General features: G+C 62.2%; 48 protein-coding genes. 26 read left to right on the top strand and 22 right to left on the bottom strand.

The window, feature by feature from the left end; translation table 11 throughout:
- Positions 1–242: 242 nt before the first annotated feature.
- Positions 243–1,793, bottom strand: coding sequence for a leucyl aminopeptidase (locus tag QM659_RS03985; protein WP_415187451.1), 1,551 nt, complete (start codon positions 1,791–1,793; stop codon positions 243–245).
- 252 nt (positions 1,794–2,045) lie between these two features.
- Here QM659_RS03985 and lptF point away from each other — a divergent pair, with 252 nt between their 5' ends.
- The 6 genes from lptF (at position 2,046) to rsmA (ending at position 10,276) form a co-directional block, all read left to right on the top strand.
- Positions 2,046–3,209 carry an LPS export ABC transporter permease LptF gene (lptF, locus tag QM659_RS03980; protein ID WP_415187450.1) on the top strand — a complete coding sequence of 388 codons (1,164 nt, stop codon included), beginning with the start codon at positions 2,046–2,048 and terminating at the stop codon, positions 3,207–3,209.
- Between the two features lie 12 nt (positions 3,210–3,221).
- A complete protein-coding gene (gene lptG, locus QM659_RS03975; RefSeq protein ID WP_303486546.1) occupies positions 3,222–4,313 on the top strand; it encodes an LPS export ABC transporter permease LptG in 1,092 nt (363 codons plus the stop codon).
- Positions 4,314–4,382: 69 nt separating this feature from the next.
- Positions 4,383–6,683, top strand: a complete 2,301-nt coding sequence (locus QM659_RS03970; RefSeq protein ID WP_415187449.1) for an LPS-assembly protein LptD — start codon at positions 4,383–4,385, stop codon at positions 6,681–6,683.
- A gap of 237 nt (positions 6,684–6,920) precedes the next feature.
- Positions 6,921–8,021 (top strand): SurA N-terminal domain-containing protein, encoded by a 1,101-nt coding sequence (locus QM659_RS03965; RefSeq protein WP_415187448.1) that lies wholly within the window; start codon positions 6,921–6,923, stop codon positions 8,019–8,021.
- 339 nt (positions 8,022–8,360) lie between these two features.
- Complete coding sequence (gene pdxA, locus QM659_RS03960) at positions 8,361–9,416, top strand: 4-hydroxythreonine-4-phosphate dehydrogenase PdxA (RefSeq protein ID WP_415187447.1); 1,056 nt, start codon at positions 8,361–8,363, stop codon at positions 9,414–9,416.
- Positions 9,413–10,276 carry a 16S rRNA (adenine(1518)-N(6)/adenine(1519)-N(6))-dimethyltransferase RsmA gene (gene rsmA, locus QM659_RS03955; RefSeq protein ID WP_415187446.1) on the top strand — a complete coding sequence of 288 codons (864 nt, stop codon included), beginning with the start codon at positions 9,413–9,415 and terminating at the stop codon, positions 10,274–10,276. The genes pdxA and rsmA overlap by 4 nt, the downstream gene beginning before the upstream one ends.
- Before the next feature lie 176 nt (positions 10,277–10,452).
- On the opposite strand, the gene QM659_RS03950 is transcribed toward rsmA, so the two are convergent.
- The 4 genes from QM659_RS03950 to aspS form a co-directional block, all read right to left on the bottom strand.
- Positions 10,453–10,872, bottom strand: coding sequence for a hypothetical protein (locus tag QM659_RS03950; protein ID WP_415187445.1), 420 nt, complete (start codon positions 10,870–10,872; stop codon positions 10,453–10,455).
- A 363-nt stretch (positions 10,873–11,235) separates the two neighbouring features.
- Positions 11,236–11,637 carry a type II toxin-antitoxin system VapC family toxin gene (locus tag QM659_RS03945; RefSeq protein WP_415187444.1) on the bottom strand — a complete coding sequence of 134 codons (402 nt, stop codon included), beginning with the start codon at positions 11,635–11,637 and terminating at the stop codon, positions 11,236–11,238.
- On the bottom strand, positions 11,634–11,972 hold the full coding sequence (locus QM659_RS03940) for a helix-turn-helix domain-containing protein (protein ID WP_127076053.1): 339 nt from the start codon (positions 11,970–11,972) through the stop codon (positions 11,634–11,636). Before QM659_RS03940 ends, QM659_RS03945 begins: the two co-directional genes overlap by 4 nt.
- A 32-nt stretch (positions 11,973–12,004) precedes the next feature.
- Positions 12,005–13,795 (bottom strand): aspartate--tRNA ligase, encoded by a 1,791-nt coding sequence (gene aspS / locus QM659_RS03935; protein WP_415187504.1) that lies wholly within the window; start codon positions 13,793–13,795, stop codon positions 12,005–12,007.
- A gap of 330 nt (positions 13,796–14,125) precedes the next feature.
- Here aspS and rnd point away from each other — a divergent pair, with 330 nt between their 5' ends.
- Entirely contained in the window at positions 14,126–15,277 is a 1,152-nt protein-coding gene (gene rnd, locus QM659_RS03930; RefSeq protein ID WP_303486532.1) for a ribonuclease D, read from the top strand.
- Between the two features lie 40 nt (positions 15,278–15,317).
- Here rnd and QM659_RS03925 read toward each other — a convergent pair whose 3' ends face one another.
- Entirely contained in the window at positions 15,318–16,268 is a 951-nt protein-coding gene (locus tag QM659_RS03925) for an SPFH domain-containing protein (protein ID WP_415187443.1), read from the bottom strand.
- 223 nt (positions 16,269–16,491) lie between these two features.
- Between QM659_RS03925 and ndk the strand changes: the two genes are divergently transcribed.
- On the top strand, positions 16,492–16,914 hold the full coding sequence (gene ndk / locus QM659_RS03920) for a nucleoside-diphosphate kinase (RefSeq protein WP_127076056.1): 423 nt from the start codon (positions 16,492–16,494) through the stop codon (positions 16,912–16,914).
- 172 nt (positions 16,915–17,086) lie between these two features.
- Complete coding sequence (locus tag QM659_RS03915; RefSeq protein WP_415187442.1) at positions 17,087–17,515, top strand: VOC family protein; 429 nt, start codon at positions 17,087–17,089, stop codon at positions 17,513–17,515.
- 117 nt (positions 17,516–17,632) lie between these two features.
- Here the strand turns inward: QM659_RS03915 and ileS are convergent, their stop codons facing one another.
- The 5 genes from ileS to QM659_RS03890 form a co-directional block, all read right to left on the bottom strand.
- Entirely contained in the window at positions 17,633–20,689 is a 3,057-nt protein-coding gene (gene ileS, locus QM659_RS03910) for an isoleucine--tRNA ligase (protein ID WP_415187441.1), read from the bottom strand.
- Between the two features lie 209 nt (positions 20,690–20,898).
- Positions 20,899–22,371, bottom strand: coding sequence for an acetyl-CoA C-acetyltransferase (locus tag QM659_RS03905; protein ID WP_415187440.1), 1,473 nt, complete (start codon positions 22,369–22,371; stop codon positions 20,899–20,901).
- A gap of 59 nt (positions 22,372–22,430) precedes the next feature.
- Positions 22,431–24,449: a 3-hydroxyacyl-CoA dehydrogenase NAD-binding domain-containing protein gene (locus QM659_RS03900; protein ID WP_415187439.1), complete on the bottom strand. Its 2,019-nt coding sequence runs from the start codon at positions 24,447–24,449 to the stop codon at positions 22,431–22,433.
- 76 nt (positions 24,450–24,525) lie between these two features.
- The gene (locus tag QM659_RS03895; protein ID WP_415187438.1) at positions 24,526–27,060 is read right to left on the bottom strand and encodes an acyl-CoA dehydrogenase; all 2,535 of its coding nucleotides are present in this window, start codon (positions 27,058–27,060) and stop codon (positions 24,526–24,528) included.
- A 473-nt stretch (positions 27,061–27,533) separates the two neighbouring features.
- The gene (locus QM659_RS03890) at positions 27,534–28,250 is read right to left on the bottom strand and encodes a superoxide dismutase (protein ID WP_415187437.1); all 717 of its coding nucleotides are present in this window, start codon (positions 28,248–28,250) and stop codon (positions 27,534–27,536) included.
- Between the two features lie 227 nt (positions 28,251–28,477).
- Here QM659_RS03890 and QM659_RS03885 point away from each other — a divergent pair, with 227 nt between their 5' ends.
- Entirely contained in the window at positions 28,478–28,870 is a 393-nt protein-coding gene (locus tag QM659_RS03885; RefSeq protein WP_303486515.1) for a metallopeptidase family protein, read from the top strand.
- Positions 28,871–28,904: 34 nt separating this feature from the next.
- Here the strand turns inward: QM659_RS03885 and rfbC are convergent, their stop codons facing one another.
- The gene (gene rfbC / locus QM659_RS03880) at positions 28,905–29,456 is read right to left on the bottom strand and encodes a dTDP-4-dehydrorhamnose 3,5-epimerase (RefSeq protein WP_415187503.1); all 552 of its coding nucleotides are present in this window, start codon (positions 29,454–29,456) and stop codon (positions 28,905–28,907) included.
- A 140-nt stretch (positions 29,457–29,596) separates the two neighbouring features.
- Here rfbC and QM659_RS03875 point away from each other — a divergent pair, with 140 nt between their 5' ends.
- Genes QM659_RS03875 through QM659_RS03865 form a run of 3 tightly spaced genes read left to right on the top strand, consistent with a single transcriptional unit; the run spans position 29,597 to position 32,335 of the window.
- On the top strand, positions 29,597–30,868 hold the full coding sequence (locus tag QM659_RS03875) for a methyltransferase domain-containing protein (protein WP_415187436.1): 1,272 nt from the start codon (positions 29,597–29,599) through the stop codon (positions 30,866–30,868).
- On the top strand, positions 30,868–31,689 hold the full coding sequence (locus tag QM659_RS03870) for a glucose-1-phosphate cytidylyltransferase (RefSeq protein WP_415187435.1): 822 nt from the start codon (positions 30,868–30,870) through the stop codon (positions 31,687–31,689). The genes QM659_RS03875 and QM659_RS03870 overlap by 1 nt, the downstream gene beginning before the upstream one ends.
- Entirely contained in the window at positions 31,682–32,335 is a 654-nt protein-coding gene (locus QM659_RS03865) for a PIG-L deacetylase family protein (protein ID WP_415187434.1), read from the top strand. Before QM659_RS03870 ends, QM659_RS03865 begins: the two co-directional genes overlap by 8 nt.
- Before the next feature lie 16 nt (positions 32,336–32,351).
- On the opposite strand, the gene QM659_RS03860 is transcribed toward QM659_RS03865, so the two are convergent.
- The 5 genes from QM659_RS03860 to QM659_RS03840 all read right to left on the bottom strand — a co-directional run bounded on the left by QM659_RS03860 (position 32,352) and on the right by QM659_RS03840 (position 36,565).
- Complete coding sequence (locus QM659_RS03860; protein WP_415187433.1) at positions 32,352–33,404, bottom strand: hypothetical protein; 1,053 nt, start codon at positions 33,402–33,404, stop codon at positions 32,352–32,354.
- Positions 33,405–33,417: 13 nt separating this feature from the next.
- Positions 33,418–34,656 carry a glycosyltransferase family 4 protein gene (locus tag QM659_RS03855; RefSeq protein ID WP_415187432.1) on the bottom strand — a complete coding sequence of 413 codons (1,239 nt, stop codon included), beginning with the start codon at positions 34,654–34,656 and terminating at the stop codon, positions 33,418–33,420.
- On the bottom strand, positions 34,653–35,420 hold the full coding sequence (locus QM659_RS03850; protein WP_415187431.1) for a WecB/TagA/CpsF family glycosyltransferase: 768 nt from the start codon (positions 35,418–35,420) through the stop codon (positions 34,653–34,655). Before QM659_RS03850 ends, QM659_RS03855 begins: the two co-directional genes overlap by 4 nt.
- The gene (locus tag QM659_RS03845; protein ID WP_415187430.1) at positions 35,417–36,115 is read right to left on the bottom strand and encodes a class I SAM-dependent methyltransferase; all 699 of its coding nucleotides are present in this window, start codon (positions 36,113–36,115) and stop codon (positions 35,417–35,419) included. Before QM659_RS03845 ends, QM659_RS03850 begins: the two co-directional genes overlap by 4 nt.
- Positions 36,116–36,328: 213 nt before the next feature.
- Positions 36,329–36,565, bottom strand: coding sequence for a hypothetical protein (locus QM659_RS03840; protein WP_415187429.1), 237 nt, complete (start codon positions 36,563–36,565; stop codon positions 36,329–36,331).
- 250 nt (positions 36,566–36,815) lie between these two features.
- Between QM659_RS03840 and QM659_RS03835 the strand changes: the two genes are divergently transcribed.
- From QM659_RS03835 to QM659_RS03825, 3 genes are all read left to right on the top strand, one after another.
- Positions 36,816–38,117: a polysaccharide biosynthesis/export family protein gene (locus QM659_RS03835; RefSeq protein WP_415187428.1), complete on the top strand. Its 1,302-nt coding sequence runs from the start codon at positions 36,816–36,818 to the stop codon at positions 38,115–38,117.
- Between the two features lie 253 nt (positions 38,118–38,370).
- Entirely contained in the window at positions 38,371–39,750 is a 1,380-nt protein-coding gene (locus QM659_RS03830) for an undecaprenyl-phosphate glucose phosphotransferase (RefSeq protein ID WP_415187427.1), read from the top strand.
- A 34-nt stretch (positions 39,751–39,784) separates the two neighbouring features.
- On the top strand, positions 39,785–40,723 hold the full coding sequence (locus tag QM659_RS03825) for a glycosyltransferase family 2 protein (RefSeq protein WP_415187426.1): 939 nt from the start codon (positions 39,785–39,787) through the stop codon (positions 40,721–40,723).
- A 15-nt stretch (positions 40,724–40,738) separates the two neighbouring features.
- Here the strand turns inward: QM659_RS03825 and QM659_RS03820 are convergent, their stop codons facing one another.
- Together QM659_RS03820 and QM659_RS03815 are read right to left on the bottom strand one after the other, a co-directional pair.
- Positions 40,739–42,064 carry a DUF4910 domain-containing protein gene (locus tag QM659_RS03820; RefSeq protein WP_415187425.1) on the bottom strand — a complete coding sequence of 442 codons (1,326 nt, stop codon included), beginning with the start codon at positions 42,062–42,064 and terminating at the stop codon, positions 40,739–40,741.
- A 2-nt stretch (positions 42,065–42,066) separates the two neighbouring features.
- Positions 42,067–43,107: an NAD-dependent epimerase/dehydratase family protein gene (locus QM659_RS03815; protein WP_303486490.1), complete on the bottom strand. Its 1,041-nt coding sequence runs from the start codon at positions 43,105–43,107 to the stop codon at positions 42,067–42,069.
- 197 nt (positions 43,108–43,304) lie between these two features.
- Here QM659_RS03815 and QM659_RS03810 point away from each other — a divergent pair, with 197 nt between their 5' ends.
- Complete coding sequence (locus QM659_RS03810) at positions 43,305–44,471, top strand: hypothetical protein (protein ID WP_303486489.1); 1,167 nt, start codon at positions 43,305–43,307, stop codon at positions 44,469–44,471.
- Complete coding sequence (locus tag QM659_RS03805) at positions 44,468–45,778, top strand: O-antigen ligase family protein (RefSeq protein WP_303486487.1); 1,311 nt, start codon at positions 44,468–44,470, stop codon at positions 45,776–45,778. Before QM659_RS03810 ends, QM659_RS03805 begins: the two co-directional genes overlap by 4 nt.
- Here the strand turns inward: QM659_RS03805 and QM659_RS03800 are convergent.
- The 3 genes from QM659_RS03800 to QM659_RS03790 are packed head-to-tail and all read right to left on the bottom strand — an operon-like array spanning position 45,775 to position 49,374.
- Complete coding sequence (locus QM659_RS03800; RefSeq protein ID WP_303486485.1) at positions 45,775–46,881, bottom strand: endo-1,4-beta-xylanase; 1,107 nt, start codon at positions 46,879–46,881, stop codon at positions 45,775–45,777. The two genes, QM659_RS03805 and QM659_RS03800, sit on opposite strands and share 4 nt — an antisense overlap.
- Positions 46,878–48,191, bottom strand: a complete 1,314-nt coding sequence (locus tag QM659_RS03795; protein WP_415187424.1) for a lipopolysaccharide biosynthesis protein — start codon at positions 48,189–48,191, stop codon at positions 46,878–46,880. Before QM659_RS03795 ends, QM659_RS03800 begins: the two co-directional genes overlap by 4 nt.
- Positions 48,184–49,374, bottom strand: coding sequence for a GumC family protein (locus QM659_RS03790; protein ID WP_415187423.1), 1,191 nt, complete (start codon positions 49,372–49,374; stop codon positions 48,184–48,186). Before QM659_RS03790 ends, QM659_RS03795 begins: the two co-directional genes overlap by 8 nt.
- Before the next feature lie 442 nt (positions 49,375–49,816).
- On the opposite strand from QM659_RS03790, the gene QM659_RS03785 reads away from it, so the two are divergent.
- From QM659_RS03785 to QM659_RS03750, 8 genes are all read left to right on the top strand, one after another.
- Positions 49,817–51,166, top strand: coding sequence for a glutamate-1-semialdehyde 2,1-aminomutase (locus QM659_RS03785; protein ID WP_415187422.1), 1,350 nt, complete (start codon positions 49,817–49,819; stop codon positions 51,164–51,166).
- 134 nt (positions 51,167–51,300) lie between these two features.
- Positions 51,301–51,678, top strand: coding sequence for an ArsR/SmtB family transcription factor (locus QM659_RS03780; protein WP_127076083.1), 378 nt, complete (start codon positions 51,301–51,303; stop codon positions 51,676–51,678).
- Positions 51,679–51,827: 149 nt separating this feature from the next.
- Positions 51,828–52,745: an ABC transporter permease subunit gene (locus tag QM659_RS03775; protein WP_303486475.1), complete on the top strand. Its 918-nt coding sequence runs from the start codon at positions 51,828–51,830 to the stop codon at positions 52,743–52,745.
- 258 nt (positions 52,746–53,003) lie between these two features.
- Complete coding sequence (gene livM / locus QM659_RS03770) at positions 53,004–54,347, top strand: high-affinity branched-chain amino acid ABC transporter permease LivM (RefSeq protein ID WP_415187502.1); 1,344 nt, start codon at positions 53,004–53,006, stop codon at positions 54,345–54,347.
- The gene (locus QM659_RS03765; protein WP_303486472.1) at positions 54,347–55,273 is read left to right on the top strand and encodes an ABC transporter ATP-binding protein; all 927 of its coding nucleotides are present in this window, start codon (positions 54,347–54,349) and stop codon (positions 55,271–55,273) included. Before livM ends, QM659_RS03765 begins: the two co-directional genes overlap by 1 nt.
- The gene (locus QM659_RS03760) at positions 55,270–56,001 is read left to right on the top strand and encodes an ABC transporter ATP-binding protein (RefSeq protein WP_415187421.1); all 732 of its coding nucleotides are present in this window, start codon (positions 55,270–55,272) and stop codon (positions 55,999–56,001) included. The genes QM659_RS03765 and QM659_RS03760 overlap by 4 nt, the downstream gene beginning before the upstream one ends.
- Before the next feature lie 42 nt (positions 56,002–56,043).
- Entirely contained in the window at positions 56,044–56,451 is a 408-nt protein-coding gene (locus QM659_RS03755) for a DUF6867 family protein (RefSeq protein ID WP_415187420.1), read from the top strand.
- Between the two features lie 53 nt (positions 56,452–56,504).
- The gene (locus QM659_RS03750) at positions 56,505–57,608 is read left to right on the top strand and encodes a branched-chain amino acid ABC transporter substrate-binding protein (RefSeq protein WP_415187419.1); all 1,104 of its coding nucleotides are present in this window, start codon (positions 56,505–56,507) and stop codon (positions 57,606–57,608) included.
- Positions 57,609–57,671 lie beyond the last annotated feature (63 nt).

The following is a 57,671-nucleotide window of genomic DNA, read 5'->3' as shown; positions in this document are numbered from 1 at the left end:
CGCCTTTAGCGACGCTTGGCCGTTGCCCTTCTCAACGGGGCGTACTTGTCGCGTTCACGAGCACATCAAAGCGAGACGCGAAACAGGAATAACGCGCTCCCGTTGAAGCGCGTCTCGAATTCCCTGAATGCGGCAGCTTGAGATGCACCGACAGCAGTCGCCGTCAATCGGACGGCGGCACAGCAGCGTAGATCGCTGATTTGGAACAGCCTGTCCGCCTCGTGCGGTCGGCTCAGACTGAGTTACGCTTCTGCCGATGGCGTTTCGTGGAATTTCGCCGAGAAGCGATCCAGCAACCGGACGCCATAACCCGACCCCCAGCTCTGATTTATGTCGGTCGAGGGCGATGCCATCGCGGTCCCGGCAATATCGAGGTGCGCCCACGGCGTGCCATTCTTGACGAAACGTTGCAGAAACTGCGCGGCGGTGATCGAACCGGCATCGCGTCCACCGATATTCTTGATATCGGCAAACTTGCCGTCGATAAGCTTGTTATATTTCTTGGAAAGCGGCATGCGCCAGGCGAGTTCGCCCGATTGCGCCCCCGCCTCGGTGATTTCGTTCGCGAGCCTGTCGTCGTTTGAAAACAGCCCGGCATATTCCTTGCCGAGCGCGACGAGAATGGCGCCCGTGAGCGTCGCAAGCGTGATCAGCAGTTTCGGTTCGAGATGCTCCTGCGCATACCACAGAAGGTCTGCAAGCACGAGACGCCCCTCGGCGTCGGTGTTGAGAATCTCGATGGTCTGGCCGGAAGCCGAGGTGACGATGTCGCCGGGCCGAGTCGCGGTGCCGCTCGGCATGTTCTCGACGAGGCCGACGATGCCGACCGCGTTGACAGGCGCCTTGCGCAGCGCAAGCGTTGCCATCGCGCCTGCGACGGCGGCCGCGCCTCCCATATCGCCCTTCATGTCCTCCATGCCGGGCCCGGGCTTGATGGAAATGCCGCCTGAATCGAAGCAGACGCCCTTGCCGACGAACACGAGATTGCCGTCGCCCGCCGAGCGACCGACCGCGCCGTTCCACCTCAGAACGACGACCGAAGTCGGCTGCGCGCTCCCCTGCCCCACCGCCAGCAACGCATTCATGCCGAGCGACTTGAGCTTTACCTCGTCCAGCACTTCGACCGTAAGGCCGAGCGCTTCGAGCGCGCGCAACCGAGCCGTGAATTCGGGCGGAGTCAGGATATTCGCAGGCTCGTTGACGAGATCGCGCGCGAGATAGACGCCCGCAAGCTCGGCCTGCGTGTGTTCCAGCTTCGCCGCGAGCTTGTCGCCCCAGCAGGAAAAAATAGAAAGCTTCGGCGGAGCGCGGCCTTCGTCCGGCTCGTTTTCGTCGCCGCCTTCCGGACTTTTGGCGACCTTCGACTTGTATTTCTTGAAGGTGTAGTTTCTGAGGCTGAAGCCGGCCGCGAAGCCGAGCGGCGCGTCTTCCGGCAGGTGGTCGACACCCGCGAATACCACGTCGACCTCGGTCGTTTTCTTCGGCAACTTGCCCCGCACGACGCCGCCGAGGTCCATCCAGTCGCGATGCGTCAGCGTCTTGGCGTCGCCGATGCCAACGAGCAGGAGCCGAGCCGCCTTGAGACCATGCGGCGCCAGAATTTCCAGCAGAGTCTTGCGCTTCGGCTTGAACCCGGACACCTCGATTGCGCGCGAAACGGCGCCGGCGCTCGTCTTGTCGAGCCGCTTGATCGGAGGTGGAAGGTCTTCGCCCTCCGTCACGAAATAGACGGCGGTCGAGCCTTTCGGCTCCGGCTGCAACGAGGCGAACGAAACGGCTGGAAGTTCTGTCATCGAGTGAGCGGACCGTTCTGGCGGGAAATCGAGATCCGAAAGCCTACAGGAAACGCGCGACGTTGCAAAGTCCGCGTCCAAAGGAAACATCGCTCGAAATCGCGCCGAAAATGCGCCATGAACCCATGTGTAGTGAAGCCTCGAACCTGAATCGCCTCGAAAGCGCCGTAACCGCGCGCCGGACGCCGAAACAGGACCGCTCGTTGATCGGGCAAAGCCGGAGCGTGCCCCGCCCGCTGGAGTGATCGTTGAATGCTGATTAGCCGGTATATCTTCCGCCAGACGGCGTCGGCGCTCATCATGATCCTCGTTTCGCTGACGCTCATCGTCTGGCTGACGTCGCTCTTGCGCGAGATCAAGCTTCTCACCGCGCAGGGACAGACATTTCTTCTGTTTCTCCAGATCACCGCGCTCGCCATCCCGAACCTGATCGTCACGGTGGCTCCCGTTGCCTTCCTGATCGCCGCGCTTCACAGCCTCAACCGTCTTTCAGGCGACAGCGAACTCATTGTGCTGTCGGCGGCAGGCTCGTCGGTCTGGCGATTGCTCTCGCCCTATCTGTTCCTCGCGGTCGTGGTGTCCATGTGTGTCCTGACGGCGAATCTGTTCGTGCTGCCGAAGGCGGCGCGGCTTCTCGGCGATACGGTGTCGCAAGTGCGCGCCGATGTGCTTTCGCAGGTGATCCAGCCGGGCGAGTTCTCGGACCTCGAACCGGGCCTGACCTTCCACATGCGCGCAAAGAGCGACGACGGGGAACTTCTGGGCGTCGTCGTGCGCGACGAGCGCGATCCGAAGTCGGTGACGACCGTCATCGCGGAGCGCGGCCAGATCCTTCAGGATGAAGGGCGGGCGTCCATGATGCTCCACGACGGCAAGATCATTCGCCAGCAGGACGGTAAGACCACCGCGCAGATCGTGGATTTCACGAGCTACGGCTTCGACATCGGCGACTTTTCCGCGAAACAAGGCGTTCGCGAACGAAAGCCGCGGGAGCGCGATATCGGCGAGCTTCTTTATCCCGACAAGGAAAGCGCCGCGTATACGAACAACAAGGGATCGTTCCGCTCTGAAATCCACGAGCGCTTTTCCGGTGCGATCTATCCGATCGCCTTCGCCATTATCGCCGTGCTGTATCTCGGCCGCCCGAAGACCACGCGCGAGGGCCGCGCCGGCAATCTTTTCACGGCCTTCGCGCTCGGTGCCGCCATCCGCATCGTCGGGATCGCGGGCGTAAATATCGTGGGAAAGAAGGCATGGGCGCTAGGCCTGATCTACGGCATACCCGTGGCGGTGATCGCTGGAGGGCTTGTGATGTTGCGATACGACATCGGCGCGCCCGTCATAGCGCTGCCCAGTCTGCGCCTGCCCTCGTTTCTGAAGCGCGGCGGTTCCGCGTCCGCCGCGTCGGCGTCCTGAGGATTTTGCGTCATGATGATTTTCACCACCGTCGGACGCTACATGGCGAAACGGTTCGCCATGACGATTCTCGGCGTCTTCTTCGTGACGCTGCTTCTCATATTTTTCGTGGACTTCGTCGAGGTGCTTCGAAGCGGCGCGAGAAAGGACGTGAGCGCGGGCACACTCGCGCTGATCACGCTTCTGCGCATTCCCGTTTTCGCGGAACTCACCCTGCCCTTTGCGATCCTGATCGGCACCATCGCCGCCTTCCTGAGTCTCAGCCGCACCTCGGAGCTGACGATCATAAGGGCTGCCGGGCTTTCCGTGTGGCAGTTCGTCCAGCCGGCGCTTGTCGTCGCGATGCTCTTCGGCATTTTCGCCGTAACCGTTTACAACCCGGTGGCGTCCGCCATGAAAGCCAAGTCGGAGAAGCTTCTGGCCGACGTTCTCCAGTCGGAGAAATCGTTCGCGACCTCGCGCGGCACGGGCTCCTGGCTGCGTCAGGAGAGCGTGGACGGGCCGACGATCCTGCACGCCAAGACGTCAGCAGACAGAGGATTGACGCTGGCTGGCGTGACGCTGTTGCAATTTGATCCCGCCAACAGATTTTATGAACAAATACAAGCGAACAAGGCCGAACTGCGGCAAGGCTTTTGGCGCCTCGAAAACGTAACTGTGCAAGGTTCCGGCGAGGCCATTCGGCATTACGATGAATATTTCGTAAGTACATATCTTGGTGCGGCTCAGATAATGAATAGTCTCGGGTCATTGGAAACCCTGTCTTTTTGGGATTTGCCTGGATTTATTACGTTTGCAAAAAAAGCCGGTCTTCCAACGACACAGTATGAACTTCAGTACCAGCTTTTTCTCGTGCGTCCTATTCTTATGGCCGCGATGGTGTTGATCGCTGCAACCTGCTCGCTGAAAGCCTTTCGTTTTGGCAAAATCCAAACTATGGTTCTGACGGGATTAACCGGGGGGTTCGGTTTTTTCATATTCTCTGAACTGTCGCGAAAGGTGGGCGCGTCGGGATTGGTCCCTGTTACGGTGGCGGCTTGGGGACCGGCGCTTGTTGCCCTTCTTCTTTCGGCAACCGTCCTTCTCTACCAGGAGGACGGGTAATCAGGAGCAGAGGTGTGAGTCGACCGGGGGGCTTGAGAGTGGTGGTCTTCAGTAAGAGAGCGGCGAGCGATGCCTAGCAAACTGCTGGCAGCAATGTTGGCATGCCTGATGTGCCTGGGCAGCGTCGCGCGTGCGCAGACGCCAAGCAATCAGACGCGCGGTGGCGAAACCACCGTGGCCAAGAAGGTGTCGCCCGACAAGGCATCGCCTCTGCTGCTGCAGGCCGACGACCTTGTTTACGATCACCGCAACAACCGCGTGGTTGCGCGCGGCAACGTCGAAATCTATTACGACGAGAATATCCTGCTTGCCGACGAAGTCATCTACGACAAGTCCGCGAACACGCTGACGGCCATCGGCAACGTCCGCCTCAAGGAGGCCGACGGTTCGGTGGTGAACGCCGAAAGGCTTACGCTCAGCTCGAATTTCCGCGATGGCTTCATCCGCTCGATGAAGGCGCTGACGCAGGATGACAGCCGCATCGCCGCCTCGAACGCATACCGCAAGGACGGCAAGACCGTCTACGAGAACGGCGTGGTGACCTCCTGCAAGCCTTGCGAGGCCAATCCCGAGCGTCCGCCCGTCTGGCGCATCAAGGCGACGCGCGTCATTCAGGACAAGGAAGACCAGAACATCTATTTCGAGGACACGCGCTTCGAACTCTTCGGCGTGCCGATCGCGTGGCTTCCCTATTTCTACATTCCAGATCCGAGTGTGAAACAGCGCTCCGGCTTCCTCGCGCCCCAATACCGGCACGATTCGATGACGGGTTATGCGCTGACGGTTCCCTATTATTACGCCATCTCGCCGAATTACGACCTGACTCTGTCGCCCACCTTCACCACCAAGGCGGGCTATCTGATGGAGGCCGACTGGCGGCAGCGCTTGTGGAACGGCGCCTACGAGGTGAAGTTCGCGGGCGTCTACAACGATAATGCGAACGATTTCGTCGGCCAGCGCCAGTGGCGCGGCAGCATCGCGACAAAGGGCGAGTTCGAGCTGAACAAGTTCTGGAGAGTCGGCTGGAATGCGATCCTCGAAAGCGATGATACATTCCGCCGCTTCTATCACCTCGACAGCATCTATTCGACCGAACGTGTGTCGTCCGTCTACCTGACCGGCATGGGTGAGCGTAACTACTTCAACATGTCCGTGAATCGTTACGGCAACCTCGGCGGACAGCCCTACGACTACTCGACGGGACAATACATCGACAGCCAGTCGTCATGGGCCTATCCGAGCATCGACTACAATTATGTCCACGACAAACCGGTGTTCGGCGGGGAGTTCAAGTTCGATGTGAATGCGCTCGCGCTCTCTTCGAATGACCAGCGCACCTATAATGCCAATGGCACCACCAGCCCCTATTTCGGCCGCACCGACCACGTGGTGACGCAGGCTGAATGGCGGCGGACGCTGACGGACGACCTGGGCCAGCGTTTCACGCCGTTCGTTTTCGGACGTGGCGACATCTACAACGTATCGAGCTTCCAGAACGTCAATGGCGACCTTGGCGACAGCGACACCTTCACCCGCCAGATGGTGGGCGGCGGTCTCGACTATCGCTATCCCTTCGTGGCGCATACCGACACGGCTTCGCACGTCATCGAACCCGTTGGGCAGATCATCACACGCACCAATGTCGCGAACAACGACAAGGTGCCCAACGAAGACGCGCAGAGCCTCGTCTTCGACGACACACTTCTTTTCGATATCAACAAGTTCTCCGGCTACGACCGAATCGAGACCGGAACGCGCGCCAATGTGGGCCTGCAGTACACGATGCAGACCTACAACGGGGTCAGCGTTCGGGCGGTTGGCGGCGAGAGCTTCCAGGTTGCGGGAAAGAACTCCTACGATCCCACGACCGGTCTTTATAACACGCGCTCCGATTACGTGGTTGGCGGCTACGTCGACTACCTCAACATGTTCCGCTTCGTGACGCAGTTCCGTCTCAACGAGAGCGACTTCAGCGTTGCCCGCCAGGATTACAGCGCTCAAGTGAAGCTTGGCATCTTTGAAGGCGCCCTGAGCTACGTCGCAGTGGCGGCACAGCCTCTGCTTGGCTTCACTTCGCCACGCGAGGAAGTCGCCGGTTTCGCGGCTGTCAAGCTGACGGACGAGTGGACCGTCTTCGGCGATGCGCGCTACAACCTCGAATTGTCGCAATTCGTTCGCAACAGCGTAGGCGTCCAGTATGCGGACGAGTGCTTCATTTACTCGGTCACCTATCAGCAGACCTTCGTGGAATATGCCGACCTGAAGCCGGATACGTCCGTGATGGTCCGCATCGGCATCAAGGGCTTCGGTCAGCAAACGACGCCAAGTTCCATCGCCGATCTTTCGCCCGAAGCGGCGGCGTTCCGCTAGAATTCTCGGTCGTCTGCGGCCGTCCGGCTTCGACATTTGTCTGGACGGCCGGCGTCGAGTATGGGCGCCACAGCGAAAGGCCGCCCCGGCTGCGTCATTTCCGAAAGACGGGGCGCCATCCGCGTTTGGCGATACGTTCGGGCGATCCCCGGCGGCACATCCCGCCGCCGCAACCGAGGCGGGGATTATGGCAAAGGCAGGCACACTCTTGCCGCAAATGAAATCCAAGTTTCCGACATGAGAATCGCAAAGCTTCATCGCGCCGCTACTCTCGCGGTCGCCGCAGGTCTGACGGTGCTGGCGCTGGCCGGGCCGGAGGCCAGAGCGCAGAACATCGTCGTCCTCGTCAACGACGAGCCGATCACGTCGGGCGACATCGCGCAGCGCACGCGATGGATGGCGCGCACGAGCGGCTTCGGCGATCGCATGAAAGCGCTCCTCACCGGCGACGCGATCAAGGAACGTTTCCGGCAGCTCATGATCCAGGCGAACCCCCGCTCGCAGGCCGAGGCTGAGCAGACCGCCGAGCGCATCAAGAAGCAGCTCATCGAGGAAGCCAAGGGCCGCGTGCTGTCCGAAGGCGGCGGCACTTCGCGCAAGCAGGTCATCGAAACGCTCATAGAAGACAAGCTGAAACTTCAGGCCGCGAAGAAGCTCGATATCACGATCACCGACAAGGAGGTCGAGGAGGTTCTGGCGCAGCGCGCCGGCGGCGGCGATGGCAAGAAGCCGCAGCTCAACGAATTCTACCAGCAGTTCGAGGCCGACGGCATCAGCCGCAAGACCGTGCAGAACATCATCCGCGCGCAACTCGCGTGGCGTGACGTGATCCGTCGCCAGTACGGTCCGCGTATCGCGGCCATGCTTGCGGCGCTGCCCTCCGACGACCAGAAGCCCGCCGATGGCGATATCCAGTTCGACGTGCGCGTTCTGAGGCTGGCGGTCGCGGGCTCTGACGAACGTGCGGTGAGCCAGCGCATGATGGAAGCTGAAAATCTCCGCAGCAAGTTCACCTCCTGCGCGGACCTGCCCAAGCGCGCGAGGCTTGTTGCCGATGCATCCGTAAAGGCAGTCGACAAGGCGAAGCTGGCCTCGTTCAACAAGGACGCGCAGCCTCTCATCCTCAAGGCCAGCGAGGGCCAGATGACCCCGCCGATCCTCGTCTCCGGTGCGGTGGAGTCGTATGCGATCTGCAAGAAGGGTATCGTTCTCAAGCCCAACGCCGCAGCCGAGAACAAGCCCGATGCGAGACAGCAGGAATTTGAACGCTTCTCGCGCCGCTATCTGCAGGATCTGAAGAAGTCGGCTTCGATCGATTACCGGACGAAGGTAGACTGAGGGATCACGGGGTCTCGTCGGGCTCGGAAACGGCCTGATCTTGAGGCCATACGCTCGCAAAATGCATGCGCAAGGCGCGCGCAACCGAACCAAGTCGCGGCATGACTTCAGGACGCCTGCGCGTTTCGGCGCCGTTTTCTCTCAGGGTCGTTTGAAGCTGCGGCCGAACACGCTATAATCGACGCCTTCAAACGCGCGGCCTTTTTGGCGCCTGTTTGCCTGCCGCGTCGTCGCCGCAAGCCTGGACGCAGCTCGACGCTGAACATTTCAAATGTCGGTCAGCCTCTGCGTCACATCGGGTCCGATTTCACGCAGTCTGATCTAGCCCGGAGCCTATCCTTGGCGGTTTCCCACGCGTTTCCCGACTCGCCACTCGCCGTCACCATGGGTGACCCCGCCGGAATCGGTCCCGACATCACGCTCGCGGCATGGGTGCGGCGACGGGACTGCGCGCTCCCCCCGTTCTTCGTCATCGCCGACCCTGCCCTTCTGGAGGCTCGCGCCGCACTGCTCGGTCTCGACGCGCCCGTCGCGCGCATCACCCGCCCGCAAGACGCTGCTGCTGTCTTCGACCTAGCGCTGCCTGTCCTGCCCCTTCGCGCGCCGCTCGTTCCTGTCATGCCCGGCAAACCCTCGGTGGCTCACGCCGGCGCCATCATCGAGTCGATCGAGGAAGCCGTCTCTCTCGCGCTGTCCGGCCGCGCCGCAGCCGTCGTCACCGCGCCGATCGCGAAATTCGTGCTCATGGAAACCGGCTTTCCTCACGCAGGCCACACCGAATTTCTCGCCGAACTCGCAGAGCGGCACGGCCACCCGCCGCGCCCGCCCGTCATGCTGATGGCATCGCCGCGCCTTAAAACGGTGCCGGTCACGGTGCACATCCCGCTGAAAGAGGTTTTTGCCGCGCTGACGCGCGAAATCATTATCGACACCGCGCGAACCACCGCCGAAGGGCTGAGGCGCTTTTTCGGTGTCGCGCGCCCGCGCCTTGCCATTTGCGGTCTCAACCCGCACGCGGGCGAAAACGGTGCGCTCGGACACGAGGAGACGGACATCGTCGCGCCCGCCATCGAGCGCCTCAGGGCGGAGGGCATCCGCGCCTCGGGCCCGCATCCGGCCGACACACTTTTCCACGATGCGGCGCGGGAAACCTATGACGCGGTGCTTGCGATGTATCACGATCAGGCGCTGATCCCGTTCAAGACGCTCGCCTTCGACGACGGCGTGAACGTGACGCTCGGCCTGCCCTTCATCCGCACATCGCCCGACCATGGCACCGCGTTCGCGCTTGCCGGCACCGGGCAGGCCAACCCGCGAAGTTTTGCCGAAGCGCTTCACCTCGCCCGGCGGATGGCCGCAAGCGCGGCTGAAGCCGGTGCGGAGGATCGCTCGTGAGCGCCGCCGCGATCGAAGCTCTGCCGCCGCTTCGCGAAGTCATCAAGGACGCTTCGCTGTCCGCGCGAAAGTCCCTCGGCCAGAATTTCATTCTCGATCTCAATGTCACACGCAGGATCGCCCGCGCGGCCGGACCGCTCGATGGCGCAACCGTGCTCGAAATCGGCCCGGGCCCCGGCGGCCTCACACGCGCGCTCCTGATCGAAGGCGCAAGCCGTGCCATCGCGATTGAGCGTGACGAGCGCTTTCGTCCCGCCCTCGACCAGATTGCGGAGGCGAGCGGCGGTCGCTTCGGCGTCACCTTTGCGGACGCAATGAGTATCGACTACCCTGCTTTCGCCACCGAGACGGGCGCAAATCGCATCGTCGCCAACCTCCCTTACAACATAGCGACGCCGCTCATCGTAGGCTGGCTGACCGAGACACGCTGGCCGCCATGGTTCGACCGGATCGTCGTCATGGTGCAGAAGGAGGTCGCCGAGCGGCTCGCGGCGGAGGTCGGCAGCGACCATTACGGGCGGCTTGCCGTGATCGCGCAGTTCCGGGCGCGGCCGCGCATCCTGTTCACCCTGCCGCCGTCAGTCTTCACGCCGCCGCCGAAGGTAGCCTCGGCGCTGGTGGAAATCGTGCCGCGCCCGCAAGCGCCCGATGCCGTGCCGACGCTCTGGCTCGAAAAGGTGACGGCAGCGGCGTTCGGACAGCGTCGCAAGATGCTCCGGTCAAGCCTCGCCTCGCTCGGAGCCGACACGGCCCGTCTCCTGGCCGAAGCCGGCATCGATCCCGCCGAACGCGCGGAGCGCCTCGCGGTGGAGGATTTCCTCCGCATCGCCAAGGCGCTTCAAAGCCAGCGAGGCGGATAGCCCGGAGCATTTGCAGCGGAAAGTTGGAACCGGTTTTCCAACCGAACGCGTTAAGTCGGAGCAATTCGCGATACGGAAACGCTCTATCCGCCATGCCGCGCTTCAAGCGGGTCCGCCAGCGGTCGGCAAAACGGGGTAACCGAAGGGCCGCCCCGCCTTACCGAAAGCCTGATGCGTCAGAAGCCGCCGAAGAAGCCGACCGACACAACCGGGGCTGCAACGAAAGCGGTCGGACGAGGAACGACGGCAACCGGGGCAGCCGCATAAACGCGGCGCGGAGCGCGAACCACGGCGACGCGCGCCGGGACGGGCGCAGGCGCGACGATTTCCGCGACGGGTGCGAAGATCGGTGCTACGGGAGCTTCCGCGACCACGACCGGACGGACGCGAACCGGCCGCAACACGACAACGTCGCGTTCCACCACAACCGGCACACGGCGCGTTTCAGCCTGATAGACATATTGTACATCGTGACGGAGAGTCGTCGCTTCCGTGACAGCGGCAGTGTCGATACCGGCGAGAGCCGCTACAGGCGCCGCAGAAGCGGCAGGGCTGTAAAGGGCGGCGAAAGCCGCCAGAGCAAGGATTTTACGCATACAATTTCACCCTGTTGTTGCGTAGCGCTACGCTACTTCGACAACTTTGGGCCTCGAGTCTTTACAAGATATTCCAGTACTGAAGCTTATGAAACGGGAGGCGCTTTGAATGTAGCAACACTCCTAATGCAAAGATAACGGTACACGGAAGATATGATCCGTATTGCGCAATAAGAAGGATCTCCGCAATATAAAAATCGCATCAGAGCCATCGTTGCTTTTCGGAAAGAACCCTGTCTGTACGTTTTATTTGCGTTTTCGCGTCGCGCGGACAAAACACTTTTTCTTGTCGCATCCTTTTCGCGCAATACAGCCCCGACACTGCCGCCGGAAGGCCGCAGCGCAGGAGAGCCGGGGCGCGGCTCAAACCGCAAGCGCGGGCACGACGTCGGTTCTCGCGAAATCCGCGCCCTTGTAGAGGAGCGGAACGCCGCGCGAACGGGCGAGCGCATAGGCGGCGCAATCGCCAAAATTGAGGGCCGCGGGATGGCGCCCCTTGCCGTAGTGCAGGAAAGCGGCGCGCGCCAGTCCGGCCTGGCCGGCGTCGAAGGGGACGAGTTCAATTCCGGCTTCCGCGATAAACACATCGAGCGGGGCGAAAACCGATCCGTCGCCTTCGCGGCCCGCAAGCACCAGCGACGTTTCAAGCACGTTCAGCGCGGACATGACACGCCCCCGTGCCGCGACAAGCGCGCCAAGCAGCGCCTTCGCATCGGGCTCCAGCCGAAGGATCGCGACGAGCGCCGACGAATCGACCGCGATCACGCGGGCAGCCCGTCGTCGCCATAAAGGTCGGCATCCGTGAGCGGCTGCCTTCTCCGAAGCGCCTCTGCGCTTGTTTCGGCGATGGCGTAAAGCTTCGCGAACAGCGCATCCGCGTCATGCGCGGGCTTCAGCCTGACGCCGTCATGAATGAATTCCACGCCAGCCTCCTCCAGTGCCGCCCGCACACCGCTTGCCGTTTCTTCGGCGACCGGATAATCACCGCTCGCTTCGAGACGCCGGACGGTCGTCACGGAGACGCCCGCCCGCCTTGCAAGCTCGTCCTGCTCCATGCGCAGGAGTGCGCGCGCCGCCTTGATCTGTTCCGCTGTAGCCATGGCGTAAAGATGCCATAGAAGAGCGCTTTACGTCAAGCATCCTTCTTCGGCAGGTTGAGCCGGATGTGGAGTTCGCGGAGCTGCCGCGCGCTCGCCTCGGACGGCGCGCCCATGAGCAAGTCTTCGGCCTGCTGGTTCATGGGGAAGAGCGAGATTTCGCGCAGGTTCTTCGCGCCGGTGATGAGCATCACGATGCGATCGATGCCGAACGCCATGCCGCCATGCGGCGGCGCGCCGAACTGGAATGCGCGGTAGAGGCCGCCGAAACGCTCTTCCACGTCGGCCTTTGTGAGGCCGACCTTCTCGAACGCCTTCACCATGGTCTCGGGCGACTGGTTACGGATCGAGCCGGAGGCGATCTCGAAGCCGTTGCAGACGAGGTCGTACTGATACGCCTTGAGTTCCAGCGGATCGCGCGTTTCGAGCGCTTCGAGGCCGCCCTGCGGCATGGAGAACGGGTTGTGCGCGAAGTCGACCTTCTTCTCGTCCTCGTTCCATTCGTAGAACGGGAAATCCACGATCCAGGCGAGTTCGAAGCGGTCGCGATCCACGAGGTTCAGTTCCTCGCCGACGCGGGTGCGCGCCTCGCCCGCGAATTTGTAGAACTTCGCCGGGTCGCCGCCGACGAAGAACACCGCGTCGCCATCGCCGAGGCCAAGCTGCGCGGCAATCGCCGCCGTGCGTTCCGGCCCGATGTTCTTCGCGACAGGGCCAGCGCCTTCGAGCGCGTCGCCCTCCTTGCGCCAGAAGATATAGCCGAGGCCAGGCTGGCCCTGCTGTTGCGCCCAGGAATTCATGCGGTCGCAGAAGGCGCGGCTGCCGCCGGTCTTGCCGGGGATTGCCCAGACGCGCGCCTTCTTGTCCTTCTCCAGCATGCCTGCAAACACCTTGAAGCCGGAGCCGCGGAAGTGCTCGCTCACGTCCTGCATTTCGATGGGATTGCGCAGGTCGGGCTTGTCGGTGCCGTATTTCGCGATGGCGTCATCATAAGCGATGCGCGGGAAGACGTCGGTCACCGGCTTGCCGCCCGCGAAGCCGTCGAATACGGCGCGGATGACGGGCTCCATCGTCTCCCACACGTCTTCCTGCGTGACGAAGCTCATTTCGAGGTCGAGCTGGTAGAATTCGCCCGGCAGCCGGTCGGCGCGGGGGTCTTCGTCGCGGAAACACGGCGCGATCTGGAAGTAGCGGTCGAAACCCGCCACCATGAGGAGCTGCTTGTATTGCTGCGGCGCCTGCGGCAGCGCGTAGAACTTGCCGGGATGGATGCGCGACGGCACAAGGAAGTCGCGCGCGCCTTCGGGCGAGGACGCGGTGAGGATCGGCGTCGAATATTCGGTGAAGCCCGCATCCACCATCCGCTTGCGCATGTCGGCGATGATCTTCGTGCGCTGGACGATGTTCCTGTGCAGCGTCTCGCGGCGCAGGTCGAGGAAGCGGTAACGCAGGCGCACGTCTTCGGGGTAGTCCGGCTCGCCGAACACGGGCAGCGGCAATTCCTCGGCCTTCGAGAGCACGTCGAGCGCGCCGATGCGCACCTCGACTTCGCCCGTCGGCAGGTTCGGGTTTACGGTGTCGCCCTCGCGGATCACCACTTCGCCGTCGATACGGATCACCCATTCGGCGCGCACGGCTTCCGCCGCCTTGAAGGCCGGCGCGGACGGATCGACCACGCATTGCGTCAGCCCGTAATGATCGCGCAGGTCGATGAACAGGAGGCCGCCATGGTCGCGCACGCGATGGACCCAGCCCGAGAGCCGCACCGTCTTGCCCGCGTCGGCTCTGCGAAGCGCCCCGCAGGTCGTCGAGCGATAGGCATGCAGCTTCGCCGCGCCAGAGTTCGACCCCGCGCCTTTCGCGTCGACCGCCTGCACGTCGGTTTCCTGCTTCGTTTTCTTGCCGGAGATGGCGGACTTCGCCCGCCCGCCAGACGCGGTTTTTTCCACAGAAGCCATCCTTCAGGATCGGAGCCGGCGCCGTTCAGCAATTCTTGACCGAATGGCGGCAAAGCGGCTTAAAAGAGACACAGTTATGGTCGCCCACTGTTTCAGAGCGCTTGAATCGCGGGACAAACCAGCGCATGGACCGCGATGTTTGTCAAGAATGCGAGCCTGTCATGAGAGCCGCCCCACAGCCCGAGCTACATTAAGAGAATGATCGATCTGCCGCCCGTCATCACCTCCGTCAAAGATCTCAAGACGCTATGCGATGCGCTCTCCCGACAGCCCTTCGTGACCGTCGACACCGAGTTCATGCGGCAGACCACCTACCGCCCGAAGCTCTGCCTCATCCAGATGGCCGCGCCCGGCATCGAAGCCGTCGTCGATCCGCTGCCGAACCTCGACCTGTCGCCGTTTTATGCGCTGATGGCGAATACCGCCGTCGTGAAGGTCTTTCACGCCGCCCGCCAGGACATCGAAATCGTATGGCAGGAAGCGTCCGTGATACCGACGCCGCTGTTCGACACGCAGATCGCGGCGATGGCGCTCGGCCATGGCGAGGCGATTTCCTACGGCGCCCTCGTCAAGAAGCTGCTCAAGAAGAACCACGACAAGACCTATCAGGCCATCGACTGGTGCCAGCGCCCGCTCGGGCCGAAGCAGCTCGAATATGCGCTCGGCGATGTCACCTATCTGCGCGACGTCTATGCCAAGCTGAAGCAGCGGCTCGAACAGACCGGCCGTGAGCCGTGGCTTGAAGAAGAAGTCGCCGTCCTCACCGATCCGAAGACCTACGCCTTCGATCCGGCCGACGCTTGGAAGCGCCTGAAGCTTGGCGGCAAGTCGCGCACGGCGCGCGCCATCATCATGGAGCTTGCGGCCTGGCGCGAGCGCGCCGCGCAGGACGAGAACGTGCCGCGCGGGCGGGTGCTGAAGGACGAAGCCATTTACGAGGTGGCGAAGCACGCGCCGCGCACGCTCGAAACCCTGTCGCGGCTGCGCTCCGTGCGCGACAGCGTAAGGTCGCGGGGTGATGCGATTTTGCGCGCGGTCGAGGCGGCGCTGGCCCGCGATCCGGGGGATGTCGTGAACGCCGCCGCGCATGTCGATCTTTCGGCAACGGCGTCCGCCACGGTGGAGCTTCTGCGCGTGCTGCTCAAGGCCGTGTCCGCCGAACTCGACATCGCGCCGAAGCTTCTCGCCAGCGCCGAGGATCTCGAAAAGCTCGCGCAATATGACGAGCCGGACGTGCCCGCGCTGAAGGGCTGGCGCCGTCCGCTGTTCGGGGACAAGGCCCTGGCGCTGAAGGAAGGCCGTCTCGCGCTCGGCATCAGGAAGAACGAGGTCGCGGTGTTTCCGCTGTAGTGTCTGCGGATCACCGCCTTCTCTCAAACTAAGCCAACTTTTAGGCCGAAACTTCCTCTCTTCGCGGCGCGGCACCAGGGACCTGGGCTGCGCCGATTATGGCTTCGCGAACTTGTCCCGCAATGTCGGTAAGGCCGCTCGGGGAATGAGGGAGAAGGATCGTGTTCGTTTCCGAGGCAGCACCGATTTCCTTTAACGTATCGAAATACTGCGTCATGAGCACCAGCGTCATCACGTCCTGCGTAGTGGCACCGGGCACGCTATCCCGAAAGTCGTTCACCGACTCGCGCAAGCCGTCGACAATGGCCCGGCGCTGATCGGCTATACCCTTGCCCTGAAGCGCCTTGCTCTGCGCCTCGGCCTCTGCCGCCTTCACCCGTAGAATGCGCTCAGCCTCGCCTTTCTCCGACGCGGCGACCCGCAAGCGCTGCGCCGCGTTGATCTCGTTCATCGCAGCTTTCACTTTTGCGTCGGGTTCTATGTCGGTGACCAGAGCCTTCACAATATCATAACCGAATGCATTCATCGTAATTGAAAGCTCGGACTCGACGGCGTCGGCGATTTCATCCTTTTTCTCGAAGACGTCGTCCAGCTTCATGCGCGGCACACGCGCTCGAACGACGTCATAGACATAAGATGTGATCTGCGCATCTGAGTCTCTTAGCTTATAAAATGCCTCATAGACCTTGTCTTGCCTGACAAGATACTGAACAGAAACAGTAAGGTGAACGAAGACGTTGTCTTCTGTCTTGGTTTCCACCGAGACTTCAAGCTGATCGACCCTCAAGCTGACATGGCCGGACACGCGCTCGATCAGTGGAATTTTTGCGTTGAGGCCCGGGTGGGCAACGCGGACAAATCGGCCAAAGCGTTGCACCACGCCAGCGGATTGCTGTTTGACGACGAAGAACGCGTCGAAGACAAGCCAGCCGGTTATCACAGCAAGGATAACCCATAAATAGCGATCGTACGAAAACGGCAAAATATCCATAATTGCCCCGTTTAATGGATGCACACCCCCGCAGCCAACTGGCTATCAAGGCGACGCGGCATAAGCACGGCTCAAACAAGGCGAAAAGGCAAAAGGGACGTTGAAGGGAGCGGCTTGCCCGACTTTCGCCGCTCCGCTATACACCGCCCTGTAAGATTCGCACCGTCGGCACTACATCCGACGAACGCCAACATCCCGACCAACCCGAAACAAGAGCGAGCACATGGCCGTCGAGCGCACCCTTTCCATTCTGAAACCCGATGCCACCGAGCGTAACCTCACCGGCAAGATCAACGCCGTCATCGAGGGCGCGGGCCTTCGCATCATCGCGCAGAAGCGCGTGAAGTGGGATGCGGGCGACGCGGCGGCCTTCTATGCCGTGCACAAGGCCCGCCCCTTCTACAACGACCTCGTGACCTACATGACGTCGGGCCCGATCGTGGTGCAGGTGCTCGAAGGTGAGAACGCGGTGGCGAAGTATCGCGAGATCATGGGCGCGACAAACCCCGAGAACGCCGCCGAAGGCACGATCCGCAAGCTGTTCGCCGAGAATATCGAGCGCAACTCCGTGCATGGCTCGGACAGCGCTGACAACGCCGCGCAGGAAATCGGCCTCGTCTTCCAGGAAAGCGAAATCGTCGGCTGAACCGCCGCGAGGCATGTTAGACGCGTCGAAGGCCGGGCATGTCCCGGCCTTTTTTGTCCTGAAGCCGATTTCTCGGGAAATTGCACAAAATTGACCGCACATGCATTGGGGCGGGAGCGAGTCTATCCTGTCGTCAGACTTCCCCGAGGCCACCTCTGCATAAGGACTTATTATGGATGCCAACCACGTCCATCGTGGACGACTTATCGATCACATCCAGCTTGTGGTGCGAGACCTCAAGGCTAGCCAAGATTTCTACGCCGCAGTGATGGCAGTCCTGAATATACCAATTATTGCTACGGAGAATGGCTACTTCTTGGCAGACGAACTCGTCGTTTCCTCGGTGGACAGCCCAACAGCTTTAGGCGAGTTGACCGGGCGCCACCATCTGGCGTTTCAGGCCAAGGATCGTGCCACCGTGGATGCTTTCTACAGCGCAGCTTTGGCACATGGCGGTCGCGATAATGGCGCGCCCGGCGTGAGAGCCTATCATCCAGGATATTATGCAGCTTTCGTGCTCGATCCCGATGGCAACAATATCGAGGCTGTCTTCCAGGGAGAAGGGCGGCGTAGCGCACCGTCAGTCGTGATCGAATTCTAGGGTTCCGGCCGCAGTGTGTGACCGGATATCAGCGCCGTCGCGTATTGGCGACCTTTAGACGGCCGGGACAAACCCGGCCGTTATTCAGATTCTTCGGGAGGCGCTTAAGCGCGCGGCCTAAGCCCCCCGCGCGTCTAGCTCCCGCACCGCAGCCGCATCGCGAGCCGAAAGCTCGGGATAGGCCGGATCGCTGCCGACATCGTCGGTGATGCGCCACGAACGCGCGCATTTCCGCCCTTCGGCTCGCTTCGGCACCACGGCCACGCCCTCAACCTCGTCGAGCGTGAACGCGTCCGCGGGCGCGTTGCCTGACTTGATCGCAAAACCGCTCGTGATGGCGATCTCGGCCCAGTCGGCGGCCTTCGCCACCGCAGCAAGCTCCTTGTTGCCGATGTAGATGTCGGGCGCGGCTTCGAGGCTCGACCCGATGCGCTTCTCGCGCCGCTCGATCTCAAGCGCGCCCGTTATGACGCGGCGGACGGCGAAGATCTTCTCCCACTTGTCGCTGAGCGCGTCGTCGCGCCACTCCGCCGGGATGGCCGGGAAGCGGCTCAGGTGCACCGAGCCGTCCGCGTCCGCGCCGTGCCGCGCAAGCCACGCCTCTTCCGCCGTGAACGGCAGGATCGGTGCGAGCCACGCGGTCAGCGCCTCGAACAGCGTGTTGAGCACGGAAAGCGCCGCGCGGCGCTTCGGGCTCGAATATGCCTCGCAATAAAGCGTGTCCTTGCGGATGTCGAAATAGATCGCGCTGAGGTCGTTCGAGCAGAACTCCGCGAGCAGTCGATAGGCTTTCCGGAAATCGTAGGCGTTGTAGGCCGCGCGAAGCTCGGCGTCGATCTCGGCGACGCGATTGAGGATGTAGCGCTCAAGCTCCGGCATGTCTGCCACGGCGATATCGTTCCCCGGCTCGTAATGCGCGAGGTTGCCGAGCACATAACGCAGCGTGTTGCGCAGCTTGCGATAGGCATCGACCGCCGATTGAATGATCTGCGGCCCGATGCGCAGGTCTTCCGTATAATCCGAGGACAGCGCCCACAGGCGCAGGATATCCGCGCCCGACTGCTTGATGACGTCCTGCGGCGCGACCGTATTGCCGAGCGACTTCGACATCTTGCGGCCCTGCTCGTCATTGACGAAGCCGTGCGTCAGCACCGTGTCGAAGGGCGCCCGGCCGCGCGTGCCGCAGCCTTCCAGCAGCGACGACTGGAACCAGCCGCGATGCTGGTCCGAGCCTTCGAGATAGAGGTCGGCGGGCCATTTCAGATCGGGGCGCTTTTCGAGCACGAAGGCGTGCGTCGAGCCACTGTCGAACCACACGTCGAGGATGTCGCGCACCTGCTCCCACTCGCCGGGGTTGGCAACGAGGCCGTCGAGGAAGCGCGTCGCCGCGCCGTCCGCGAACCATGCATCCGCGCCTTCCGCCGTGAAAGCGTCCACGATGCGGGCCTGAAGTTCGGCGGCGCCGTTGAAACCCGCGTTCGGGATGACCTCGCCCGTCTTCCTGTGCACGAAAACGGTGATCGGCACGCCCCAGGCGCGCTGGCGCGAGATGACCCAGTCGGGGCGGTCCGCGACCATGCCGCCGATGCGGTTGCGTCCCTGCGGCGGGACGAAGCGCGTGTCGTCGATGGCGGCGAGCGCCAGCGCGCGCAAGGTCGCGTCCTGTCCGGCGGCGACCTCACCCGGCACAGACACCGGCTTGTCCATCGCGATGAACCACTGCGGCGTGTTGCGGAAGATGACCGGCGCTTTCGACCGCCAGGAATGCGGGTAGTCGTGCTTGTGGCGCGGGTTCATGGACGCGAGCGCGCCGGCAGTCTTCAGCGCCTCGACAACAGCTGCGTTGGCATAGCGCGTATCGTCGAGCTTGCCGAAGCTGCCCTTGTCGTCCACCACGCGCTTCGGCTCCGCGCCGCCGAACAGGCCGACATGCGCGCGATAGTAGCCGTCGGGGCCGACCGTGTCGGGAACCGTGGTGTCGATGCCCGCGGCAGCGATTTCGCGGCCCTTCGCCATCCAGATTTCGAAGTCGTCCGCGCCGTGGCCGGGTGCGGTGTGCACGAAGCCCGTGCCCGCGTCCTCGGTGACATGATCGCCTTCGAGCAGCGGCACCTTGAAGTCGTAGCCCTCGCTCGCGTGGAACGGGTGCGTGGCGACGAGGCCAGCCGGATCGACGTCATCGACAACCGTCCATTCGTCGACGCGCGCGGCCTTGAAGAAATTCTCGGCGAGCGACTTCGCGAGGATGAAGCGTTCGCCAACCTTCGTCCAGTTGTCCTCCGGCGCGGCGGTCACCTCGTAGAGGCCGTAAGCGATCCGGCGCGAATAGGAGATCGCGCGGTTGGCCGGGATGGTCCACGGGGTCGTCGTCCAGATGACGATGGACGCGCCGTCGACCTCCCCCTTACCAAGGGAGTGCGCCACCGGGAACTTCACATAGATCGCGGGGCTTGCGTGTTCGTGATACTCGACCTCGGCCTCGGCGAGCGCAGTCCGCTCCACCACCGACCACATCACCGGCTTCGAGCCGCGATAAAGCAGCCCGTTCATCGCGAATTTCATCACTTCGCCCGCGATGACCGCCTCGGCCCCGAAGGCCATGGTCGAGTAATGATTCGGCCAGTCGCCCTCGACGCCGAGCCGCTTGAACTCGGCCATCTGCACGCCGATCCACTTCTGCGCGAACTCGCGGCACTGGCGGCGGAACGAATTGACGGGCACCTCGTCCTTGTTCTTGCCCTTCGCGCGGTACTGCTCTTCCACCTTCCATTCGATGGGAAGGCCGTGGCAGTCCCAGCCCGGCACATAATTCGCGTCCTTGCCCTGCATCTGCTGCGAGCGGACGATGGCGTCCTTGAGGATCTTGTTGAGGCCGGTGCCGATGTGGATGTTGCCGTTCGCATAGGGCGGGCCGTCATGCAGCACGAATTTTTCGCGGCCCGCCGATTCTTCGCGCAGGCGCTTGTAGAGGCCCATCTTCTCCCAGCGGTCGAGAAGCTTCGGCTCGAGATTCGGCAACCCCGCCTTCATGCCGAAATCGGTCTTCGGCAGGAACAGCGTCTTCGACCAGTCGCGCCCGCCCTCGGTCGGATCTGCGTTCTTCGCCTTAGGGGCAGCGTCTTCCTTCGCCGGGCCGTTCTTGGTCGGCCGGGCGGCCTCGTCTTTCTTCGTCATCGAATAGCCTAACGCGGCGCGTGCGCCGCAGGTCATAGGAAAATTGCCCTAGCATTAGAGCGAACGCAAAAGCGCGGCAAGAAGGTTGATGCGCCTATGCGGAAGCGCAATTTCGAGAGCGAAGCGCGAAAAGTTTGAAACCGCCCCTCCACGGTGAACGGGATGCGCCACTGAAGAGCGAAGGGCGGCCGGCGCCGCCCTCCTCCCCATCAATAAAGCTGCTTGCGGACGGCCTCACTCGTCGGATCGCCGGGAACCTCGGGCGGCGCGGGCTGCTCGTCCGGCACCGGCGGCGGAACGTCGGCGACTTCGGCGCTCGCCGCTTCGCCCGCTGTCGCCTTCGGCTCGGCCGGTTGGCCCTCATGCGCGCGCTTCGTCTGCTCGGGGCGGACATCGCCCTTCGGGCGTTCGAGGATCGCGCTGACGCCCATGCCGCCCGCCGTGCAGATGGAAATCAGCCCGCGCCCGCCGCCATTTTCTTCAAGGATTTTCGCAAGCTGGGCGATGATGCGCGCGCCCGTCGCAGCGAAGGGGTGGCCGTAGGCGAGGCTCGATCCCTTCACGTTCAGCTTCGCGCGGTCGATGGAGCCGAGCGGCTTGTCCTTGCCGAGCATCGTCTTGCAATAATCTGCATCTTCCCAGGCCTTCAGCGTGCACAGCACCTGCGCGGCGAATGCCTCGTGGATCTCGTAGAAGTCGAAGTCCTGAAGCGTGAGGCCAGCGCGGTCGAGCATCTTCGACACGGCGACGGTCGGTGCCATGAGGAGCCCCTTTCCGGCGTCCACGAAGTCGATGGCCCAGTGCTGGCCGAAGGTGAGGTAGGCTTGCGGCGTAAGCCCGTGCGCCTTTGCCCAATCTTCGGAGGCCAGCAGCACGGCGGACGCGCCATCCGTCAGCGGCGTGGAATTCGCCGCGGTGAGCGTGCCGTTCTCCTTGTCGAAGGCGGGCTTCAGCGTGGCGAGCTTTTCGAGGCTGATGTCGGGGCGCAGATTGTTGTCGCGGTAGACGCCCGCCGTCGGCACGATGAGATCGTCGAGGAAGGCCGCATCGTAGGCCGCCGCGGCATTCCTGTGGCTCTCATAAGCGAGCTTGTCCTGCTCCTCGCGCGGGATCTGCCATTCCTTCGCCATGAGTTCGCAATGCTGGCCCATGGAAAGGCCGGTGCGCGGCTCCGCCACCGCAGGCGGGCTGACGGAGATGTCGCCCAGCGAAAAGCCGGAGAGAAGCGACGTCGCCTTGCCCTTGACCGTTTTCTCGCTCGATACCTTCGCGAGCCGCTTCGCAAGCGCGCGCTTCAGCTCGATGGGCGGGTCGGAAACCGTGTCCGTGCCGCAAGCGATCGCGCTGTCGATGGCGCCGATGGCGATCTTTGCCGCCGATCCGAGCGCCGCCTGCAGGCTCGTCCCGCAAGCCTGGCTCAGCGTGATGCCGGGCGTGTCCTCTGAAAGCTTCGTGCCGATGACGGCTTCGCGCGTAAGGTTGAAGTCGCGGGCGTGCGTGACGACCGCGCCGCCCACCACCTCGTCGATATGCTCGCCCTGAAGATGGTACTTCTCGACGAGTCCGTTCAGCGCCGCCGTGAGAAGGTCGAGGTTGGTCAGATCGTCATAGCCCGTATTGCCCCGACAGAAGGGCGTGCGGACGCCGCCGATCACGGCCACCTTGCGCAATGTCTCACCCATGGAAGTCTCCCCGCACATCTGTTGTGGTCAGGGCGCGACCGCGCCCGAAAGCTTCGTCATCAACTCGCGTGGACCGGCTCGCCGCCGGTCTTCGCCCCGCCGTTTTCCTTCGCCTTCAGCGACGCGCGGTAATGAAGCGGCCCGCCCCTGAACGGCGCGAAGCCCGCGCCGAACACAGCCCCCGCGTCGACGTGATCGGCATCCGCCACCACGCCATCGGCCAGCGCCTTCTCGCTTTCGTCGATCAGCGGCGCGATCAGCTCACGCCCGAGCACCGATAAATCTGCTTTTGCGAAATTCGGCGCGGTAGCCGGTTTCTCGCGCTTGCCGTCAACCCATTTGTAGAAGCCTTCACCCGTCTTCTTGCCGAGCTTCTTTTCGGCGACGAGCTGCAACAGCGGGTGATCGTCCGGCGTCTGAAGCTTGAGGATTTTCGCCACGCTCAGCGCCACGTCGAGGCCCACGATATCGACAAGCTCGATCGGGCCGACCGGCATGCCGAACTCTTCCGCTGCCGCGTCGATCTTCTCCTTCGGCGTGCCCTCGGCAAGCCTCTGCATCGCGCCGAACATGTAGGGCGCGAGCGTGCGGTTCACGAGGAAGCCGGGCGAGGATTTCACGATGAGCGGCAGCTTGCCGATGCGCGCGACGAACGCCGCGCCGCGCCGGACTTCCTCCTCGCGGCTCTCCGCGCCCTTCACCACCTCCACGAGCGGAAGCACGGTGACGGGATTGAAGAAATGCAGCCCGATGAGGCGCGACGGATCTTTGAGCGCGCTCGCGATGTCCTCGATCTGAAGTGACGAAGTGTTCGTGGCAAGCAGCGCGCCCGGCTTCAGCTTCGGCTCGACCTCGGCGAACAGCGCGCGTTTCGCATCGAGGTTCTCGTAGATCGCCTCGATCACCACATCCGCACGATGGATCTGCGTGCCTTGCGGGTCGGCGAGAAGCCGCGCCCGCGCCTTTTCGGCTTCGAGCGGCGAACGCATGCGCTTCTTGAAGAACGCATCGGCGCGCTTCAACGCCTTCTCCACCGCCTCGGGCGAGTTGTCCTGAAGCGAAACCTCCAGACCTTCGCGCACGCAGGCCATGGCGATATCCGCGCCCATCGTGCCCGCGCCGATCACATGCACGCGCGCCGGACGCCAGCCATCCTTCGGCGCCTCGGCCTTCAGCATCTCGGACAAGCGGAACACGCGGCGCAGATTGCGCGACTGGTCCGAGATCATCAGCGGCGCGAAGAATTTCGTCTCGCCGCGCTTCATGTCGTCGAAGCTGCCGCCGTGCTTCTCGAACAGGTCGATCAGGCGGAACGGCGCGGGATAGTGCTCCGCGCGCACCTTGGCTGAAGTTTCCTTGCGCATGCGGCTTGCGAGGATCGCGCGCCCCGGCTCGAACATGAGAAGCGGCTGCCATGCGCGCGAAGGCTGCGAGCGGGCGTTCTTGAGCACGGCCTTGCGCGCCGCCCATTTCAGTTCATGGCGGGTCGGCACGAGCTGGTCGGCCGCCCCGGCCGCCCTCGCCTGCCCCGGCCGGAGCAGCTTGCCTGCGAGCATGGGAGGCAGCGCGCTCAGAGGGCCGGCCTGACGCAGCCACCGCGCCGAGCCGTTCAGCCCCGGAATGATGCCGAGCTTGACCTCGGGCAGGCCGATGCGGGTCGAATCCTCGCGCGTCGCGATGCGATAATGGCAGGCAAGCGCGAATTCGAGGCCGCCGCCGAGACAGGCGCCGTTGATCGCGGCGACCACGGGCACCGGCAGAGCCTCGATGCGGTCGAACACGGCGGTTCCTGCGCGGACCGCCTCGATCACGTCCTCTTCGGTCTTGAGGTCGTCGAATTCCTTGATGTTCGCGCCCGCGATGAAGCTCTTGTCCTTGCCGGAGAGGATGACGAGGCCGCGCACGGAGCGATCCTGCGCGCCGTGCGCCACCGCCGTCACGATGCGGTCGAGTTCCTCGAACTGCTCGCGGCCGAGCGTATTGTGGGACTGACCCTTCACGTCGAAGGTAGCCCAGGCGATCTTTTCGAGATCGATCGTGTACTGCCAGTGCTTGAGGTTCGCGATATCGGCTGACATGTCCGTTCCTACTCCCTCGTTCGTCTCTGATCCCCGCATGAACGGCGGGTTGGGGCGGCCTTGCGCCGCCTCTATGTTATTCGGCGGCGGGCGCATCCGCTGTGACGCGGTCGGGCGCGCGTTTGTCCGGCGCGCCTTCTGCTGCCCTGCGCTCCCTCGTGTAATGCGGCTCAAGCTCGGCGGGCTCGAAGTCGTCCACGGCGATCACCTTCGCCACGAGCCGCTCCGCCTCGCGCAGCGCGTCGGCTTCGGTGGGCGTCAGAATCGCCTTGTCGACGGCCTCCTTGAACCAGTCGTTACCGAGATAACGCTTCACGAGACCGGCGCGCACGGCCTTGTCGAGCTTCTTGTCCGCCTCCTCGCTGACGAACGTCTTCAGGAACGCCGCTTCGAGCACGCCGGTCGGGTCGTTCTCATCCTTCGACACATAGATGTAGCGCGTAAGACGGTCGCGAAGCTCGCCCGGCTCCAGCACCGACGTCACGACTTCCTTCGCGAGCGCATCGGACGGCCTTGCCCAGTGATTGCCGACCGGGAAGACGAGCGCGCGCAGGAAATAGCCGCCGCCCTTCGACGGGTAATTATCGAAGGCGTCGGAAAGCGCGGCATAGAACCGATAGAAGGCCGACTTCACGGCGTAGTCGAACACCGGCCTCTCCGTCGGCCGAGCGCCATCGTCCTCATAGCGCTTCAAGAGGCAGGCGATGAAGTAAAGCTCGGAAAGCGCGTCGGCGAGCCTCCCCGTGAGGCGCTGCTTGACCTTGAGGCCGCCGCCGAGCGTCATCACCGAGAAATCGGCCGCGAGCGCGAAGTTGGTCGCGGCGCGCTCAAGCTGCGCGTAGTAATAAGGCACCGGCGCGTTGATGGGCGAGCGCGCGAAGATCCCCGCCGTTATGTTTTGGAACAGCGCGCCGAACACGTTCGACACCGAAAAGGCCGCGTGCTTCTCGAAGGCGTCCTCGAAGGCGGCGAAACCTTTCGCGTGATCCGGGTTCTGCGCGGCCTCGATTTCGGAATAAAGGTACGGGTGCGAGCGCAGCGCCCCTTGCGCGAACACGATCAGGCTGCGCGAGAGGATGTTCGCCCCTTCCACCGTGATCGACACCGGCGAGATCTGGAACGCGGCCTGAAGGTAGTTCTTCGGTCCGTCGCAGATGCCCTTGCCGCCGTGGATGTCGAGGGCTGCGTCGAGAGCCTTCCGCATCCGCTCCGTGGACTGGTATTTCATGATGGCCGAGATGACGGCGGGCTTGGCCCCTGCCGAAATCATGGCCGACGTGACCGCGCGGGCGGCTTCGAGCGTGTAAGCCGTCTCGACGATGTCGGCGAGCTTCTCCTGAATGCCCTCCATGCGCCCGATCGGGATCGAGAATTGCTTGCGCACGCGGGCATAGGCGCTCGTCACGCGCAGAAGCTGCTTCGCGCCCGCCGTGGCCGACGCGGGAAGCGAGATCGCGCGCCCCGCTGCAAGACACGACATCAGCATGCGCCAGCCCTGGCCCACGCGGTCCTTGCCGCCCACCACCCAGTCGATGGGGATGAACACGTCCGTGCCCCGCACCGGCCCGTTCGGAAAGGACGACCCCGCAGGCAGATGCCGGTTGCCGATCTCGACGCCCGGATGGTCGGCGGGGATCAGCGCCAGCGTGATGCCGATGTCGTCGCCCCTGCCGAGGATGTTCTCGGGGTCGAACAAATGGAAGGCGAGGCCGACGAGCGTCGCCTTGGGCGCGAGCGTGATATAGCGCTTGTCGAAGGACACGCGGATGCCGAGCGTCTCCTTGCCGTCATGAGTGCCGCGCGTGACATAGCCGACGTCGCGCATTGCGGCGGCGTCGGACCCCGCAGAGGGGCTCGTCAGCGCGAAGCACGGGATTTCCTTGCCCTTCGCGAGCGGTTCGAGCCAGCGCTTCTTCTGCTCGTCCGTGCCGAACTGCTCGATGAGTTCGCCGGGCCCCAGCGAATTCGGCACCATGACGACGATGGACGCGTCGGGGTTGCGCGACGATACCTTGCCGAGGATGAGCGATTGCGCCTGCGGCGAGAAGCCGAGCCCGCCGTGCTCTTTCGATATGAGCATGCCGAGAAAGCCCTTCTCGCGGATGAAGGTCAGGATGTCGTCGGGGATGCCGTGGCGGTTGTGACGGATGTCCCAGTCGTTGAGCTTCCTGCAAAGCTCCTCGGTTTCGTGATCGAGAAAATGCTGTTCTTCGGGCGTAAGCACCACGGGATCGACGGCGCGCAGCTTGTTCCAGTCGGGGCGCCCCGAAAAGAGTTCGGCGTCGAAGCCGATCGTGCCCGCATCGAGTGCCTCCTGCTCCGTCTTCGACACCGGCGGCAGCACGCGCTTCACCGTCTTGAACGCGGGGCGCGTCACCACGGCGCGACGCACCGGGCGCCAAGCGAGTAGGCCGAGGAAGGCGGCGGGGAGCCAGCCGAGCAGCGCCCATGTCGAGACGTCGAGCCCCTGCAATTCCCCGTCGAAAAGACCGAGCTTCCACACAAGCGTGACGCCCGCGAGCCACACGGCCCACGTCCAGAGTGCCTCGCGCCTGATGGCGAGAGCGAAGGCCGCCGCGACAGCAAGGACGATGAACAGAAAGCCGATCATGAGAGATTTCCTTTCCGGTCGCAGCGGACGGCATTGCGGGGCCGTTTCGCGTGGGGTCTACGCGCTCGTTCCAAGCATGAGGTAGTCGCCGGACGCAGGGATCGCAATGAGCCGAATGCCCGCCACCGCCTCATATTCTCAGGCAACGGAGCATTGTAGAAAATTGATTGAAGGCTCATTAACCGCCGGATCACGCGATAGATAGCACTCCGCGAGACCGCGCGGGCGACGTTCGGCATCAGACTTTTGGAGGTGGGCGGATGAGGCGCGAAGCCCGAAGCCAGCGGCCTGCATTCGCGCGGCTTTACGCCAGTGGTCCGATTCCGACATTTGCATCCGTTCGCAGCACGAGCTTTGCGAGCAAACGCCGGGATCGAAAGAACCACCAGCAACAGCATGATCCTTGTGGAGCTTTTGAATTCGACATTTGAGCGAGAGATCGCAACCGGGACCAGGCGTCGAACCCGCCCCACCTAGATATCGAGGTCCCCCGCCCTCGCGGCGGCGTATCGGTCGCCGACGGCCTTCCAGTTCACCACGTCCCACCACGCTTTCAGGTAATCGGGCCGCCTGTTCTGATACTTCAGATAATAGGCGTGCTCCCAGACATCGTTACCGAACAGGACGCGCGTCTCCTTCATCAGCGGCGTGTCCTGATTGGGCGCCGCGACGAGGGCCAGCTTCCCGTCCTTGTCGACCGTGACGAAGACCCAGCCGGACCCGAAGACCTTGGTCCCGGCGGTGTTGAGGGCTTCTTTCAGCTTGTCGAGCCCGCCGAAATCGCGGTCGATGGCGGCCTTCAGGTCGCCTTGCGGCGCGCCGCCGTCTCTGGCCATCACCTGCCAGAACATCGTGTGATTGGCGTGGCCGCCTGCGTTGTTGCGCACGGTAGTGCGGATCGTGTCGGGGATCTCGTCGAGTTTCGCGAGGATCTGCGAGAGCGGCCACTCCGCGATCTTCGGATGATCCTTCAGCGCGGCGTTCAGGTTGTTCACATAAGCGGCGTGATGCTTGTCGTGATGCAGTTCCATGGTCCTCGCGTCGATCGTCGGCTCAAGCGCATCGAATGCATAAGGCAACGGCGGGAGCTTGAAGGGGCCGGAAGCTTGAGCGAATGAGCGGTCCATCATGATGTACGTGGAAAATGCCGCTGCTCCGGTGAGGAAGGTTCTGCGATTGACGGCGATCATTCTGGCTCCTTTCGGGGTGCACGGATCGATGCAACGATCCGATAACGGCCTTCGCGGGCTTAAGGTCCATCGAAGGAAGAAAGGGTTTTTGGTGAAGCGTTCCCTGCCAGAAAAGCCTGCGGCCGCGAACTCTCGCTCGCGAGAGGGCGCACGGGACCTTGGGTTTTCAGGGGGAAGGACCCAGATTCCGTGTACGCAGACATCGATTGCGAGAATGGAGGCTACCGATGCCGTGGGGCGGCCCTAGGACTCACGAGGAATTCGAGGCGGCCGCTCGGGCGGTCTTGACCGGACTACCCGAGGAGTTCCGCGCGGCGCTGGGCGATGTGTCGGTGGAAATCGCCGATTTCGCCGATGCGGAAACCCTCGACACAATGGACATTCGTGACCCTTACGACTTGCTCGGGCTGTATCATGGCGTCGGACTGCCTTCCAAAAGCGTGTGGGATCCGGTGAGTTTGCCGGACAGGATCTTCCTTTATCGCCTTCCCATCATGGATTACGCCCACCGCAACCGAGAGCCGGTAAGACGCGTCATCCGCCACGTGCTCATTCACGAGATCGGTCATCATTTCGGCTTCTCCGACGCCGACATGGACGAGATCGAGTCGGGCGCCTAACCCGCTCTCAAGACATAAAGCGACGGCGGAACGCTCAGGCGGGCATGGGAACCGTCGGGACGTCTAAAAGCGGCCAGCTCCGGTCTTTGTCCGATATTGAACTGACGCAAAGCGGCCAATCGATGCCGATCGCAGGATCGTCGTGGCGGATGCCGCTGGCACTTTCCGGCGCGTAGAAAGCGGATATGAGATAGGACACCTCGACCTCGTTGGTCAGGGTCTGGAAGCCATGTGCGAACCCTTCGGGGATGTAGAGGCGCCTGTGGTTGTCAGAGGTCAGTTCGAAGCCCTGCCATCTGCGAAAAGTCGGCGAAGCCGGGCGCAGATCGACAATCGCGTCAAAGATCGCGCCCCTTGTGCATGTCACCACTTTCACCTCGGCGTGAGGCGGCCTCTGGAGGTGCATGCCGCGCACCGTGCCCTTCCGAACGGTTGACGATATCGAGTGCTGAACGAAATGCGATGCCAAGCCCCTGGCTTCGAATTCGCGTGTACAAAAAGTTCGGGCGAAAAAGCCCCTTTCATCGCGAAGGGGTTCCGGTTCGATAACGAAAGCACCCTCAAGCAGTGCCTGCTGGAACAGCATATTTTCGGTCTCGGGATTTGTACGAACAACGCATAAGTTTACCATGAGCGTAAGAGAACGGCCACGTTGTGGGTGATTTTGATATTTTCGCCGGGTTAGGGAGATCATTAAACTTTGATCTATGAAGGATTGCGAACCGCATGAGTGAATCACGTTCAGAACCAGACACAATATTTCTGTGCCGCTCATGTGGAACGCCTGTCAGAACGACATTCGTCGACCTTGGAATGTCTCCTCTCTGCGAGAGCTTTATAGCCGGCGATAGCGTAGACGCCATGGAGCCGTATTATCCGCTTCATGCTCTTGTATGTGACGAGTGCTTCCTTGTTCAACTCAAGGAATATGTTTCGCCTGACGACATCTTCCGTGAGTACGCATATTTCTCATCGTATTCATCATCGTGGGTGGAGCATGCACGATCCTACGCCAACACGATCGCAAAACGCCTTTCCCTTGGACCGGACAGCCTCGTCGTGGAACTGGCCAGCAACGACGGTTACTTGCTGCAACATTTCCTGCCGCTCGATATTCCATGTCTTGGCATCGAGCCCGCGATCAACGTGGCCAAGGTGGCCATCGACAAGGGCATTCCCACGATCACCGAGTTCTTTGGTGTCGCGCTGGCCCGAAAGCTCGTCGCTCAAGGCAGATCGGCCGACCTCGTCATCGGCAACAATGTCCTCGCCCAGGTCCCGGACCTGAGCGACTTCGTCGCCGGCATCGCCATCGTGCTGAAGCCGGAAGGTGTCGCAACCCTGGAATTTCCGCATCTCGAACGGCTGATCGAGGAAAACCAGTTCGACACGATCTACCACGAGCATTTCTCCTACTTCTCTTTCACCACCGTCCAGATCCTTGCCCTCAGGCACGGTCTCAAGGTCGTGGATGTCGAGAAACTGCCGACGCACGGCGGCTCGCTCCGCGTTCACCTGGCGCGCAAGACATCGAAGCGCGTGGCCACGGAAGCGGTCGAGGCGCTTCAGTCGCACGAGACTTCGACGGGCTTTTCGGACATCGGCTTCTATACCGGTTTCGGCGAGAAGGTGCGGCGGACGAAGCGCGGTATCCTGCGCTGCCTCAGCGATATCAAGGACGCAGGCGGCCGCATTTGCGGCTACGGCGCACCGGGGAAGGGCAACACGCTTCTCAACTACTGCGGTATCGGCACCGACTTCCTGGATTTCACCGTCGATCGCAATCCCTACAAGCACGGCCGCTACACGCCCGGCATGCATATCCCGATCTTCCCCGTCGAGAAGATCGACGCGGTGAAGCCCGACTATGTCTTCATCCTCCCCTGGAACCTCAAGGCGGAAATCATGCACCAGATGAGCCACATCGCAGACTGGGGCGGCAAATTTGTCGTGCCCATTCCGAGCCCGCAAATCATCGATCCGAAGGACGTGCATTGATGAAAGTCGTTCTGTTCTGCGGCGGTCTTGGCACGCGCATTCGCGAATATTCGGAGAAAGTGCCGAAGCCGATGATTCCCGTCGGCTCTCAGCCGATCATGATGCACATCATGCAGTATTACAGCCGATACGGACACCGGGACTTCATCCTGTGCCTCGGCTACAAGGCGAATATCATCAAGGAATTCTTCCTGAACTACAAACCGCAGCTCTTCACGGACTGCGTCGTGTCCAATCACGGTGAAAAGGTCGAATTTCTCGATGCCATGCCCGCCGACTGGTCGGTGTCGTTGATCGACACAGGCATCTGGCGGAACATCGGCGAGCGCCTGATGGAGGTGCGCGCCCATCTCATCCATGAAGAGATGTTCCTCGCCAATTACAGCGACGGTCTCTCCGATGTCGATCTCGACGACATGATCGAGAAGTTCAGGCAGAGTGGCAAGGTTGCCTGCTTCCTCGCGACCCGCCCTCCCCTTACCTATCATCTCGTCGATATGGACGGTGCCGGAACCGTGCGGGAATTTCGTTCATCGAACAGGTCCGAAATGTGGATCAACGGCGGATATTTCATCATGACGCCGAAGATCTTCGACTATATGCAGCCGGGGGAGGAACTGGTGCTGGAGCCCTTCCAGCGGCTCATCGACGACGGGCAACTGATGGCCTACAGGTATGAAGGCTTCTGGCGCTCGATGGATACGCTGCGCGACCGCCAGACGCTGGAGGACATGGTCGAAAAAGGTCAGATGCCCTGGAGCGTCGAGCGCAAGGGACCGGGCAAGCTGTCGCAATCGCTGTCGGAGGTTTCGCGTGCTTGAGCTTGCGCTTCGCAGGCAGCCGCTTCACATCCTCTGTCTCGGCGCACATTCCGACGATATCGAGATCGGCGTCGGCGGCACGCTTCTTCACTGGATCGCGACCGGGGCGGAACTGCATGTGCACTGGGCGATTCTGGCGGCGAACGGCGAGCGCGCCTTCGAGGCGAAAGCCTCCGCCGCGGACTTCCTGACCGGCGCGAAGAAGACTGCGATCGAGGTGCACGCGTTTCGCGACGGCTACTTCGGCTATGAGGGAGCCGCTCTGAAAGACTGGTTCGAGGGGCTGAAACGGCGCGTGTCGCCGGACATCGTCTTCACCCATGCTCGCGAGGATGCGCATCAGGATCATCGAGAGGTGTCGGCTCTCACCTGGAACAGCTTCCGCGATCACACCATCCTCGAATACGAAATCCCGAAGTGGGACGGCGACATGCGCCCGCTCAACATGTTCGTGCCGCTTCCGGCCGCGACGGTCGAACGCAAGATCGAGCTTCTTGAGCGTCATTTCGGCTCTCAGCGCTCGAAGGACTGGTTCGACGCTGCGACTTTCCGTGGCCTCGCGCGATTGCGGGGCGTGGAGTGCCGCGCCACGGAAGGGTTCGCTGAAGCCTTCACGGTTCGCAAGTCCATCCTCGCGCTCGCCTGAAGCGTCGCGCGACGCTTCAGGCGGCCGTCTTGCGCTGCACGTCGTCAGGTTGCGCAAGGGCCATGGGCTCGACGCGCTCAAGCCACGCTTCCCGCCACCAACTGTAAATCTCGCGCGGACAGAACATCCGCTGACCGCTGTATTTCGACTGGCAAACCACACCGTCGAGGATCACCGCGGGAGTCTTCAGCGAGCGCATCTCGCCGCAGGCTTCATCGACGAAGCGTTCGACGCGCGTCATGACGCGAAAGACCTTGCCGCAATAGGGCACGAGTTCGGCGTCGAACATGAGGCCGCGGTGAGAGCCGTCCTTGCCAAGCGTCGCGAGGATGTCCTCGAAGCTCTTTACACGCACGAACTCGCCGGGCTTAAGGTCGAGAACGGCGTTCGAGGTTGCCGATTTTTTCTGCGGAAACAGATCGGGACGGCGAGGAAAAGGGACGCCTCCCCAGAGAAAGCGGGCCTTGTTGTACAACCAGCGTGCGGGCGCGCCGATTTTTCGACGATGCGCCCTCGTGCCGTAGGTATAGCCGAGAAAGGTCAGCCCTCGCAGAATCTGTGCGATGCTCCAGTTGCCGGATCGGTACGCATCCGCATATTGGCGCACATCCCACCACGCCAGGGGCCGGGTGAATTCGAGAAGGCACGTCGCCTGGCAGCGATAGAGCTTGCGGCCATCGACTTCGCGGGAGGTTGCTGCGGAAACGTCGGCTTCGGTACAGCCGCCGGACGGAAATGGAACAGGCGCCGCAGACGCATCGCCAGATGGAGTTACGGGCTTCAACCAGGCTGTGCGCCAGAAAAGCAGGCAGGCCGCCTGGCACCCGTCAAACGCCTTCCCATCGCAGCGAGTGGGCAGGTGCACGGTATCGTCGAGGTGAAGGCCGATATATTTACCGCTGACGGTATCACAGGTTTTATACGCATTCTTGTAAACCGCGAACCGCTGGCCGCAATAATCGAACATCTGCGGCATGAAGGGCATGCCGTCCAGCGTGCCGCTCTTGTCCAAAGTCGCAAGTATCTCTGCCTTGCTCCTGACTTCGACTTGTTCGCCACCCTTGATCATTTTACCATCCACTTCATAATGTGTCGTCATCGCATATTTCAGAGATGTCTCTGTTATATCGGGAGATGTGCTCTTTTGGCGCGAAGCGCGCTACGAGGTCTCGCCGGTTTTGGAGAAGCCAGGCGCGGTATTCGCTCTGGTGCGCCGCGAGGTGAACGATGCCGTTGCTGATGCTCGCGACGGATCGGGGGTCCACCGGAACCGCCGCGTCGATCCCGTCGACAAATCCATCCACGCCGCATCCCTTCGAGTAGACGATCGGCACGCCGGCGAGCAGCGCCTCGATGAAGGACATGCCGAATGTCTCGTTTCGGCTGGGCAGAACGAAACCGGAATACCGGCCGAGGCGATTGAGAAGCTCGGAGTGTTCGAGTGGGCCGACGAGACGGACGCTCCGGCCGAGGTCAGCCCTGTCGATGAGGCTTTGAATGTGAGCCAGCCGCTCGGGATCGCCGCGCCCGACGAGATCGAGCGTCATATCGGGTTCAATCTCCAGCGCTCGCTTGAATGCGGGCAGCAGGCGGTCCAGCCCCTTGCGTTTGTAGGCATCGAAGCACAACACGGAAATGAAGGCGTTCGGGCGGCTCGTCGCATGTGGCTCGATGCCGTCGAGATGCACGAAATTGGGCAGGAGCCGCTGTTTTTCGGGACAAGGGCGAAATGCCTTTTGAAGCGCCGGACGATACCACGCCGACACGTAATAGAGGCGCGAACAGCGATCGACCACGCGCCGGTAAAGAAAACGGTAGTGTGGCTTGGCGACGAGAACCTTGCTTTCCACCTCGCCGCGTACGGAACAGACGAGCGGCTTTTCAAACCACAGCGAAAGCCAGTAGCCCGCGAGCCCTTCGAAAGTGAGCTTGTGCGCGTGGATGACGTCGAAATTCTCGCTCCGCGTTTTCAGGATGTCCCGGATCTGCCGAGCGACAATATACATCGATGAGGCCAACTGCACGCCGAGCGGAAAGCCCCAATAGCGGATGGATACCATGCGTCTGTCGCCGCTGCCGCCTCCGGGTGTGACGCGCGCCCGCCACGGCAGCGACGTCCGGTCGAGCGTGACGATGATGTGGTCCGCCTCTGGATTGGCGTCGACGAAGTTCTTTACGGCCAGCGTGTTAAGCGTCTTGTTGATGTTCGGATAATCGCCCGTCAGGTGAAGAATGCGTCGGCGTCGGTGAGCTCGCGCCGTTTCGGGGGTCGGCTCGGCATCGGCCCGGGAAAAATCCGGGCTTTCCTTCAGATCCATCATTCAGGCTCCGGTGAGGTCGGCGGGGGCGTCGATGCGCGCGCTCGTTCCCGGGCGACGCGGTGCAGAAATTGCCAGTTGCCGACGATGTAGCGGCGACCGAGGCGACGGGGATCGTGCGACAGACGGTAGAGCCATTCGACCCGGCTTGCCCGCACCCATCGGGGCGCGCGCGGCACCCGCCCCGAAACGAAGTCGAACAGCGCGCCCACCCCCATCAGGAGCGGAGCCGATGTTGCTTCGGCGTGCCGGTCGATCCACAGTTCCTGCAATGGGTTTCCCATGGCAACGAGGACGAGATCGGCCCTTGAGGCCCGAATGCCTGCGAGGATGTGATCCGTCGCGCGAGCGTCCTGATAGCCGTGACAACAGCCGGCGATATCGTGGCGCGAGCCGGCGGCAACGAGCCTCTTCGCTGCCGCTTCGGCCACGCCCGGCGCACCGCCGAGAAAGAAGATGCGCAGGGCGTGGCGCGTGGCATTCAGATAATGAGGCACGAAGTCCGTGCCGTTCAGGTTTTCCGGAAAGAATGATCCGAATTTGATGCGGCTTGCGATGTCGACGCCAAGACCGTCGTTCAGCACGAGAAACTGCGAAAGGGCCTGGCGGAAATCCTCCCGCTCGTTCGCCAGATTGAGCGTGTGCGCGTTCGCGAAGGCGAGCTTGAGCTGTCGGCGATCGTCGAGAGCGCGGTCTATGCGAGCCACCGCCTCGTTGCGCGCGCACACCGCGAAGTCTACCCCGAGCAGGGTGCGGCTCTCCCTCATGCCGGTCGCCGGAGCGCGGTTTTGAGGTGCTTGAGAAAAGGACCGGCGGGCGAAGCGGCAAGGCGTTTCTTCAGCCTGCCGAAAGTGCCATGTCGGCCTACGCCCATAATGCTGACGGGCGAACCGAACAGCTCCGCGTCCTTGTCGTGATAAAAGCGAAACCGGTCGCGCAGGTTGGTGCGGTAAAACGCGTTGTAGAGCGGATCGCACAGAAGGATCTTGTTGGGCGCCACCGCGAACGGCTTGAGACGGCCGCCGCCGACGAAATACTGGACCGCGCCGACACAGACTTCGGGCCAGACTTCGTTGAAGAAGTCGTCGAGGATAACCACTCCCTTGGGATCGAGCGAGGCCTCTGCGAGCCGCAGATCGTTCAGCGCGCATTCGACCGTATGTCCACCATCCACAGAGAAGACGGAAACCGGGCCGGCCACAGACAGGATCTCTTCCGGGGTGACTTCCAGCGATGATTTCTGCAAGATCGCGACCTTCGACGGGTCGCCGCCCCAGCGCTTGAGATTTCCGAGAAATCTGTCCCGGTCGCCACGACCGGACTTGTCGGTGTTCAGATGCTGGTCGCCGAATACATCGATGGCGACGCAATCCGCCCCGCTCGCGAGGTGTAACAAGATCAACAGGCGTCCGTGATGCACGCCTATTTCGGCGCACGGCCCACAGAGCCCGCTTTCTCGCATAAGGAAGATGAGTTCCGCTATATATCGCGCGCTGAAGGGGTCGAGCCAACCTTCGACGCGTCTTTGGCCCACCCGCAGATAACGGTTGAGCTGAGGCGACCGGCGTTGCATGCGCCGTGCATAAACGAACGACCCATTAACCGCCAGATTTTCGATAGCGAATAATTAACGGTGCCGAATGCCTGCTCACGCACCGAATTTATCGGCATGCGGTTACAGCAAGAGGGACGCTACGAACAGCCAGAAGACTATGCCAACCATCGCGCCCAAGCTCCAGGCCAGCCATGTCGCAAGCCAGCTTTGGCTGATTTCCTCCTCGGCATGCGGATCGCTCTTCGAGCCAAAATGCTGATCGGCACCGGTCTCGACGCAAACCACACCGTTAGCATTCCGCCTCAAGGCTTCGTCTGGCCATTCCGGCGACAACTTCGCCGCATCTCGTGCGATCAAGAGCTGCACATTCGCTGAATTCCGCAATTTATGGCATCCCCAGACTCTGTCTAAGTTTAAAGCAGGCTAGTCCATTTGATCAAAAACGACAAAGAATATTATCCGATTTCCGCGACTTGGTTTCAAATTAGTGAGTTGACTATTTCGCATCAGAACGATAGCAGTAAAATTTGGATACCGACGTTAACCTTGCATTGGCCCTGCACATATGAGGTTAATATATGCAAATTTTGACTTAAGGATGCGTAAAATGCGTCAAGTGTTGGCTTTTTTATTCGCAACTTTTGTCAGCTTTCACTTCAAGGGACTGGATGCATTTGCGGCCGATGCGACGACATCGCCAACGACGGGCCAGAGCCGGTCTTCGGAAGGCGGTTCCCGCGATGAACTCGGGGTTGGCGACAGGCTGAATATCAGCTTCTTTGGCAATGCCGACCTTTCCGGCGAAGTTAACATCCAGTCGGACGGCACGATCACCCTGCCCGTCCTCGGCACCTTTCAATCGGCCGGAAAAACGGTCGGCGAACTGACGAGGGCAATCTCCGAGCGCTTTTCGCAGGATCCCGGCAAGGCAGCCGGCCATGTCGTGGTGAACGTTGTCGAATGGCGCCCCGTCTTCGTCACCGGGGACGTGACAAAAGCCGGTTCCTATCCTTTCACGCCCGGCATGACCGTGCTTCATGCCATTTCTGTTGCGGGCGGCTTGTTTCGGCTGGGGAATTCCGATCCCGGCACATTCGTCAACGTCGCGCAGAACGTGTCGCGGATGCGCGAGATTCAGGAGCAGACGAAATATCAGATTGTCCGCCGTGCCTCGCTTCTCGCGGAAAAGGCCGGAGAGACGTCGATCAAGCCTCCATCGGATGTTTTCGGCATTGTCGATGGGCAGGCGGCGCGAAAGCTGGTGGAGGAAGAGACGCGCAGCCTGACGCTACGCCGGAAAGCGCTGCGAGACGAAATCGAGATGCGTCAGCGTCAAGTCGCTCTGACACGTCAGGAAATCAACGACTACACGGCGCAATTGAAGCGCATCGACGACGAATTGAAAGTCAAGAAAGCGCATCTCGGAGAATTGAACTCTCTTTTGGCCAAAGGAGTGGCGAAGCGTCCCGACATCCTGAGCGTGGAAAGCTATATCGCGACGCTCGAAAGCAACCGGCGTGAGCTTTTTGGGTCCATGTCGCGCGCGCAGCGGGATCTTGTGCAACTTGAGCAGACGGTCTCCGACTTGCCGTTGCGCAGGCAGATCCAGATCGATGAAGAACTGGCCGCCCTTGATGAAAGAATCCAGTCGAATGTCGCGCTTCATGAAGCGGCTCGGCAGATCGTGGAGCAGTTCAAAGGGCCGGAAAACGAGTTGCATGACGTATCGACCGCGCGGCCGGGGCGCCTTCTGCAGATCATGCGTAGAACCGAGGGCGGGCAGATATTTATCAGCGCCAATTATGAGAGTGTCGTGAGGCCCGGCGATGTGGTTGTCGTTGGAGGGCCGGCAAAACTTCCCACCGAGTTGGTCGCTGCGTGGCGCTCGGGCGATGCTCCCCCACAATGAAGCCAGGCAATTAAAACTATCCGCAAATAATTCTCAAAAATAATTGGACGGCCGTTAATAATAACAAACAGTTATGATTATAACAGATCGCTTTTACAAATCATTCCGCTAAAATGGTTGATCGAAAGTTACGGATAAATTAAAGGCGGCAATGAGGGGTATGTCCAGCAATTATCTCGATATCTCGGATATTACAGTCGATGGAAAGCGGCAAGAACAAGCTGTTACGCAAAGAATGTTCTCCGATATCGCGATGGCAATCGACATCGCTCTGGTGGTGGCGGCAGCCTTTTCCATAAAATATTTATATATTTCCATTTATCTGGAAGCGGAGGCGCCTTCCTTTCACGCGAGTTGCATTTTTATCGTTGTCATCTCCCTGTATTTTGGGCTTCGCCGCCAGAATTATTACGAAGACATACTCAGGCCCGGCATCTGGCGGGGTTATTTCAGCCTGTTCCTGATCGTTGCCTTCGCCTTTGGACTGTCTCTTTTCGTTCTCTTCGCCGTCAAGGAAAGTGCGCAGCTTTCGCGCGGCTGGTTCTCCAGCTGGCTGATTGCCACATATGCGATCCTGCTCGTGACCCGCGTGGGCTGGCGTTCGGCCTACATGCGCCTGCTCCAGAGGGGCTATCTGCGGACAGCCGTCATTATAGTCGGTTCAGGCGAACCGCTTCAAAATGCGGTCGCGAGGCTCAGAAGGGAGGAACGTCTGGGGCCCGTCAGCATTGCGGGCGTCTACACACTCTGCCCGAGCGTGGCGCCCGCCCGGGAGGGTTCGGCCTGCGACTGCACTGCGCATCTCGACCGATGTCTTCAGCAAATCGTTACGCAATGTCAAAACACGTTCGTCAGCGATGTGATCGTGGCTGTTCCGGCGTCGGAAAAAGACGTTCTCTGCAAGGCAGTCGAGCATCTCCGCCTGCTGCCGGTAAACGTCAATATCGTCCCCGACTTCGGTGCGCTCGATCTTTCCATGGGACAGGTGCGCCATTATGGGCAATTCGGCGCCATTGGGGTACAGCGCATCCCGATCTCGGAATGGGGCGTCTTCGTCAAGAAGATAGAGGATATCGTCATCGCGCTGATCGCGCTTTTACTTTTCGCGCCCGCGATGGTTCTTATCGCCATTGCAATCAAACTGGATTCGCCCGGTCCCGTAATCTTCCGCCAGCGTCGCCATGGGTTCAATAACAAGGTCATTCACGTGCTGAAATTCCGCACGATGACCGTGCTCGAAGACGGGAAGCAGGTTGTGCAGGCTTCGAAATCCGATGGCCGCGTGACGCGGGTCGGGCGTCTCCTTCGCCGTACGAGCCTCGACGAGTTGCCGCAGTTCCTGAATGTGCTCAAGGGCGACATGTCCGTCGTGGGGCCTAGACCTCATGCGCTGGCCCACAATGATTATTATTCCCGGCTCCTGGCGAATTATGCCACGCGCCACCGCGTGAAGCCCGGCATCACCGGCTGGGCCCAGATCAACGGTTTTCGCGGCGAAGTGCTGAAGCCGTCCCAGATGGAACATCGCGTGAGACTCGATCTCGAATACATCGAGAACTGGGCGATCTGGCTCGACATCAAGATCATTCTCATGACGCCGGTCTACGGCTTCATCTCCCGCAAGGCTTATTGAGTTTCGCGGGTTCGGAGGTTTTGTGATGCGTACAATGGCGAAAATATCGATCGGTGTTCCGGTCTACAATGGGCTGCCCTATGTCGGCCAGCTCATGGACAGCTTGTTGTGTCAGACGTTCGGCGACTTCGATATCGTGATCTCGGACAACGCATCAGACGACGGCACCGAAGAGTTGCTTCGCGCCTATGCCGCCGCCGACGCCCGCGTGAAATATTTCCGCAACGAGACGAATATCGGGCTGATCCCGAATTACAATCGGGTCTTCGAGCTTGCGAGCGCGCCCTATTTCAAATGGTCCGCAGCCGACGATCTTTACGAGCCGGACTACCTCGCGGCCTGCTTTCCCGCAATCCGGGACGACGCGTCGGTGGCGGTCAGCCACAGCGAGACCGCTCTCGTCGACAAAGATGGGTGCGCTCTGCCCTACGACGCCGGCCTTCACGCCTGCTTCGATGACAAGAACGGCAGAACTTGGCTCCTCGATCGCGACGACTGCGCATGCTCGGGGGAGCGCACCCGCCGCTTCCGCGCCGTGCTTGCGGGCCAGATCATGTGCGCGCCGATCTACGGGTTGATGCGCCGCGAAACGCTGCTCAAGACGGTGCTCCACCAAAGCTTTTTCGGCTCCGACAAGCTGCTGCTCGCCGAACTCGCGCTGCACGGGCGCTACGCCATAGCTCCCGGCAAACTTTTCAGGAAGCGCATGCACACGGAAATGACGAGCATGATGGGCAAGACGTCGGTGCAATCGCGGATCGATCCATCGATCCGTTTGAAATCCGCCCAACTTGTGAAACTCGGCCACTACATTTCGATGCTGCGCAAAACGGACCTAAGCGCTGCGGAAAAGGCGCGGTGTTTCGCCTATCTCGCCCTCCATTCCGCGTCGGCGGCAATCCCCGAGACCTTCCGCTACCGTCCCGAACTCATGTTCGACAGCATCCCGTTCCTGCGCGCCGCCCGCGTGTAGATCGCTCGCGTATGATCAGGCCAGGACGGGCGCGATCAGCTTGTGCCTTTCCAGAAGCCGTGCGCTGGCAAGGATCGTCGCGAACGGCATCTTCGCGCGCTCGGCGATGTCGAGCAGCGAATGCGCGCCGTCCGAAAGGTTCAGCACCCACAACATGGCGAGGTTCTTTTCAGCGGCCTTCGGATCGCCGCCGAGCGCATCGTAGAGCCCGCGCCGGCCAAGCTGCGGCTCGCCCCTGGGAAACAGGTTGCGATAGAACCGGTCGTTTTCGATCACGAAAAGTGCCTGGCGTACAAGCGCATGGCTCTCCGCGAGGTGTTCGGGCGTGATGAAATCCATCGTGTCGGCCGAAGTGTGATACTCAGGGAAACTCGCATAGCGGCTCCGCTGGAACAGCCCGACCGGCAGATTGAAGCCCGGCGAGCAGAACTGGCGCTCGTCATAGCCGTAAGGGACGAAATCCACGATCTCGGGCGCGGCGCTGTTGAGCCTCAGGACATGGTCCATGGCGCGGTCGATGGCGGCATTGCCACGGCGGCTGCGCTTGTAATACGGACCGCCGCCGTCGCCGACGCAGGAGAGCACGAGCCCGTGGCGGATGCGCGAAACAGCCTCTTCGTTGCGGGCGAGCCATGTCAGCGCGCCGATGGTCCCGGGCGCGAACAGGAAGCGATAGCTGTAGCGCTTTTTCTCACCCGTCAGCTGTTTCGCGAGGTAGGTGAGAAGCGCAAGGCCGGAACAATTGTCGTTCGCCATGCCGGGATGGCAGATGTGCGCGGAAAGCAGCACTTCCTCCGGCGTCTCGCCCGGCAGGTAACACTCGCCATAAGTGAGGCGGCCCGGCGCGAGATCGGCATCGATGACGGCGCGGTAAGGTCCGTCCGGCAGCGCTTCCAACTGCCGATGCGCCATGCAGAAGCCCCAGCTGGGCGCGTAATAGGACGTGCGGTAGGGGATCAGGTCCGGCTGTTCGGGAAGTGTGAAAACGTGGCGTTTCAACGCGTCTCGCGGCATGACCTCGTCCACGGCGACGCTGTAGCTCATCACGTGCAGCGGGTTCGCGCGGAAATCGACGATCCGTTCACCAGCCGCGTTCTCGATATAGGCTGCGCGGATGGTCCATTCGTCCGGCACGGTCCAGTCGCACGCAGGCGAGCCGCTCTCCACCTCGACCACGTCGAGCGGAATGTGACGGCCAAGACGGCGCAAGGTCTCCCTCACGCCACCTCCGGTAATGCTTCGGCAAAGCGGAAAAATCTCGGCGGCAATCGCGTGGATCGTTACGCCCGCATCGGCCTCAAGACCGGGGGGCACCGCCGCCGGTTTCGGCGCCTCGCCCACGCTCAGGCCGCCGCCTTGGGCACGTGCCTCAAATCGGGCGCGAGGATGCCTGCCGCCAGCAGCGACTTGATGTGCCCGATGCGCTGATAGCGCGGTCCTTCAAAATCGTCGAGCGTCAGGCCAGCCTCCCGATAGGAGTTGTAAAGTTCCTCCGCGCCCTTCCTTGCGTCCCATTCAGCCTTGAAGCCGAGTTCGCGTTCGATCTTGCCGAAATCCACGCGGTAGGAGCGCGTGTCGGGGCCAGCATCGGCCGCGTATTCGATCCGGCAGTTGGGCACGACCCCGGCTACCACCTCGGCGAGATCGCGGATGCGGTAATTGTGTTCCGTGCTGCCGACATTGAACGCCTGATTGAAGACCACGTCGCGCGGCGCTTCGAGCGCGCGCAGGAACGCCTGCGAAATGTCGCGGATATGAACCACCGGGCGCCACGGCGTACCGTCGGACTTCATGTAGATGACGCCCTTCGTCACCGCCCAGGCGACGAGATTGTTCAGCACGATGTCGAAGCGCATGCGGGGCGACACGCCGTACGCCGTGGCAGGGCGAAGAAAAACGGGGCAAAAGCCGTCGTCCGCGAGGGCGCCGATATCCCGCTCGGAGCGCACCTTGGATTGTCCGTAGGCCGTGACCGGATTGAGATCGCCGGTTTCGTCAATGAGCCCCTCGCCTGCACGGCCATAGTTGCTGCACGAAGATGCCATGAGAAAGCGGTGCACACCCGCCCGCTTCGCCAGCTCGGCGAGGCGCACGCTCGCCTTGTGATTGATCGCGTAGGTGATGTCGGGATTGAGGTCGCTCAACGGATCGTTGGACAGCGCAGCGAGGTGAACGACGGCATCGAAGCCTTCCAGGTCTTGCACCTGAACGTCGCGCACATCCTTTCGCAGCTTTGGGAAGTCACCGATCTGACCGCCCGCCGCATAGGTGCACCGCTCGTAAAGATCGGCGTCGCAACCGGTAACGGCGTGGCCCGCGTCGGCGAGCATGGGGGCCATGATGGTGCCGATGTAGCCCAGATGCCCGGTCAAGAATATTTTCATCTTGCAAACTCCGTGATCGTTCGGTCTAGACAAAGACACAGAGCATCGCAACGCGTAAAAACCTGAGTAGGCGGATGTATTGTGCGCGTGGTTAATCGTCAAATTTTATATCTTTAACCGAAACGAACAAACGATGAGATCTTCGCGCCCAGGGATGCTAGCGTTCTGAAAAAATCTAGCCGCATATCAGAGAAGCCGTGTCACTCTCGCCCGATTTTGCTTGCGGGTTATCATCGCCGCCGCGCCGCATCGATGGATCCGACGCCCGCGCGATGCGCATCGTCGCCTGCCCCGGCCCCGCCGATCGCGCCGTCAATCCCTACACGTGGCTCATCCATGAGCCCATGACGGGACAGGGCTGCGCTGTCACGGAATTCTCCTTCTATCGCGCGTGCCCCGCCGATACCGACGTTCTTCACGTCCACTGGCCCGAACGCATATTCTGGGGCCGCGTGTCGCGCGCCCATCCTTTCCTGTCGCGCCTCTACGCAAGGCGCATGCTGCAACAGATGGACCGGGTGAAAAGCCAAGGCGGCATCGTCGTCTGGACGGCGCACAACATCGCGCCGCACGAGCCGCTGGGGGAGCCCCGCGACCGGATCTGGCGAAATTACATGGCGGCGTTCTGCTCGAAGCTCGATCTCGTCATCAACCTGACGGCCGAAGCGGAGCGGCGCTGTCTCGACGCGTATCCGCAACTCGCCCCGGTCGACAGGATCGTCATCCCGCATCCGCACTATCGTACCGCTTATCCCCCGCGCGTCGACACCGCCCGCGCTCGCGATGCGCTCGGCGTGGGGGCGTCGGATTTCATTCTCGCCGCAGTCGGCGCGATCCGGCCCGGCAAGGGCATTCTCGAACTGGCGCGAAATTTTCTTCAGATCGCGCGGGACGATGAGAAACTCCTGATCGCCGGAGCTTGCGACGATGCGGCTTATCTCTCGGCTCTTGTCCGTCTCGCCAGCGAAAACGCGGGGCGTCTGATCGTTCGCCCGCATCGCGTGTCGGACGACGAAATGGCTGTGATCTACTCCGCCGCCGATCTCGGCGCGTTCAACTTCAAGCACGTTCTCAACTCGGGCAGCGTGCTGCTGGCTCTGTCCTATGAAGTGCCGGTATGTGCGCCGGAACTCGGCTCGCTCAAGGCGCTTTCCGAACATCTCGGCCTGCGCTGGTTCGTGCCGCTGCCGCAGCCGCTTTCGCCGGAGGGCTTGCGCGAGGCGCTTGATGTCGCGCGCGCGGAACGCCCACGCCGGGGCATCTCCGCACCGCTCGACGCGTTCGATCCCGAAGGCATTTCCGCCCGAACGCTCGCCGCCTACCGGGACTATCTCGACCGTGTCGCGAGGGCGCTAAAGCCATGAGGGACGCGACCGACCGCACGCCGGCGCCGCTTGCGTGGCTGCCTGCCCTTCTCTGGCTCGTCATCCTACTTCGGATCGCCGAAATGCTCCCGCCCGACATTTCGCCGGTCGATTTCACCGACTTGCAGACAGGTTCCTTTGCCGTCAGCACAGCGACCAGCGATCTCGCCAATCAGCTTGTCTGGCTGTCGATGGCGGGCCTCGTGACGCTCGTCATCCTGCTGCGCGGACCGGGGCGGCTCGTCCGGCTCCTGCCAACCCTCTGGCTGCTGCCGATCTTTCTCGCGTTCTGCCTCCTCTCGGCGGCATGGGCCACGCATCCCGACATCTCGTTTCGTCGTACGCTCCTTCTTGTCATCGGCGTCTACTGCGCCGCAGGCGCAACCGCCTATTGCCGATCGGAAGACGAGGTGCTCCGGGTCGCCTATCTTGCTTTCGCCATCACCCTGATCGCCAATCTGGCAAGCCTCGCCTTCCCGTTTTCGTTCGACTACCGGGGCCTTTTTCGAGGGGTTTCCGGCGACAAGAACTTCCTAGGCGTGATCGCGGCGACGGGGCTTTTCATCGGCGCGATGTGGCGAACCAGGCTGGAAGGATCGCTCTCGCGCGCAGTAAACACGGTCTATCTCGCGGCGTGGGTGGCTCTGCTCCTGCTCTCGGGAAACAAGACGGCCCTGGCGCTCACCATCGCCGCGCCAACACTCGCGTGGCTCATCCTTCTTGCGGCGAGGGAGACGCGGCTGCAAATGCCGGTAATTTTGGCGCTCGGGGCGGCTCTCGTCACTTGCCTGCTTCTCGTCGTGACCGTGGTGCTCGATATGACGGTCGCCGACGCGCTCGGCACGGTACTGCCGGACGCGTCCTTCACCGGGCGCGATGAAATCTGGGCGTTTTCGGTCGAACAGTGGCGGACACGATGGCTTTTAGGCTTCGGCTACGGTTCCTTCTGGGGCGTGGGGTTCGATGCGCCGAACCTTCAGGCGAGCCCGCCCTTCATTCATCTCTTGACCCAATCGCATAACGGATATCTCGACCTCGCCCTGACGGTCGGCGCGGTGGGGCTTGCGTTCATGATCGCATTCCTGTGGCAGGTCCTCGTTGCGGTCGACCGCCTGCGGGTCAGCGACCGGGCCTTCTTCCTGTTCGCCCTTTCGCTGCTGATCTTCCTGCTCATGCATAATGTGACCGAATCGTCGCTCGCGCGCGGCCTCGCGATGCCGTGGATCATCACGGTCGCGCTGTGTTTCATGACGGCGCGACGCCTCGCTGCGCGTGATACGTCCTCCGGAGAACCGTCTGCCGGTTAGCCGCCCGTACGTGGGGGCATCCGCCTCAGTTCATCCGCCACTGCGTCGAAGGCTGCTTTCGGCCGCATGTTTCCATCGTAAAGCAGCGGTCGCGGACGGCGCTGGCTCGACGGGTTCTCGTCCACCGACTGCGCGAAATACCAGCTTGCGCCGTCGCCGAGTTGCCAGAAGCTCAGGCTCTTTACAGCAGGGTTCGCGAGCGCGGTGCGGAGGAAGCGCCGATATGTTTCGGCGACGGCCCGGTCCCGTGCCGCTACGTCGTCGGGAAAGCTCGCGTCGTTGACGTCCAGTTCCGTGATTTCGATGAAAAGCTTCCGGCGCGCGATCTCGTCGAGAAAGGCGCCGAAACCATCCGGATCGAACGGCTTGTCGGGCTGGAGATGGCCTTGCAGGCCGATCCCGTCCAGCGGCACGCCCGCATCCTGAAGTCGGTCGATCAGATGGAGGAGGCGCCTGCGATAATCCCGGCCGAAGCGGTCGTCGCGCTCGGTGTGCGTCTCGTTGAGCACGAGCCTTGCTGCGGGAGCGACCGCGCGCGCGGTGCGGAAGGCAAGCGCGATATAGTCCGCCCCGAGACGCTGAACGAACGGTCCGTCGCGCAGCATGTAACGCCCGAACGCGACGGCGCCGACCGGTTCGTTGATCACGTCCCACACCTCGATGCGGCCATGGTAATGCGCCACGGTGCGCTCGATATGCTCTTCGAGGGTCGAACGCATCTCGGCCTCGGAGAGCGTCGAAAGCCACTCCGGCTGCCGGTCATTGTTCCAGATGAGCGTGTGGCCGCGCATTTCGAGACCGGCTCGCCCGGCGAAATCGGCGATGGCGTCGGCGCGGGTGAAATCGAACGTCTCGCGCGTCGGCCTGATGGCGGTCATCTTCAATTCGTTTTCGGGGGTAATCCGCGCGACTTCGCGCCCGAAAAGGCGCTCGTCGCCGGGGTTGAGTTCGGTCGTCGAAAATGCGGAGCCGATCACGAGCCCCTTTTCCCCGCCAAGCTGTCTCAGCGCTGGATCGCCATCCTCGGCCCGAGCCCCGTCAAGCGCCGCGGTCAAGATCGCGAGCGACGTGCAGCCGAGGAATTCGCGGCGGGTGAGAATCATGGTTCGGCTACGCCTCTTTCGAGCGACGAAGGGGGCGCGCCCTTCGTCCGAAGCTCCGGCGCAGGCCCGATTTTGGCGGCGAACCGGGGCTTGGTCTTGGGCAGAAGGCACAAAACCACGGCAAAGAACGCCAATTGTCCCCCGATGACAGCGAGAACCGAAGCACGGAAATCGCCGAACAGGACCACTGCCGCCAGCACGACCGCGCAGACCAGCGCGCCCAGCGCCGCGCCGAAACTCAATTCCCTGAACCGCATGAGCGTCTGCACTTCGAGACTGAAAATGCCTGTGCTCATGATGACTGCCGCCGCGATCCCCCACAGCACCACGATTGCGCCGAGGTCCGTGTAGCGCCCTCGAAAGAGGACATCGCTGATGAAGGGCCAGCCAAGCGCCAGCGCCGCACTGAAAGCGAGGAACAGCGCGCCAAGCACCGCGAAACTTTGAAGCGTGAACGCGCGGGCGCGGGCGACATCTCCCCTGGCCAGATGGTCGGCGAGAACAGCACGCGCGAGCTTGCCCCAGGCGTGCGTCACGAGTTGAATCGGCCGGAACAGCAACGCGGCGGCCTGTATCAGCGCCACGCTTCCCGCGCCGAAAGCCGCCGCAACCACGAAAACATAGCCGCGCTGCTGAAACTCCGACGTGAGCACGCCCATCAGCGCCCAGAAGGAATGCTTGCGCCACACTGCCCGATAAAAGGCCACCGTCTCCCGATCGGCGAGAATGCGATAATGCTGACGATGCATGCGGATCGCGAGGCCAGAAGCGATGAGGAGCCCCGCCGCCAGGATCGCGAACAGGATCGGCAGGCCGAGCGGCGGCCCGAACGCATAGGCGGCCGCGAAGAGGCCGATACTGATGGCAAGCGACACGCCGTCGAGCGCGAGGACGGCAAGGACATTCATGTCGGAGAAATGATGGCTGCGGGTGTATTCGCGCAGAAGGGTCGCGCCGACATAGGCTGCGGCCGAGGCCGCAAGCGCAAGGTCGCTGCCTGTGGCGAGGATCGAGGCGAACATCAGCAGCATCGCGCAGATTACGACGGCGACGTTCACCGTCCAGAACATCGAAAGAAGAGTGGACTCGTCGCTTTCGCTCGTCGCCTTGGGGCGAAGGATGGTGAATTGTGCATTGATCAGCGCATTCTGCACCGAGATGAGCGCAAGCGAGCCGGCGAAAACCATCGAATAGACGCCGAAAACCTCGGGGTTGTCGCTCCAGATGCGGATGAGCGCGAAGGCGAGCGCGAAGTTGAAGGCACTGAGGGCCGCCTGGTCCAGGACGGAATAGAGGATCGATCTACGCATCGCGCCCCGTAGGCCGCGCGTCGCGGATGCCGCCGTCGAATGCGGGACGAAGCGAGTGCAGGGTGACCCCCCTTGCACTTGCGACGAGCCTTGCCACCACGAGGAGCACACCCGCCACGAAACCGATGAACGCGCCCGCAAGAAGAAGGAGCGCCTTAGGCGGCCAGGATGGCCATGCCGGGGGCAGCGCCTCCTGAACGACGCGGGCATAGGCGGCGCTGCGGCTTTCCTGCGCCTCGATCTCGCGCTGCCGCTTCAGGAGCAGCGCATAAAGCTCTTTCGCGGCCGTTGCCTCCCGCTCCATCTCCTGAAGCTGAAGTTCCTTTTCCCGCCGCTCGACAACTTCGCCACGCAGGGTGTCGAGCCCCCGCTCCAACAGGGCAACCTTCGTTTTCGCAATCAAATAGGCATCCTGCGACTGGAGCGACACTGCGCTTTTCGACTGGTCGAGGTCGCGCTTGGCCTGCGCCTCGGCGAGTGCGGCTCTCGCAAGGCCGAGCTGGCCTATGTATTCGACGAGATTTCGCTCCTCGACGGTCTGCTCGCCGACGCTGACAAGTCCATTTACGGCCCTGTAGTCCTGCATCTGCTTTTCGAGCCTGATGACCTGGGGTTCGAGGTTCTTGATGCGGCCCTGCAGCCAGGCGTTGGCTTTTTGCGCGGCGCTCGTGTCGGCGGCGGCAGCCTCATCGATATAGGCTTTCACGATGACGTTGGCGGCGTTGGCAGCGTCGGCGGCGTTGCGAGCCGAGAAAGTGACGTCGAGAACGTAGGTCAGCCCCTTTCTCGCAACCGAGAGCTTGGCGAGAAATGCGCGAATTTCCTTGTCCGTGAAGGTTTCCCGCTTTGTCTCGCCCGGTGTCGACTTCTCCGACAGTTCGGCCAGCGCCCGGCGCGCCACACTGCCCGATGTGAGAAGTTCAACCTGCGTGTCGATTGCCGATGTGTCGAAGATGGCGCTTTTGACGAGTTCCTCGCTGGAAAGAATGTTCTGTTGTCGCGTGTCGATGAGAACCTTGGCTGTCGCCTTGTAGGCAGGGTTCGAGACCACGATGAGAAGCACGGCGAGCGCGACGCCAAGCCCCGCGGCTGCGATAACCAGACGCGCATTGGTGAAGAGCGCGTTCAGGATCTTTCTGAAATCGATCTCGCGATCTTCGGGATCGACGACGACATCATGCATCGGGAAACTCAAGAAACAACCAGCCTTTTACAAAATCATCGCCGATATCCGGTGTATTGACTTCCACTGGAAACCGCATGCGTTCGGATCAATACGTCCCAGTTGCTCCTGATGCGCATGATCTTGCTTGCATGCCTACAAATGGCGAGGCAAATGCGCACGTCATCGGACGTGTTGGCACAAATTTCTAGTGACGGCAAGACAAACAAAGACGGATCGAGGGCTTAACCAAGTTCAAGAGAAACAGTCTCGTGCTCTTGTCCAAACAGTGCATTCGCGTCTAATTCTTGGGCGGATCCGTCCATATTACGACGGAGAATGCGGGTGCTTAGGCCGTGGACTGCGACGCCAGCAATCGCAATCTCTACATTTTGAATCGACATCGAAACAAATGGGGCTGCACCAAAGTCTCCGAATGCCGGCGCAGTTCTTGAGGCGGGATATGTCACATCAGTCCTTTTCCAGGTCGAAGACGCTTCAGGCGAGAGCCCATCATCTCATTCCTGCGGGATGCCACACCTACGCCAAGGGTCTCGACCAATATCCCGTCCTCGCGCCGGGTTTCATCGCGCGCGGGCGTGGCTCCCACGTCTGGGATGTCGATGGCAACGAGTTCATCGAGTATGGGATGGGAAACCGCGCCGTCACGCTCGGGCATGCCTTTCCCGCCGTTGTGGATGCGGTCCAGAAAGAGATCGCGAAAGGCTGCAACTTCACCCGGCCGAGCCCCATCGAGGTCGAGTGCGCCGAGCGGTTCCTGAGCCTGATCGGCGCCGAGATGGTGAAGTTCTGCAAGGACGGCTCGGACGCCACCTCTGGCGCGATCAAACTTGCGAGGGCCTACACCGGACGCGACCATGTCGCCTATTGCTCGGATCACCCGTTTTTCTCCGTCGACGACTGGTTCATCGGCACGACGGCGATGGGAGCCGGCGTCCCGCAGGCGACGAAAGACCTTACGCTGACGTTCAGGTATGACGATCTCGACAGCGCTGCGGCACTCTTCGACCGTTACCCCGGCAAGATCGCGGCAATCATCCTCGAACCCTCGCGCGGCGCCGATCCGAAGGACGGCTTCCTGCATCGGCTGAAGGAGCTGTGCCATCGCAATGGCGCGCTTTTCGTCCTCGATGAAATGATCACCGGCTTCAGGTGGGCGAATGGCGGCGCGCAGGCCCTCTACGGTATCGAGCCCGACCTCAGCACATTCGGCAAGGCGCTCGGCAACGGCTTCTCCGTATCAGCCTTGTGCGGCAAACGCGAGTTCATGCGGCTCGGCGGCTTTCAGCACCACGACAAGCCGCGCGTGTTCCTGCTCTCCACCACTCACGGCGGCGAAACCGGGCCTCTCGCCGCTGCTGTTGCAACCATCGAGACCTACCAGGATCAACCGGTCATCGAAACGCTGCATCGGCTCGGCGCATCGTTGCGCGAGGGCTTCGAGCAGGCAATCCGCCGTCACGGCCTGCGGGACCATGTCTCCGTCCATGGCCGCGATTGCTGCCTTGTCTTCGCGACGCTCGACCGCGACCGGAAACCCTCCCAGGGATACCGGTCGCTTTTCCTGCAGGAGATGATCCGCGGCGGCGTCATCTGCCCCTCGCTCGCCGTCTGCTATTCCCATACCGCGAACGACATCGAGCGGACCGTGGAAGCGGTGGATGCGTCGCTTGCCGTCTATGCCCGCGCACTGGACGACGGCTTTGAAAAGCACCTTTGCGGGCGCCCTTCCCAGATCGTGCAGCGAAGCTTCAATCTGCCCGGCGCTTTCGATGAGGATTTCGGCGCCTGAAATGTGCCTCTCGTTTATGCGCCTCTCGTTTATTTGAACCGTTCTGGCAAACATCTGAAACCGGAGATGTTCGAAACCCCTTATCATCGTGCGAACGAGACAAGACGCAGAGTCAGCAATTACGGGGCGTGGGCATGGGAAAACTCGACGGGACAGGCGAAGCAAGGGCAGACGATGTTGCGGCGGGACACGGCCCTGTGCAGGCGGCCAACATGCTGCGCGCGCTCGCCAATCCGCACCGGCTCCAGATCCTTCGCCTTCTCGGTCAAGCTCCGCATACGGTCATGGATCTTTGCCAGCGCCTGAGCTTGCGGCAAAGCCTCGCTTCGCAACATCTGGCGCGGCTCCGCCTCGACGGCATCGTCGCGGCGGAGCGGCACGGCCATCACGTCATCTACTCTCTCCGTAACGCCAGAGCACGCGCGATCCTCGACATTCTCGACGACGACCGCCCGGCGTCTTCGCGCACGAACGCGCACCGAAGGGCGGAGGCTTTCGACGCCCACGCCTGACCCCGTCGGGTTTTTGCGCCGCGTCGGTCCGAATCCTGCATAACAATGCGCGGCCCGCTGCCGGTAGTTGTTGTCGCAGCCCCCCGGATTAGACTACATCGTGGGCTCGTGCCGGTTTACATACCGGCCGCACCGAAGCGGAACTCTCGATGGACTATTTCGCCCAACAACTCATCAACGGTTTGACTCTCGGCTCGATCTACGGGCTCATCGCAATCGGCTATACGATGGTGTACGGCATCGTCGGCATGATCAATTTCGCGCATGGCGAAGTGTTCATGATCGGCGCGTTCGTCGCCCTGATCGCCATTCTCTCGCTTTTCGCGCTGGGCGTCACCGCCGTTCCGCTCGCGCTGCTTCTCGCGCTCGTCATCGCCATGGCGCTGACCGGCCTCTGGGGATGGGCCATCGAACGCCTTGCCTACCGCCCCTTGCGAAATTCCTTCCGCCTCGCGCCCCTCATCACCGCCATCGGCATGTCGATCGCGCTTCAGACCTTCGTGGCGCTCACGCAGGGCGCGCGCTCGAAGCCCCTGCCGCCCGTCATCCGGGGCGGCTTCACCCTGTCCGAGGGCGATGGCGGCTTCGCCGTGAGCCTGTCCTACATGCAGATCCTGATCGTCGTGACCACGGTGGTCGTGATGGCGGCCTTCTCGTACCTCATCAACAGCACATCCCTGGGCCGCGCGCAGCGTGCCTGCGAGCAGGACCGCAAGATGGCCGCGCTTTGCGGGGTGAATGTGGATCGCACGATCTCGCTCACCTTCGTGATCGGCGCCGCGCTGGCTGCCGTGGCGGGGCTCATGTTCCTTGCCTATTACGGCGTGATCGACTTCTTCGTGGGCTTTGTCGCGGGCATCAAGGCTTTCACGGCCGCCGTACTCGGGGGCATCGGATCGTTGCCGGGCGCCATGCTGGGCGGCCTCCTCATCGGCCTCATCGAAGTGTTCTGGGCAGGCTATTTCACCGCGCAATACAAGGATGTCGCGGCGTTCTCCATCCTCGCCATCGTGCTCATTTTCATGCCATCCGGCCTTCTCGGTCGCCCTGAAGTGGAGAAGGTCTAAAAGATGACGGACACGCTTCAGCCTGAAACGTCGCCCGTCACCCGAACGCTTCCCAAGGGCTTTATCACCGCCGACGTTTTGAAGGACGCAGGGATCACATTCGTCATCGCGCTTCTGCTGTTCGGCTCCATCGTGGGCCTCAGAACCGAAACCGTGAACGGCGTGCTGATTCTCCTGCCGCAATTCGGCAAGGCGCTCGCGCTTGCTACGGCCGTCGCCGTGGGGCGGCTCCTGCTGGATGTCTTCATCTGGCGCAGGATGAAAGACGGACGCACCTTTGCCTCGCTTGTCCCATCGGCCTTGCCGGTCCTGAAGATCGCGGGTGCGGTTGGCGTCACGTTCGGGCTCGCGCTTTACAGCATTCCCGGCTTCCGCACTTCGCTGGTGGCGGGGGCCGGATTTGGCCACCCGGCGCTTGGGGCTGTGACCGACCTCATCACTTTCGCATGCGAAAGCTCGTTCCTCGTCGTTGGCGCCATGGCCATTGTGCGGGCGGCTCGCCTCCTTATCGGGCAGACGCCGGAAGAGGCGGTCGGACAGGGCATCCTGAAGCGCCTTACGGCCGACTTCGGGCGCGAGTTTCCCATCGCACTGCTTCTGATCGCGCTCGCTCTTCCGATGCTGACGGTAGGCCCGTCACAGCGCTACGCCATCGACACGGCGACGCAGATCCTGATCTACGTCATGCTTGGCTGGGGGCTGAACATCGTCGTCGGCCTCGCGGGGCTTCTCGACCTCGGCTATGTCGCCTTTTACGCGGTCGGCGCTTACACCTATGCGCTCATCTCCACGCAATTCGGCTGGTCGTTCTGGGTCTGCCTGCCGCTTGCAGGCTTCTTCGCGGCCTTGTGGGGCATCACGCTCGGCTTCCCGGTGCTTCGACTGCGCGGAGACTACCTCGCCATCGTGACGATGGCCTTCGGCGAAATCATCCGCATTGTTCTTCTGAACTGGCAGAGCCTCACGGGCGGCCCGAACGGCGTCAACAAGATCCCGAAACTCACTTTCTTCGGCCTGCCCTTCGACCGCACCGGCGAAAGCACCTTCGCGAACGTGTTCGGACTGAAATTCGACCCGATGCACCGCATGGTGTTCCTCTATTACGTCATCCTCGCGCTCGCGCTCCTCACGAACTTCATAACCTTGCGCCTGCGTCGCCTGCCCATCGGCCGCGCCTGGGAAGCGCTGCGCGAGGACGAGATCGCCTGCCGGTCTGTCGGCATCAACACGGTCACGACCAAACTGACCGCATTCGCCATCGGCGCGATGTTCGGCGGCTTCGCGGGCTCGTTCTTCGCCGCGCGGCAAGGCTTCATCAGCCCCGAGTCGTTCACCTTCATGGAATCGGCGCTGGTGCTCGCCATCGTGGTGCTGGGCGGCCTCGGCTCGCAACTCGGCGTCGTGATCGCGGCCGTAATCCTCATCGGCAGCGCGGAGCGCTTCCGCGACCTGGAGGACTACCGCATGCTCATTTTCGGGCTTTCCATGGTGCTCGTCATGATCTGGCGTCCGCGCGGGCTCATGTCCGGACGTACGCCGTCGGCCTTTCTCAACGCGAGGAAGAACATATCGGGCAGCTTCGTCAAGGAAGGGCGCGGCTGATGGCAGACGGCGCAAGCGACGCAATCCGCGACGACCTCCTGCGTGTGGAGAACCTCACCATGCGCTTCGGCGGGCTTCTCGCCGTAGACAAGCTGTCCTTCACCGCGCGGCGCGGCGACATCACCGCCATCATCGGCCCAAACGGCGCGGGCAAGACGACCTTCTTCAACTGCATTACGGGCTTCTACAAGCCGACGGAGGGGCGCATCGCGCTTGCTCACGGTTCGGAAGCCGCGTTCGAGGCGCTGCCCGCGGCGACGTTCCGGGGCAAGCAGTGGATGAAGGCGGACGGCGCCGGGGCGGTGTTCCTTCTCGAACGCATGCCGGGCTTCGAAATCGCGCGGGTCGCCCGCGTGGCGCGCACATTCCAGAACATCCGGCTGTTTGCGGGCATGACGCTTCTCGAAAACCTGCTCGTCGCGCAGCACACCGTGCTGAACGCGGCCTCCGGCTACACCATCGGGGGGCTGCTCGGGCTGTCGAGCTTCAGGCGCGCGGAAGCCGAAGCCATAGACAAGGCGGCGTACTGGCTCCGCGAAATCGGCCTCATCGACCGCGCCGACGACCCGGCGGGCGACCTTCCCTATGGTGCGCAACGGCGGCTTGAAATCGCGCGGGCCATGTGCACCGATCCCGTGCTGCTCTGCCTTGACGAACCGGCCGCCGGGCTCAATCCGCGCGAAAGTCACGAGCTGAACGCGCTCCTTCTCAAGATTCGCGAGGAGCACGCGCTGTCCATCCTCCTCATCGAGCACGACATGGGCGTGGTCATGCAGATTTCCGACCGCATAGCCGTGCTCGACTACGGCAGGAAGATCGCCGAAGGCACGCCCGAGGAGATCCGCGCCGATCCGCGCGTGATCGCGGCCTATCTGGGCGTTCCCGACGATGAAGTGGCCGACATTGGCGCGGAGGTTGAACCATGAAGCCGCTTCTCACCGTGCGCGGCGTCGAAACCTATTACGGTGCGATCCGGGCGCTGAAGGGCGTCGACATCGACGTTTTCGAGGGCGAGATCGTCACGATGATCGGCTCGAACGGCGCGGGCAAGACCACGCTCATGAACACGATCTGCGGCGATCCGCGCGCGCGCTCCGGCCGCATCGTGTTCGACGGCCGCGACATCACGGCCATGCCGACGCATGACATCATGCGGCTGTCGATCGCGCAGTCGCCGGAAGGCCGCCGCATCTTCCCGCGCATGACGGTTTACGAGAACCTGCTCATGGGCGCCCTGCTCGGCCCCAACGACGACGCCTCGATAAAGGGTGATCTCGCAACCGTCTTCAGCCTGTTTCCCGTACTCGAACGCAGGCAAGGGCAGCGAGGCGGCACGCTCTCGGGCGGCGAGCAGCAGATGCTCGCCATCGGCCGGGCGCTCATGGGGCGGCCAAAGCTTTTGCTGCTCGACGAACCGTCGCTCGGTCTCGCCCCGCTCATCGTCAAACAGATTTTTTCGGTGATCCGCGATTTGAACCGCAGGCAGGGTCTTACCGTCTTCCTCGTCGAGCAGAACGCTTTTCACGCGCTGAAACTCGCCCATCGCGGCTATGTGATGGTCAACGGTCAGATCACGATGGCGGGACCGGCGTCCGAGCTTCTCGCTCGCGACGACATCAAGGCGGCCTATCTCGAAGGGGGCGTTCATGCCTGATGGATCGCCTTTTTCTCGCGGCAGACCTGTGGGGGATGCGCCATGGGCGTGATCTGGGAAACCTCGTTCTGGGCCTTCCTGTTCGTCACCGTGTTGGCCGGAGGCGGCGCGGCCTACATGATCGGGCGCGCGGCGGCGCGCGGGTGGAACCCTATCTGGCAGGCGGGTCTTCAGGTGATGCTGCTGACGGCGGCGGTGCGCTTTCTGCACTGGGGACTGTTTGCGGGTGCGACGCTTGAAAGCTGGCGCCAGTCTCAGGGCTCGCTACTATCGCTTCATTACTATCTCGTCGATGCAGTCGTGCTGCTCGTTTTCGCGGCAATCGGGTTTTCCCGGCAACGCACAGTGCAAATGCTTCGGCAGTATGGCTGGCTCGCTGTGGAAACGAGCCCGCTGACGTGGCGGCCATTGCACGACGCCAAGAGCCCGCCGCAATCCCGTCGAGACTGAACTTCCGCATTCCGCAGTCCATAAGATGAAAAAGCACTTGGAGAGGACGATATATGCGCAAAATTCTGGCAGGTCTGGCCCTTCTCGGTCTTGGGGCCGCAGCCGCCCCGGCTTGGGCGGATGACATCTCCATCGCAGTCGCAGGTCCGATGACGGGCAAGGAAGCGACCTTCGGCGCCCAGTTCAAGGCGGGCGCGGAGGCAGCCGTCGCCGACATCAATGCAAAGGGCGGCGTTCTCGGCAAGCAGCTCAAGCTTCAGTTCGGCGACGACCAGTGCGACCCGAAGCAGGCGCGCGCGGTCGCCGAGCAACTGGCTTCCTCCGGGGTGGTCTTCGTCGCGGGGCACTTCTGTTCGAGTTCCTCGATCCCTGCTTCGAGCGTCTACAACGAACAGGGCGTCGTTCAGATCTCGCCCGGTTCCACCAACCCGAAGCTGACGGACGAGCGTTCGGGCGACTTCACCTATCGCATCTGCGGACGTGACGATCAGCAGGGCGGCGTCGCGGGTGCCTATCTCGCGAAGGAATTCGCCGACAAGAAGATTGCGATCCTCCACGACAAGACGGCTTACGGCCAGGGCCTCGCCGACGAAACCAAGAAAGCGCTGAACGCTGCGGGCAAGCAGGAAGTCTTCTACGAGGCGATCACGCCCGGCGAAAAGGACTACACGGCCATCGTCACCAAGCTGAAGCAGAACGGCATCGATGTCGTCTATCTGGGCGGCTACCACACCGAAGCCGGTCTCATCATCCGCCAGGCGCGTGGGCAGAACCTGAAGACGATCCTCGTCGGCGGCGATGCGCTCGTCTCGACCGAACTCGGCTCGATCGCGGGCGACGATGTGGAAGGCACGCTCATGACCTTCTCCCCCGATCCGCGCAAGAACCCGGCCGCGAAAGAGGTCGTGGACGCGCTCGAAAAGAAGGGCGTCAACCCGGAAGGCTATGTCGTCTACACCTACGCCGCGGTCCAGACCTGGGCACAGGCCGCCGAAAAAGCGGGTACGACGGAAGGCGAGAAGGTCGTGGCCGCGCTGAAGGATCTGGAGTTCGACACCGCGCTCGGCAAGTTCAAGTTCGACGCGAAGGGCGATCCGAACCTTCCGTCCTATGTGTTCTATCGCTGGGGCAAGAAGAACTACGAGCAGATCCAGTAGGATTTCCAGCTTCGACCGTCGCGGTCGACGACTGCCAGGACAATCGGGCGCTTCGCTTCGGCG

The sequence above is a fragment of the Rhodomicrobium sp. genome (assembly GCF_047605405.1).
In the GTDB taxonomy this organism is placed as follows: Bacteria; Pseudomonadota; Alphaproteobacteria; order Rhizobiales; family Rhodomicrobiaceae; genus Rhodomicrobium; species Rhodomicrobium lacus.
This window is presented reverse-complemented; position numbering and strand designations above follow the sequence as displayed.

Excerpts from the sequence above, each read along its gene's own strand:
- QM659_RS03985 (WP_415187451.1), bottom strand. The coding sequence starts at position 1,793 with ATGACAGAACTTCCAGCCGTTTCGTTCGCCTCGTTGCAGCCGGAGCCG.
- lptF (WP_415187450.1), top strand. The coding sequence starts at position 2,046 with ATGCTGATTAGCCGGTATATCTTCCGCCAGACGGCGTCGGCGCTCATC.
- lptG (WP_303486546.1), top strand. The coding sequence starts at position 3,222 with ATGATGATTTTCACCACCGTCGGACGCTACATGGCGAAACGGTTCGCC.
- QM659_RS03970 (WP_415187449.1), top strand. The coding sequence starts at position 4,383 with ATGCCTAGCAAACTGCTGGCAGCAATGTTGGCATGCCTGATGTGCCTG.
- QM659_RS03965 (WP_415187448.1), top strand. The coding sequence starts at position 6,921 with ATGAGAATCGCAAAGCTTCATCGCGCCGCTACTCTCGCGGTCGCCGCA.
- QM659_RS03950 (WP_415187445.1), bottom strand. The coding sequence starts at position 10,872 with ATGCGTAAAATCCTTGCTCTGGCGGCTTTCGCCGCCCTTTACAGCCCT.
- QM659_RS03940 (WP_127076053.1), bottom strand. The coding sequence starts at position 11,972 with ATGGCTACAGCGGAACAGATCAAGGCGGCGCGCGCACTCCTGCGCATG.
- rnd (WP_303486532.1), top strand. The coding sequence starts at position 14,126 with ATGATCGATCTGCCGCCCGTCATCACCTCCGTCAAAGATCTCAAGACG.
- QM659_RS03925 (WP_415187443.1), bottom strand. The coding sequence starts at position 16,268 with ATGGATATTTTGCCGTTTTCGTACGATCGCTATTTATGGGTTATCCTT.
- ndk (WP_127076056.1), top strand. The coding sequence starts at position 16,492 with ATGGCCGTCGAGCGCACCCTTTCCATTCTGAAACCCGATGCCACCGAG.
- QM659_RS03915 (WP_415187442.1), top strand. The coding sequence starts at position 17,087 with ATGGATGCCAACCACGTCCATCGTGGACGACTTATCGATCACATCCAG.
- ileS (WP_415187441.1), bottom strand. The coding sequence starts at position 20,689 with ATGACGAAGAAAGACGAGGCCGCCCGGCCGACCAAGAACGGCCCGGCG.
- QM659_RS03905 (WP_415187440.1), bottom strand. The coding sequence starts at position 22,371 with ATGGGTGAGACATTGCGCAAGGTGGCCGTGATCGGCGGCGTCCGCACG.
- QM659_RS03900 (WP_415187439.1), bottom strand. The coding sequence starts at position 24,449 with ATGTCAGCCGATATCGCGAACCTCAAGCACTGGCAGTACACGATCGAT.
- QM659_RS03895 (WP_415187438.1), bottom strand. The coding sequence starts at position 27,060 with ATGATCGGCTTTCTGTTCATCGTCCTTGCTGTCGCGGCGGCCTTCGCT.
- QM659_RS03890 (WP_415187437.1), bottom strand. The coding sequence starts at position 28,250 with ATGATCGCCGTCAATCGCAGAACCTTCCTCACCGGAGCAGCGGCATTT.
- QM659_RS03885 (WP_303486515.1), top strand. The coding sequence starts at position 28,478 with ATGCCGTGGGGCGGCCCTAGGACTCACGAGGAATTCGAGGCGGCCGCT.
- rfbC (WP_415187503.1), bottom strand. The coding sequence starts at position 29,456 with ATGCTGTTCCAGCAGGCACTGCTTGAGGGTGCTTTCGTTATCGAACCG.
- QM659_RS03875 (WP_415187436.1), top strand. The coding sequence starts at position 29,597 with ATGAGTGAATCACGTTCAGAACCAGACACAATATTTCTGTGCCGCTCA.
- QM659_RS03870 (WP_415187435.1), top strand. The coding sequence starts at position 30,868 with ATGAAAGTCGTTCTGTTCTGCGGCGGTCTTGGCACGCGCATTCGCGAA.
- QM659_RS03860 (WP_415187433.1), bottom strand. The coding sequence starts at position 33,404 with ATGATCAAGGGTGGCGAACAAGTCGAAGTCAGGAGCAAGGCAGAGATA.
- QM659_RS03855 (WP_415187432.1), bottom strand. The coding sequence starts at position 34,656 with ATGATGGATCTGAAGGAAAGCCCGGATTTTTCCCGGGCCGATGCCGAG.
- QM659_RS03850 (WP_415187431.1), bottom strand. The coding sequence starts at position 35,420 with ATGAGGGAGAGCCGCACCCTGCTCGGGGTAGACTTCGCGGTGTGCGCG.
- QM659_RS03845 (WP_415187430.1), bottom strand. The coding sequence starts at position 36,115 with ATGCGAGAAAGCGGGCTCTGTGGGCCGTGCGCCGAAATAGGCGTGCAT.
- QM659_RS03835 (WP_415187428.1), top strand. The coding sequence starts at position 36,816 with ATGCGTCAAGTGTTGGCTTTTTTATTCGCAACTTTTGTCAGCTTTCAC.
- QM659_RS03830 (WP_415187427.1), top strand. The coding sequence starts at position 38,371 with ATGGCAATCGACATCGCTCTGGTGGTGGCGGCAGCCTTTTCCATAAAA.
- QM659_RS03825 (WP_415187426.1), top strand. The coding sequence starts at position 39,785 with ATGGCGAAAATATCGATCGGTGTTCCGGTCTACAATGGGCTGCCCTAT.
- QM659_RS03815 (WP_303486490.1), bottom strand. The coding sequence starts at position 43,107 with ATGAAAATATTCTTGACCGGGCATCTGGGCTACATCGGCACCATCATG.
- QM659_RS03805 (WP_303486487.1), top strand. The coding sequence starts at position 44,468 with ATGAGGGACGCGACCGACCGCACGCCGGCGCCGCTTGCGTGGCTGCCT.
- QM659_RS03800 (WP_303486485.1), bottom strand. The coding sequence starts at position 46,881 with ATGATTCTCACCCGCCGCGAATTCCTCGGCTGCACGTCGCTCGCGATC.
- QM659_RS03795 (WP_415187424.1), bottom strand. The coding sequence starts at position 48,191 with ATGCGTAGATCGATCCTCTATTCCGTCCTGGACCAGGCGGCCCTCAGT.
- QM659_RS03790 (WP_415187423.1), bottom strand. The coding sequence starts at position 49,374 with ATGCATGATGTCGTCGTCGATCCCGAAGATCGCGAGATCGATTTCAGA.
- QM659_RS03785 (WP_415187422.1), top strand. The coding sequence starts at position 49,817 with ATGTCACATCAGTCCTTTTCCAGGTCGAAGACGCTTCAGGCGAGAGCC.
- QM659_RS03780 (WP_127076083.1), top strand. The coding sequence starts at position 51,301 with ATGGGAAAACTCGACGGGACAGGCGAAGCAAGGGCAGACGATGTTGCG.
- QM659_RS03775 (WP_303486475.1), top strand. The coding sequence starts at position 51,828 with ATGGACTATTTCGCCCAACAACTCATCAACGGTTTGACTCTCGGCTCG.
- livM (WP_415187502.1), top strand. The coding sequence starts at position 53,004 with ATGAAAGACGGACGCACCTTTGCCTCGCTTGTCCCATCGGCCTTGCCG.
- QM659_RS03765 (WP_303486472.1), top strand. The coding sequence starts at position 54,347 with ATGGCAGACGGCGCAAGCGACGCAATCCGCGACGACCTCCTGCGTGTG.
- QM659_RS03760 (WP_415187421.1), top strand. The coding sequence starts at position 55,270 with ATGAAGCCGCTTCTCACCGTGCGCGGCGTCGAAACCTATTACGGTGCG.
- QM659_RS03755 (WP_415187420.1), top strand. The coding sequence starts at position 56,044 with ATGGGCGTGATCTGGGAAACCTCGTTCTGGGCCTTCCTGTTCGTCACC.
- QM659_RS03750 (WP_415187419.1), top strand. The coding sequence starts at position 56,505 with ATGCGCAAAATTCTGGCAGGTCTGGCCCTTCTCGGTCTTGGGGCCGCA.